Annotated in this window: 58 protein-coding genes (1 of these 58 only partly in view); 33 read left to right on the top strand and 25 right to left on the bottom strand. The window is 39.8% G+C overall.

What is annotated here, in order from left to right; genetic code table 11:
* The 4 genes from G498_RS0107975 to G498_RS0107940 form a co-directional block, all read left to right on the top strand.
* Positions 1 to 923, top strand: the 3' portion of a protein-coding gene (locus tag G498_RS0107975; RefSeq protein WP_026980697.1) for a MarR family transcriptional regulator. It extends 67 nt beyond the left edge of the window; the window shows 923 of its 990 coding nt (coding positions 68-990); its start codon lies beyond the left edge, outside the window; its stop codon occupies positions 921 to 923.
* Complete coding sequence (locus G498_RS0107970) at positions 917 to 1,681, top strand: nucleotidyl transferase AbiEii/AbiGii toxin family protein (protein ID WP_026980696.1); 765 nt, start codon at positions 917 to 919, stop codon at positions 1,679 to 1,681. Before G498_RS0107975 ends, G498_RS0107970 begins: the two co-directional genes overlap by 7 nt.
* Before the next feature lie 211 nt (positions 1,682 to 1,892).
* Positions 1,893 to 2,444: a hypothetical protein gene (locus G498_RS0107965; protein ID WP_026980695.1), complete on the top strand. Its 552-nt coding sequence runs from the start codon at positions 1,893 to 1,895 to the stop codon at positions 2,442 to 2,444.
* A gap of 1,229 nt (positions 2,445 to 3,673) precedes the next feature.
* Positions 3,674 to 4,096 carry a DUF6943 family protein gene (locus G498_RS0107940; protein WP_026980691.1) on the top strand — a complete coding sequence of 141 codons (423 nt, stop codon included), beginning with the start codon at positions 3,674 to 3,676 and terminating at the stop codon, positions 4,094 to 4,096.
* A gap of 67 nt (positions 4,097 to 4,163) precedes the next feature.
* On the opposite strand, the gene G498_RS15880 is transcribed toward G498_RS0107940, so the two are convergent.
* The 3 genes from G498_RS15880 to G498_RS0107925 are packed head-to-tail and all read right to left on the bottom strand — an operon-like array spanning position 4,164 to position 5,294.
* A complete protein-coding gene (locus G498_RS15880; protein WP_165569396.1) occupies positions 4,164 to 4,340 on the bottom strand; it encodes a hypothetical protein in 177 nt (58 codons plus the stop codon).
* A complete protein-coding gene (locus G498_RS0107930) occupies positions 4,327 to 4,509 on the bottom strand; it encodes a hypothetical protein (protein ID WP_026980690.1) in 183 nt (60 codons plus the stop codon). Before G498_RS0107930 ends, G498_RS15880 begins: the two co-directional genes overlap by 14 nt.
* Before the next feature lie 26 nt (positions 4,510 to 4,535).
* Complete coding sequence (locus tag G498_RS0107925) at positions 4,536 to 5,294, bottom strand: hypothetical protein (RefSeq protein WP_026980689.1); 759 nt, start codon at positions 5,292 to 5,294, stop codon at positions 4,536 to 4,538.
* Between the two features lie 763 nt (positions 5,295 to 6,057).
* On the opposite strand from G498_RS0107925, the gene G498_RS0107915 reads away from it, so the two are divergent.
* The gene (locus G498_RS0107915) at positions 6,058 to 6,606 is read left to right on the top strand and encodes a DUF4468 domain-containing protein (RefSeq protein WP_026980687.1); all 549 of its coding nucleotides are present in this window, start codon (positions 6,058 to 6,060) and stop codon (positions 6,604 to 6,606) included.
* Positions 6,607 to 6,652: 46 nt separating this feature from the next.
* Here the strand turns inward: G498_RS0107915 and G498_RS0107910 are convergent, their stop codons facing one another.
* On the bottom strand, positions 6,653 to 8,923 hold the full coding sequence (locus tag G498_RS0107910) for a cation:proton antiporter domain-containing protein (protein WP_026980686.1): 2,271 nt from the start codon (positions 8,921 to 8,923) through the stop codon (positions 6,653 to 6,655).
* 167 nt (positions 8,924 to 9,090) lie between these two features.
* Between G498_RS0107910 and hemN the strand changes: the two genes are divergently transcribed.
* Entirely contained in the window at positions 9,091 to 10,455 is a 1,365-nt protein-coding gene (gene hemN, locus G498_RS0107905) for an oxygen-independent coproporphyrinogen III oxidase (protein WP_026980685.1), read from the top strand.
* A 139-nt stretch (positions 10,456 to 10,594) separates the two neighbouring features.
* Positions 10,595 to 11,173, top strand: coding sequence for a uracil-DNA glycosylase family protein (locus G498_RS0107900; RefSeq protein ID WP_026980684.1), 579 nt, complete (start codon positions 10,595 to 10,597; stop codon positions 11,171 to 11,173).
* Here the strand turns inward: G498_RS0107900 and G498_RS0107895 are convergent, their stop codons facing one another.
* The 8 genes from G498_RS0107895 to G498_RS0107860 all read right to left on the bottom strand — a co-directional run bounded on the left by G498_RS0107895 (position 11,174) and on the right by G498_RS0107860 (position 19,908).
* The gene (locus tag G498_RS0107895) at positions 11,174 to 11,875 is read right to left on the bottom strand and encodes a sulfite exporter TauE/SafE family protein (RefSeq protein ID WP_026980683.1); all 702 of its coding nucleotides are present in this window, start codon (positions 11,873 to 11,875) and stop codon (positions 11,174 to 11,176) included. It lies immediately after the preceding gene.
* Positions 11,876 to 11,965: 90 nt separating this feature from the next.
* Positions 11,966 to 12,412 (bottom strand): FixH family protein, encoded by a 447-nt coding sequence (locus G498_RS0107890; protein ID WP_026980682.1) that lies wholly within the window; start codon positions 12,410 to 12,412, stop codon positions 11,966 to 11,968.
* A gap of 110 nt (positions 12,413 to 12,522) precedes the next feature.
* Positions 12,523 to 13,941 (bottom strand): cytochrome c oxidase accessory protein CcoG, encoded by a 1,419-nt coding sequence (ccoG, locus tag G498_RS0107885; protein ID WP_026980681.1) that lies wholly within the window; start codon positions 13,939 to 13,941, stop codon positions 12,523 to 12,525.
* A 47-nt stretch (positions 13,942 to 13,988) separates the two neighbouring features.
* Entirely contained in the window at positions 13,989 to 14,873 is an 885-nt protein-coding gene (locus G498_RS0107880) for a cbb3-type cytochrome c oxidase N-terminal domain-containing protein (protein WP_026980680.1), read from the bottom strand.
* A gap of 11 nt (positions 14,874 to 14,884) precedes the next feature.
* Positions 14,885 to 15,070, bottom strand: a complete 186-nt coding sequence (locus G498_RS0107875) for a CcoQ/FixQ family Cbb3-type cytochrome c oxidase assembly chaperone (RefSeq protein WP_026980679.1) — start codon at positions 15,068 to 15,070, stop codon at positions 14,885 to 14,887.
* Between the two features lie 15 nt (positions 15,071 to 15,085).
* Positions 15,086 to 17,269, bottom strand: coding sequence for a cytochrome-c oxidase, cbb3-type subunit I (gene ccoN, locus G498_RS0107870; RefSeq protein ID WP_026980678.1), 2,184 nt, complete (start codon positions 17,267 to 17,269; stop codon positions 15,086 to 15,088).
* 2 nt (positions 17,270 to 17,271) lie between these two features.
* Positions 17,272 to 17,463: a cbb3-type cytochrome oxidase assembly protein CcoS gene (gene ccoS, locus G498_RS0107865; RefSeq protein WP_026980677.1), complete on the bottom strand. Its 192-nt coding sequence runs from the start codon at positions 17,461 to 17,463 to the stop codon at positions 17,272 to 17,274.
* A 72-nt stretch (positions 17,464 to 17,535) separates the two neighbouring features.
* Entirely contained in the window at positions 17,536 to 19,908 is a 2,373-nt protein-coding gene (locus tag G498_RS0107860) for a heavy metal translocating P-type ATPase (RefSeq protein WP_026980676.1), read from the bottom strand.
* Between the two features lie 99 nt (positions 19,909 to 20,007).
* Between G498_RS0107860 and G498_RS0107855 the strand changes: the two genes are divergently transcribed.
* The gene (locus tag G498_RS0107855) at positions 20,008 to 20,688 is read left to right on the top strand and encodes a Crp/Fnr family transcriptional regulator (protein WP_026980675.1); all 681 of its coding nucleotides are present in this window, start codon (positions 20,008 to 20,010) and stop codon (positions 20,686 to 20,688) included.
* A 119-nt stretch (positions 20,689 to 20,807) separates the two neighbouring features.
* On the opposite strand, the gene G498_RS0107850 is transcribed toward G498_RS0107855, so the two are convergent.
* From G498_RS0107850 to G498_RS15410, 4 genes are all read right to left on the bottom strand, one after another.
* A complete protein-coding gene (locus G498_RS0107850; RefSeq protein ID WP_026980674.1) occupies positions 20,808 to 21,122 on the bottom strand; it encodes a rhodanese-like domain-containing protein in 315 nt (104 codons plus the stop codon).
* Between the two features lie 21 nt (positions 21,123 to 21,143).
* A complete protein-coding gene (locus tag G498_RS0107845; protein ID WP_026980673.1) occupies positions 21,144 to 21,755 on the bottom strand; it encodes a thioredoxin family protein in 612 nt (203 codons plus the stop codon).
* A 3-nt stretch (positions 21,756 to 21,758) separates the two neighbouring features.
* The gene (locus tag G498_RS0107840) at positions 21,759 to 22,292 is read right to left on the bottom strand and encodes a TlpA family protein disulfide reductase (RefSeq protein ID WP_035744655.1); all 534 of its coding nucleotides are present in this window, start codon (positions 22,290 to 22,292) and stop codon (positions 21,759 to 21,761) included.
* Between the two features lie 138 nt (positions 22,293 to 22,430).
* Complete coding sequence (locus tag G498_RS15410) at positions 22,431 to 25,406, bottom strand: M4 family metallopeptidase (protein WP_051269796.1); 2,976 nt, start codon at positions 25,404 to 25,406, stop codon at positions 22,431 to 22,433.
* Between the two features lie 233 nt (positions 25,407 to 25,639).
* Between G498_RS15410 and G498_RS0107830 the strand changes: the two genes are divergently transcribed.
* From G498_RS0107830 to G498_RS0107770, 9 genes are all read left to right on the top strand, one after another.
* Positions 25,640 to 26,095: a MarR family winged helix-turn-helix transcriptional regulator gene (locus tag G498_RS0107830; RefSeq protein ID WP_026980671.1), complete on the top strand. Its 456-nt coding sequence runs from the start codon at positions 25,640 to 25,642 to the stop codon at positions 26,093 to 26,095.
* Position 26,096: 1 nt separating this feature from the next.
* Positions 26,097 to 26,729, top strand: a complete 633-nt coding sequence (locus G498_RS0107825) for an NAD(P)H-dependent oxidoreductase (protein WP_026980670.1) — start codon at positions 26,097 to 26,099, stop codon at positions 26,727 to 26,729.
* Between the two features lie 23 nt (positions 26,730 to 26,752).
* Positions 26,753 to 27,322, top strand: coding sequence for a YceI family protein (locus tag G498_RS0107820; RefSeq protein ID WP_026980669.1), 570 nt, complete (start codon positions 26,753 to 26,755; stop codon positions 27,320 to 27,322).
* Between the two features lie 219 nt (positions 27,323 to 27,541).
* Positions 27,542 to 28,111: an anthranilate synthase component II gene (locus G498_RS0107815; protein WP_026980668.1), complete on the top strand. Its 570-nt coding sequence runs from the start codon at positions 27,542 to 27,544 to the stop codon at positions 28,109 to 28,111.
* A 984-nt stretch (positions 28,112 to 29,095) separates the two neighbouring features.
* Positions 29,096 to 29,719, top strand: coding sequence for a TetR/AcrR family transcriptional regulator (locus G498_RS0107790; protein WP_035744653.1), 624 nt, complete (start codon positions 29,096 to 29,098; stop codon positions 29,717 to 29,719).
* Entirely contained in the window at positions 29,709 to 31,016 is a 1,308-nt protein-coding gene (locus G498_RS0107785; protein ID WP_026980666.1) for a TolC family protein, read from the top strand. Before G498_RS0107790 ends, G498_RS0107785 begins: the two co-directional genes overlap by 11 nt.
* A 16-nt stretch (positions 31,017 to 31,032) precedes the next feature.
* A complete protein-coding gene (locus tag G498_RS0107780; RefSeq protein WP_026980665.1) occupies positions 31,033 to 32,112 on the top strand; it encodes an HlyD family secretion protein in 1,080 nt (359 codons plus the stop codon).
* 2 nt (positions 32,113 to 32,114) lie between these two features.
* The gene (locus G498_RS0107775) at positions 32,115 to 33,692 is read left to right on the top strand and encodes an MDR family MFS transporter (RefSeq protein ID WP_026980664.1); all 1,578 of its coding nucleotides are present in this window, start codon (positions 32,115 to 32,117) and stop codon (positions 33,690 to 33,692) included.
* 316 nt (positions 33,693 to 34,008) lie between these two features.
* The gene (locus G498_RS0107770) at positions 34,009 to 34,359 is read left to right on the top strand and encodes a hypothetical protein (protein ID WP_026980663.1); all 351 of its coding nucleotides are present in this window, start codon (positions 34,009 to 34,011) and stop codon (positions 34,357 to 34,359) included.
* A 1-nt stretch (position 34,360) separates the two neighbouring features.
* On the opposite strand, the gene yaaA is transcribed toward G498_RS0107770, so the two are convergent.
* Positions 34,361 to 35,119, bottom strand: a complete 759-nt coding sequence (gene yaaA, locus G498_RS0107765; RefSeq protein WP_026980662.1) for a peroxide stress protein YaaA — start codon at positions 35,117 to 35,119, stop codon at positions 34,361 to 34,363.
* 83 nt (positions 35,120 to 35,202) lie between these two features.
* Between yaaA and G498_RS0107760 the strand changes: the two genes are divergently transcribed.
* Together G498_RS0107760 and G498_RS14830 are read left to right on the top strand one after the other, a co-directional pair.
* Positions 35,203 to 35,754, top strand: a complete 552-nt coding sequence (locus G498_RS0107760) for a GNAT family N-acetyltransferase (RefSeq protein WP_026980661.1) — start codon at positions 35,203 to 35,205, stop codon at positions 35,752 to 35,754.
* Between the two features lie 73 nt (positions 35,755 to 35,827).
* Positions 35,828 to 36,472, top strand: a complete 645-nt coding sequence (locus G498_RS14830; RefSeq protein ID WP_081694218.1) for a dioxygenase family protein — start codon at positions 35,828 to 35,830, stop codon at positions 36,470 to 36,472.
* Positions 36,473 to 36,500: 28 nt separating this feature from the next.
* On the opposite strand, the gene G498_RS0107750 is transcribed toward G498_RS14830, so the two are convergent.
* Entirely contained in the window at positions 36,501 to 37,553 is a 1,053-nt protein-coding gene (locus G498_RS0107750; RefSeq protein ID WP_205619172.1) for an RluA family pseudouridine synthase, read from the bottom strand.
* The gene (locus G498_RS0107745) at positions 37,543 to 38,175 is read right to left on the bottom strand and encodes a PASTA domain-containing protein (protein ID WP_026980659.1); all 633 of its coding nucleotides are present in this window, start codon (positions 38,173 to 38,175) and stop codon (positions 37,543 to 37,545) included. Before G498_RS0107745 ends, G498_RS0107750 begins: the two co-directional genes overlap by 11 nt.
* A gap of 191 nt (positions 38,176 to 38,366) precedes the next feature.
* On the opposite strand from G498_RS0107745, the gene G498_RS0107740 reads away from it, so the two are divergent.
* Genes G498_RS0107740 through G498_RS0107730 form a run of 3 tightly spaced genes read left to right on the top strand, consistent with a single transcriptional unit; the run spans position 38,367 to position 41,534 of the window.
* Complete coding sequence (locus G498_RS0107740) at positions 38,367 to 39,341, top strand: D-alanine--D-alanine ligase (RefSeq protein WP_026980658.1); 975 nt, start codon at positions 38,367 to 38,369, stop codon at positions 39,339 to 39,341.
* Between the two features lie 4 nt (positions 39,342 to 39,345).
* A complete protein-coding gene (gene coaD / locus G498_RS0107735; RefSeq protein ID WP_026980657.1) occupies positions 39,346 to 39,801 on the top strand; it encodes a pantetheine-phosphate adenylyltransferase in 456 nt (151 codons plus the stop codon).
* A 2-nt stretch (positions 39,802 to 39,803) separates the two neighbouring features.
* The gene (locus tag G498_RS0107730) at positions 39,804 to 41,534 is read left to right on the top strand and encodes a M14 family zinc carboxypeptidase (protein WP_026980656.1); all 1,731 of its coding nucleotides are present in this window, start codon (positions 39,804 to 39,806) and stop codon (positions 41,532 to 41,534) included.
* Positions 41,535 to 41,543: 9 nt separating this feature from the next.
* Here the strand turns inward: G498_RS0107730 and G498_RS0107725 are convergent, their stop codons facing one another.
* A complete protein-coding gene (locus tag G498_RS0107725) occupies positions 41,544 to 42,146 on the bottom strand; it encodes an NUDIX hydrolase (protein ID WP_026980655.1) in 603 nt (200 codons plus the stop codon).
* A gap of 7 nt (positions 42,147 to 42,153) precedes the next feature.
* Here G498_RS0107725 and pyrE point away from each other — a divergent pair, with 7 nt between their 5' ends.
* Both pyrE and G498_RS0107715 read left to right on the top strand, forming a co-directional pair.
* The gene (gene pyrE, locus G498_RS0107720) at positions 42,154 to 42,801 is read left to right on the top strand and encodes an orotate phosphoribosyltransferase (protein ID WP_026980654.1); all 648 of its coding nucleotides are present in this window, start codon (positions 42,154 to 42,156) and stop codon (positions 42,799 to 42,801) included.
* Positions 42,802 to 42,895: 94 nt separating this feature from the next.
* Positions 42,896 to 43,288: a hypothetical protein gene (locus G498_RS0107715; RefSeq protein WP_026980653.1), complete on the top strand. Its 393-nt coding sequence runs from the start codon at positions 42,896 to 42,898 to the stop codon at positions 43,286 to 43,288.
* Positions 43,289 to 43,337: 49 nt separating this feature from the next.
* Here G498_RS0107715 and G498_RS0107710 read toward each other — a convergent pair whose 3' ends face one another.
* Together G498_RS0107710 and G498_RS0107705 are read right to left on the bottom strand one after the other, a co-directional pair.
* Positions 43,338 to 43,697 (bottom strand): hypothetical protein, encoded by a 360-nt coding sequence (locus tag G498_RS0107710; RefSeq protein WP_026980652.1) that lies wholly within the window; start codon positions 43,695 to 43,697, stop codon positions 43,338 to 43,340.
* Between the two features lie 9 nt (positions 43,698 to 43,706).
* Positions 43,707 to 44,438 carry a biotin--[acetyl-CoA-carboxylase] ligase gene (locus tag G498_RS0107705; RefSeq protein WP_026980651.1) on the bottom strand — a complete coding sequence of 244 codons (732 nt, stop codon included), beginning with the start codon at positions 44,436 to 44,438 and terminating at the stop codon, positions 43,707 to 43,709.
* Between the two features lie 94 nt (positions 44,439 to 44,532).
* Between G498_RS0107705 and rsfS the strand changes: the two genes are divergently transcribed.
* The 7 genes from rsfS (at position 44,533) to G498_RS14825 (ending at position 50,147) form a co-directional block, all read left to right on the top strand.
* Entirely contained in the window at positions 44,533 to 44,904 is a 372-nt protein-coding gene (gene rsfS, locus G498_RS0107700; protein WP_026980650.1) for a ribosome silencing factor, read from the top strand.
* 15 nt (positions 44,905 to 44,919) lie between these two features.
* Positions 44,920 to 46,860 (top strand): ATP-dependent zinc metalloprotease FtsH, encoded by a 1,941-nt coding sequence (gene ftsH / locus G498_RS0107695; RefSeq protein ID WP_026980649.1) that lies wholly within the window; start codon positions 44,920 to 44,922, stop codon positions 46,858 to 46,860.
* Between the two features lie 111 nt (positions 46,861 to 46,971).
* Positions 46,972 to 47,577, top strand: coding sequence for a hypothetical protein (locus G498_RS0107690; RefSeq protein WP_026980648.1), 606 nt, complete (start codon positions 46,972 to 46,974; stop codon positions 47,575 to 47,577).
* Between the two features lies 1 nt (position 47,578).
* The gene (locus tag G498_RS0107685) at positions 47,579 to 48,397 is read left to right on the top strand and encodes a phosphatidate cytidylyltransferase (protein WP_026980647.1); all 819 of its coding nucleotides are present in this window, start codon (positions 47,579 to 47,581) and stop codon (positions 48,395 to 48,397) included.
* Positions 48,378 to 49,040, top strand: a complete 663-nt coding sequence (locus G498_RS0107680) for a phosphatidylserine decarboxylase family protein (protein ID WP_035744648.1) — start codon at positions 48,378 to 48,380, stop codon at positions 49,038 to 49,040. Before G498_RS0107685 ends, G498_RS0107680 begins: the two co-directional genes overlap by 20 nt.
* A complete protein-coding gene (locus G498_RS0107675) occupies positions 49,040 to 49,324 on the top strand; it encodes an acyl-CoA-binding protein (RefSeq protein ID WP_026980645.1) in 285 nt (94 codons plus the stop codon). Before G498_RS0107680 ends, G498_RS0107675 begins: the two co-directional genes overlap by 1 nt.
* Positions 49,325 to 49,361: 37 nt before the next feature.
* Entirely contained in the window at positions 49,362 to 50,147 is a 786-nt protein-coding gene (locus G498_RS14825; RefSeq protein WP_035744643.1) for a superoxide dismutase, read from the top strand.
* Positions 50,148 to 50,211: 64 nt separating this feature from the next.
* Here G498_RS14825 and G498_RS0107665 read toward each other — a convergent pair whose 3' ends face one another.
* Positions 50,212 to 52,839: a valine--tRNA ligase gene (locus tag G498_RS0107665; RefSeq protein ID WP_026980644.1), complete on the bottom strand. Its 2,628-nt coding sequence runs from the start codon at positions 52,837 to 52,839 to the stop codon at positions 50,212 to 50,214.
* Positions 52,840 to 53,155: 316 nt separating this feature from the next.
* On the opposite strand from G498_RS0107665, the gene G498_RS0107660 reads away from it, so the two are divergent.
* Complete coding sequence (locus G498_RS0107660) at positions 53,156 to 53,590, top strand: DUF1573 domain-containing protein (protein ID WP_026980643.1); 435 nt, start codon at positions 53,156 to 53,158, stop codon at positions 53,588 to 53,590.
* Between the two features lie 51 nt (positions 53,591 to 53,641).
* On the opposite strand, the gene G498_RS0107655 is transcribed toward G498_RS0107660, so the two are convergent.
* A complete protein-coding gene (locus G498_RS0107655) occupies positions 53,642 to 54,961 on the bottom strand; it encodes a PDZ domain-containing protein (protein ID WP_026980642.1) in 1,320 nt (439 codons plus the stop codon).
* A gap of 126 nt (positions 54,962 to 55,087) precedes the next feature.
* On the opposite strand from G498_RS0107655, the gene G498_RS0107650 reads away from it, so the two are divergent.
* Positions 55,088 to 56,278, top strand: a complete 1,191-nt coding sequence (locus G498_RS0107650) for a pyridoxal phosphate-dependent aminotransferase (protein WP_026980641.1) — start codon at positions 55,088 to 55,090, stop codon at positions 56,276 to 56,278.
* Positions 56,279 to 56,509: 231 nt separating this feature from the next.
* On the opposite strand, the gene G498_RS0107645 is transcribed toward G498_RS0107650, so the two are convergent.
* Positions 56,510 to 57,048 (bottom strand): T9SS type B sorting domain-containing protein (locus tag G498_RS0107645; RefSeq protein WP_154656447.1); only part of this gene is annotated, 539 nt, incomplete at its 5' end.

Raw genomic sequence — 57,048 nt, 5'->3', positions numbered from 1 at the left:
AAGAAGATTTAGGCAAGCTTCCGTTTGTATATGCCAACAAATACAATTTTTACGAAACCAATTATTTCGAAGATAAATACCTTTTAATGGAGGTGCATAAGGAAGATGCATTCGAAGCCGCTCAATTCAGAAAACAAATTATTGCAATACAACAGGCACTTGATAAAAAAATAATTGTAGTGCTGAACGATATCTCCGCAGTCACAAGAAAAAGACTTATAGAGCAAAGAATAAATTTCATAGTTCCCGGAAAACAAATGTACCTGGCAGAAATGTACATAGACATCAGAGAGTTCAAAAAAGCTAAAAGTTTTGAAAAATCGTTTAGTCTGCTGCCTTCTGCTCAGCTAATTCTGTTGTATCATATACTGCATAAAGAAGACGCTGTCAGTAACTATACTTTCAAAGAATTGGCCGAGAAAACCGGATATTCCCAAATGGCCATAACCAAAGCCGTAAATAACCTCAAAAACGTAGCATTTGCCAATGTGACGGGTACAAAGGAAAAACGAATAGAATTAGAGAAAGATATTCCTAAATTGTGGAAAGAGATAGAAAACAGCTTGGTAAATCCGGTGCTTAAAACGGTTTATGTGGATGAAAAACCCGAAGGTCTTTACAAATGTAATGTAACAGCATTAGAAGAGTATACTAACATGAATCCGGGTAGCAAGGAATACTATGCCATTGAGAAAAATGAGTTCTACGAATTAGAGAAAAACAATAAATTATTTAACCTTAACGAGGAAAATGGTTTTTATGCGTTAGAAGTATGGAAATACAATCCGAAACTGCTCACAGACGGTATTTCCAGGAACAATAATGTAGATCCGTTATCATTATACTTAAGTTTAAAAGATAAATTTGCAGACGAACGAATAGATATGGCGTTAGACCAGATAATAGAAAAATACATATGGTAAGAGGATTGGGAATTTTTAAAGAGCATTTCAAAGAATTCAGCAACAATTATATAATCATCGGTGGAACCGCCTGCGATATCATTATTAACCGGGAAGGTTTTACACCAAGAGCAACCAAAGACATAGACATTATTTTGGTTATAGAAGCACTCAGTCCGGAATTTGTAAAACACTTTTGGGAATTTATTAAATCCGGAAATTACGAGGTAAAAGAAAAAAGTGAGGAAGGCCGGAAATATTACCGCTTTCTGAAACCGCAACAAGAGGACTATCCTTTCCAGATAGAATTATTCTCCCGCATTCCGGATCTGTTGGATTTAGAAGAAGGCACTCATTTAACACCTGTTCCGGTAGATACCGAAATTTCCAGTTTATCAGCCATACTCATGGATGACGACTATTACAATTACACCACCCGGAACAGTCAGTTGGAAGAAGGCGTTCATTTAGCAAATACCGAAGCATTAATAGCCTTGAAAGCAAGAGCGTTTCTGGATTATAAAACAAGAAAAGAAAACGGTGAAAAAATAGATGACAGACAATTGCGAAAACACAAGCTGGATGTCTTCCGATTAATGTTATTCTTAACACCTGAAGATAAATTTACGGTGCCGGACAGTATAAAGAAAGATATTATTGAATTTGCCGAAGCAGTTAAGGAAGATCTTCCGGACAGGCTGATATTTAAAGAAATGGGAGCCGGTAATGTAAATGTAGAAGCAATATACCAACAGTTGCGGGTTGCATTTAACCTTTAAACAAATCCTTATCTCATTCAGCGGCACAAAAAACATCTTTAGTCCAGGTATTCCTAAAGCTGCTTCTTTGTTTGCTTCATTTCGCTAAAGATTTGTTTGGGAATTAGTCATATAAGAGATGTCAATTACGTTGCGTTATTAATAATTTTAGTGTTTTTTATCCCTGATAAGATATATTATTCCTAAATTTAAGGGATAAAATATTCATATTATGAAAATTGAACTGCTTGAGAAAAACGAATGGGAATATCGCCGTTTAATGAGTGTAGCAGAATTTAAAATGCGCTATTTAGAAGGCGATCCGGAAATTGATTTATTAAAAGCCATTTTTCTAAAACCAAACTCACTGGAAGCCCATGAAGCTTATGTAGAGTGGTTTTTATATTATAAAAAGCATACTCTGTGTTATAAAAATGATAACAATGAAAATTATAATAGAGTCATTCAGATTTATACAAAAATAATTGATTTAGACACTAACTATACAGTGCTTAAAACCGGTAAGGATAAATTGATGTATCGCTTGGGTTCTAATTATGACTCTGAAAAAAAACAACTTACTTTAAAATTAAAATTATTTGCGTTAGCCTGTGTTCAGCATAAGTTATGGTATAAAGCCATTACCAATTACAAGGAAATTTTAAAAATCTTTCCGGAAAATCAATATGCCAAGGAACAGTTAAGTTTATGCTCTTTAAAAATTCAGAGAACGGATGATTATAAAAATCCTTTGGACAATTATTTAGATTTATCAAAAAACTAAACTGATAATTTCCCCACACTTCCCTCCGCTACTAAAAAAATTACTGTCACAGTTTTTGGAGCAAAAACCCGTATGCAGGCAACTTGTGCCAGTAATTTTTTCCCCAAAGCTGTGTTACATAATGGCATCTTATAGTTCATGTCAGAGCTAGTTATTGTCATTTTGGAAAGCCAAGAACTATAAGATGCCATTATGTAAAACAGCCCCTCGGCCATTGCGCGCGAGCCCTCACTCAACGCCAACATTTTGGCAGCTTTCCATCGCACCACCCAGCCGCCAAAATACCGGCATTTCGCTCGCGCCTAAACACGTTTAGTTTTTCAACAGAAACATCGTGTCATCACTCCACCAAAACATAATTGTCTTCACTGTTTTTAAGTACTTTGTGTTTAAAGCGGTAGTCTTTGCATTGCCTTTGTACGTGCTGTTCCTTTTCATAACATAATTTGTTGTCATTCTGAGCTTGTCGTAGAAACTCAAGTATGCAGCACCCACAAAGCCAAAAATTTCCCGCAAGAGTATGGTAATAGCAGTTGTCAGGCGTTTTTTCTTCATTGCTTCGCTACCGTCTTAATGCAAAACATTTCATAAAACAAACAACTATTTACTTCTCACTTTTCCCGTTTCACTAGTCAACGCATCAAGCCGGCACAAAGCAATCACAAATTGGGTAGTTCACAACTGCTACAACCATACCCTTGCTTCCGCTACTGCCACCGCACTACGCAGTATTTGCATTGTTTTTTGAAGATGCCTCACGTTTTTCATAGCCAGTATGTTGTTGGTAGTAGTAAGCATTATAAAACACCTCCCGGCATCCCCAAAAATCAACACCAAGAAAGCGTTTTAAATTTCCGTACTGTTTGAAACATCCAATCGTTAAGCTGAACGTACTTCCAATTCAAACATTCCAAAAATTCAAAACCCTTTCATCACGACCAAACCATCAATCATCCCTTTTTATTTCTGATTTCAAAATCAGGTTCAATTCTTTAAAAACAAAAAACAGAAAAAAAGAAGGCAAATTTATTTTTCCGGGTTATCAGAAAAACCGATTCAAGCCCTTCGGGTTTTTCAAAAAATCTCCACCCTCCGGGTAGTATTTTTCGAAAAAAACCGGTTTTACTGAAACCCTCCAAAGAGATGATGGCTTTATTTTTTTCCGTTTTTTCTTTTGAAAAAATTTTATGCAAAGCGACAACGGAGTTAACCTTTAAAACATGAAAGCCATGACAAATTACATTGTGAAAACACACAAACCCGGAACGGTTTATGCTAAACCGCATTTTTTCGTATTAAACAAAGGTCTAAACAGCGGAAAACCGCAAAAAACGGCTTTTGCAAACAGTTTTGTAATCCAGTTTGCCACCTCTGAAGACTGCGAAAACTTCTACTGGATAGCCTACAGCCTTTGGCAGTCCAAATTCTGGCACCAATTCTTAAAAGGTTCCGTAGTTCCGTTTATTACTTCGGATGATTTTAAGAAAGAATTCAACAGTAAATCAAGGGAATTAATGCAGGATTTTGAAGCGCATGAAAAAGCAGTAAAAGCAATCCGCTTGCTGCAGCTTAAAGAAGAACAGTTTTACGCCAACATTAACCTGTTAAACGACCTGAAACGCTCTATTTTACATAGGTACACCCGTAAATAAAAAAAAGCCTGGTCTTGCGACTAGGCTTTCTTACTTAATCCGGAAAAGGTTACCAATCAAAACCGGACTATTTATTTTTAGATTTTGTGAACTTTTTTAAAAGCATCGATACCGAAAAACTTACAATCGCTCCGACTACCGCTAAGATAATGGTTTTTATAATATCTTCGGACGTAATGTTCGGTAGGATGCTTAAAAAAGTTCCGGCAGCAGTTCCCAACGGAATAACATTATTTGATGCCATCGCGGGGAAGATTTTTATTATCCTCCTGCAAGCGCTTTACAAGCTCTTTTTCCATTTTGGCATCTTCATCCACTGTCACCTGACTAACGGCTGATAAAGCCAAACCAACGGTTCTCAAGACCTTAAAAAACTTCGGAGTTGGTGCTTTCGCTCTTTCCACTACATTCATATTAAACCTCCTCTCTTTGCTAAAAATTAAACACCACCGTCCACACTCACAATCGATAACGGGTTAAAAGCACCATTTTTAAGCGGGTACATTTGTCCGTTAATCTGTTGGTAAAACTCAATTCCCAACGCCAAAACAAGCGGATGCGTAGAGTTAGGCGTAACTGCATTGCTGAGGTTAATTACAGCGGTTGCAGTAGTGTCCCAAGGCAAGATTGCCGTTTCGGAAGTTTCCACAACATACGTTTCGTTTTCAAAATCGATTTCCGCACCGCCGGAAATAACTTTAAAATGCGTGGTTCCGGTAGGAGCTGCAATCATATTCGCCGGAATGAAAGAGGGGATATTGGCTACCAAAGTACCCGCAACACGATCAATCGTTGAAGTAAAAGGAGCAAACAAGCTCGTTCCTAATTTACCGCGAATATTGAATTCAAACCCTAAAGTTAATTCAATCTCCCCATCGATTACATTTCGCAAACCTCTTTCCGAAACCGTATCCGCCTGGATAACTTTTACCATTGTCTGAGTAAGGCGGCTTACCATTCTGCTGTCCGCAGAATTTAACAATAATGGTCGTAAAGCTGTTCTTAAAACCTTTCCGGCTTTACCAGCTCTACCAAATTCGGAACCGTTCTCACGTGTTCTTTGGAAAGCGGGATCACTCGCTATTCTACTCGCATCAATACCGCCTTTTTCACGGGCCAAATGCCCGTCCTGTGTCTTGTAAAAGGTAATATCTCCGATAGTACCTTTCAGTTTAATTATGCCTTTCTGTCTAGCCATAACTTCAAAAATTAAATTCAAAAAATAGATTCACACTCTTTCAATCATCATCACGTTGCAACATTTCCCGATTGATTCAGAAGCAAATTTGCACACATTTTAGACTGAATCTTATGAGCACCTATACAGAGTGTCCATTTGCAAACAATTTGTCACAAATAAGAACCATTTGACCTTTAAAAAGGAAACCATTTTTTAAATAATTTTATACAAACGAAAAGTATATCAAAAGCCAATCAAAGGCATAGATAAAGTATAAATATATTTGTATTGTATGAGTAAGGAGTTAAATAGAATTTGTATATACACAAAGGATATACAGCGTATTACAGGCAAGAGTTATCGTCAAAGCACAAGATTGTATCAAAAAATAAAAAACTACCTAAATAAGCCCGAAAATCACTTTTTAAGCATTACAGAATTTTGTGAAAGTACTGGATTAAATCTCTCCGAAGTTCAGAATATGATTAAGTAAATAACTTGTTTAATTTTTGAACCGATTATTTGTAAAAAAGTAATCAAAAGACTAAATTTACACTATACGATTTGACAATAATTTGAATAGAATTTTAGGATACAAATTCGGTTACCTTAAAATTCAGAATTCAATGAAGCCTTTAAATAGCAGGAAAATTACAAGGAGTTCGATTCTCTCCGACTCCACTAAAGGCCTTTAAAACTTAATTTAAAGGCTTTTTTATTTTAAAAATTATGCTAATATTGTAATCCTATTAACCTATTAACCTATTAACCAACCCAAAAAATGAAAAAATTGTTATTCGCCCTGCTTTTTGTTTCCTTTGGTATTCAGGCGCAGCAGGCAAAATTTGACTTCCCTTTAAACGAAAACGGACAGATTATTTTTAGCGAAGTGGTAGCTGTAGACGGAAAAGCAAAAGCCGATTTGTTTACCAATTCCAAAATGTTCTTTGTTAATACGTACAAAGTAACTGCCGACAAATTAAAAATCAACAACGAAGCTTCTTCCGTTACAGACAGTCAGTATTCCATTATGACGGTTAAAATCAACGGAAGTGATGTAAAAGTGAAGTTATTTTACACGATTTCAATCTTATCAAAAGACAACAAATACAAATACGAAATCAAAAACATTCTGACTAAAACCGAAGTTTCCGAAACGCCTTTGGAAAAATTATTCGACAAAACCGCAGCCGAAAAAGCAGCACAAAAACCAAAAGCAATGGAAACTTTAACGGCTTACTACGGAGCTATCAATGCTGAAATCGAAAATATCAAATCGAACATTAAAAAGGAAATGAGCAAAGCCAATGCGAATTCCAGCGAATGGTAAAATATACAGAGTAGAAATTAAAAAGTCCCGAAATCGGGACTTTTTTTTATGGTTTCATAATTAATAACGAAGGCGTTTTGTTCAACCAGGAACTTTGTTTTTCTAAAAGCAATTTCCAGGTTTCCACACTGATTATCATTAAATCCTGCTCGTCTAAAAGTGCTTTCTCTATCTTTCGTTCCACGGCTAATTTAACGTGCTTCGGATATTTTTTACCAATTTTATCAATCTGTTCGTTAAATACGGAACTGCCTTTCAAATGGCCGGCTTTGTCTAATATCGTTACGGTTGCGTTCGAATTTTCAATCAATTGTTTCGCATAATCCAGTAAGAATAAATCGCTTTCATCCAACAACAAGACAAAAACACGGTTTGCATTTTGAAAATTTTTATCCACCAAAATCCCCACCGGAACTTCCGTTTTGGATAAAATCATTGAGGTTCTTTCGTCAAAATGAGCATTATCAAATAATTTTTCCTTTCCGGTAAATTTGTTGATTAAACTTTCCGGACTTATGATACGTGTTGTAAAACCGAGAACACGACCTAAAAATGTTCCGTCAAATATCGACTGGCTTAAACTCATCAGCACCAAATCAAAATCGCCTTGATTTGATGCTTCAACAACATCATTCTCCACTTCAATGGAACTTTTAAAAAGCGTGGTGACTTTCTGGTTGAGCTCTTCGGATGCTTGTAAGACCGGTTTAAAGCTCTCTTCTTCATACTGATCGACACTGTAAGGATTCAACTCATTACTCGGCAGGATATGCATCGCGGTTACCACGGAATTGTTGTTCATTTTCTTAACGAAATTGTTCGCCAAACGCAATAACGACTTACTTTCTTCTGCATTTTGGAACGAGAAAAGAATCTTGAATTTATTATTTTGAATAATTTCCTTAGGAAGAATTTCCGTTTTCGATTTAAAAACAAAGTTGATGATGTCCAGTGCCGGGCCGGTCATAAAAGTGGTAACCAAGGCCATGATTACCATCATCGCAAAAATTTCCGGTCTCAGAACGCCTAAGTCGTAACCGATGTTGAGCACCACAAGTTCCATCAAACCACGGGTGTTCATTAAAGCACCGATGGTTAAACTGTCTTTCCAGGTTTGGCCCACATATCTCGCCGTTAAAGCACTTCCGACAAATTTACCAATCACGGCCACTAAAATGATGTAGCCGCAAACTTGCCACAAATAAATATCATCCAACAAACCGATTTGCGTGCGAAGACCTGTAAACACAAAGAACAACGGCAATAACATCACCTGTGAAACGTCTTCCACTTTTTCGATGAAAACATTGCGGAAATGCATGCTTACCGGCATAATTACCCCGGCCATAAACGCTCCGAATAAGGCGTGAATACCAATGATTTCGGTAGCATAAGAGGAAATCAGTAAGGTTAAAAAGAAAATGGCCACCACGGGTTTGGTTATGCTGTCCGGATTGTCATACAGTTCCCCGATGCGTTTTAAGAACGGTTTTACCACTTTCAGCATCAGCAAAACATAGATGACAGCTAAGGCGATAATGTAAAGCGAACTCAGGAAAGAGCCGGCTTTTACGATGGCAATTACGGCAGCCAGAATACACCAAGCAGTGATATCGTCTGCAGCAGCGCAGGTAATAACCATCGCACCCAATTTGGTTTTGTGCAATCCTCGTTCCTGAACGATTCGCGCTAACACCGGAAAGGCCGTGATACTCATCGCAATCCCGGTAAACAGGGCGAAAGATAAAAACTCAGTGCCTTCGGGAGCAAAATCGGTATAAATAAAATAAGCCAGAAACATTCCCAGGGTAAACGGAATGACAATACTGGCGTGACTGATTACAACAGCTTCTTTGGCTTTGTTTTGCAGGACTTTCAAATCGAGCTCCATTCCTACCACAAACATAAACAGAATCAACCCTATCTGGCTGAGAAACTGAAGATTTCCCAAAGACTCCAAAGGAAACAAAGCGGTTGAAAATTCCGGAAAATAACTTCCGATAACCGAAGGCCCTAATACAATTCCTGCCAAAATTTCCCCGATAACGGTTGGCTGACCAATGCGCTTAAAAAGGGTACCGAACAATCTTGCCACAAAAACAATCGTAACAATTTGCGCTAACAGTATGGCTAACGGATGGGTAAGATTGTGTTCCAGAGAAATGAGAAATTCCTGCCATTGGCTGTTTTGAGAAGCAACCGCAACAACATTTCTGCCTTTTTCCAAGGCTTTTCCGTTCTGTACGGTCCAGTACATGATTGCCGTGGTAACGCCAATAATGCCGAAGTAAAAGAAACCGTTTCTGTATTTTTTCATAGCAAAACCAAGCGGTTGGTACTTAGCGCTTACAGACATCAATATTAGTAATAAAAAAGGAAATAAAGATTATCGGAAGAATATTTATTCTGACAGTAGTCTATATGACAAATGTCATTTTAAATAAAAGTTTGCCGCAGTAATTTTGACCTTATAAAATCATTGTTATGAGCACTACATTAATTCAGAAATACAATGTACCGGGGCCGCGTTACACCAGTTACCCAACGGTTCCTTATTGGGATGATGACAGTTTTTCAGCGGAAGGATGGAAAAAAAGTTATATAAAATCGCTTTCCGAAAGCAATGCTTCTGAAGGCATCAGTTTGTATATTCACTTGCCGTTTTGCGAAAGTTTGTGTACGTTTTGCGGCTGTCATAAACGCATTACCAAACGCCATGAGGTAGAAAACCCATACATCGAGGCGGTTCTGAAAGAATGGAATTTGTACTGCGATGTGTTTCCGGAAAAACCGCTCATAAGGGAAATCCATTTAGGAGGGGGAACACCAACCTTTTTCTCTCCTGAAAATCTTGAGCACCTCATCAACGGGATTTTTAAACGTGCCGAAAAAGCGCCCAGCCACGAATTCAGCTTTGAAGGACATCCGAACAATACCACGCGGGAACATCTTCAGAAACTATACGATTTAGGCTTCAGAAGAGTGAGTTTCGGGGTTCAGGATTATTCGGAAAAAGTTCAGAAGGCCATTCACCGCATTCAACCGTTTCACAATGTGGCTAAGGTTACGTTTTGGGCCAAAGAGATTGGTTACACCTCTATTTCACACGATTTAATATTCGGCTTACCATTCCAGACACTTGAAAATATAGTTGATACAATTGAGAAAACAAAATCGCTTTCTCCCGATCGTCTGGCTTTTTACAGCTACGCACACGTTCCCTGGATTAAAGGTAACGGGCAGCGTGGTTTTAAAGACGAAGACGTTCCGAAAGACGATGAAAAACGCCAATTGTATGAAGTGGGAAAACAGTTGCTGGCCAAAAAAGGCTATCACGAAATTGGGATGGACCATTTCGCCTTGAAAAAAGACAGCATGTACGATGCGTTCCAGCAAGGCAAACTGCACCGCAACTTTATGGGCTATACCTCATCTAAAACCCAGTTAATGATTGGCTTAGGCGTTTCATCCATCAGTGACAGCTGGTATGGTTTTGCGCAAAACGAAAAGGTACTGGAAGACTATTACGCCCGATTGGAAAAGAACGAAATCCCGGTTAGCAAAGGGCATATTCTGAATGAGGAAGATCTGATTATCCGCAAACACATTTTAAATTTAATGTGCCAGTTTACGACTTCATGGGATGAAAAGCATCAGTATTTTGAAGAATTACCAGAAGTCCTGGCACAGTTACGGGAAATGGAAAACGACGGTTTGCTCATCATACAGAAGAATGCCATCACTATAACCGAAAAAGGAAAACCTTTTGTGCGCAACGTTTGCATGGCTTTTGATTTACGCCTAAAACGCAAAGCTCCTCAAACGCAGTTGTTCTCAATGACGGTGTAAACACATGTAAAGCAGACTCGTTTATATATTTATCATCTTTTTCTTCGAATGCACGAATAGCTTAGACAATAATTCGTGCATTCGTTATTTTATATTGTTAAGTATTTGCTTAAATTTAAGAAACCTTATTTTTTAAATCATGGAAGCATTACTTCGCAAAATAGCGCTATGTACCGTCTGCCAGGAATTTCTGCCCAATGAGCCGAAACCAATTTTGTCAATGAGCAGAGAATCGAAAATCATTATTATCGGTCAGGCTCCCGGAAGAAAAGTACATGAAAGTGGTATTCCGTGGAACGATGCCAGTGGCGAAGAACTGCGACGTTGGCTGAATGTAGACCGAAATCAGTTTTACGATACTTCAATTTTTGGGATTATGCCGATGGGATTCTGCTATCCGGGAAAAGGAAAATCGGGGGATTTGCCGCCAAGACCGGAATGTGCGCCGCTATGGCATCAGCTTCTTTTGGAACAGGTAGACGAGGTAAAACTCATTCTGCTCATCGGAAATTATGCGCACAAATACTATCTGAAAGACAAAGCCTATCCTACTTTAACGGAAAACGTACTGCATTATCAGGAATTTCTGCCGATGAAGTTTTTGCCGTTGGTGCATCCTTCGCCGAGAAATAAAATATGGCAGAAGAAAAATCCTTGGTTTGAAGAGGAAGTGGTTCCGGAACTCAGAAGAATTGTTCGGGAAGCGCTTAGAAAATAATTAGCGGCAAACCGGATTGTTTTGCACAAACAGGCTCATATCACTTGGAGACACATACGGAATGCCCAATCCTAACCCGCGCATGATGAACAGCATTCCAATAAAAACCGTCACTATAGGAATGACTTTCTGAATCCTGTTGCGCATCGGAACGGTAATCAGGGTGGATGCATAAACCACCGCACTCATCATCGGAATCGTTCCCAATCCGTAAAGGAACATGTAACTTACACCAAGTAGTTCATTCTGCATGGCAATTGCCCCGAATAAAGCGACATACACCAATCCGCAAGGTAAAAATCCGTTTAACAGACCAATGGTAAACAAGGCTTTGTAGCTACGCTTTTTGAACTGACTTCCTAAAGCCGTTTTTACTTTTGAAATCAAACGGTAAACCGGTTTGGAGAAATTATTTTGGGCGAGGACTTTCTCCGGAACCAATACGAACGCAATCATCAAAACGCCAATGACAACAGACAATTGTTGCTGCATTCCCGCCAGAAAAAGCCCTTTGCCCAACAAACCAAAAACCAACCCGAAAGTCATATAGGCTACGATTCTCCCGGAGTGATACGTTAAAAGCTGTACTGTTTTTTTAGCCGGATTCTTATGGTCAAGCGGCAGCATCATCGCAATGGGCCCACACATCCCAATGCAATGCAAACTACTGATTAAGCCTAATATGAATCCTGAGTATACCATTTTTATTTTTGAAAGATAAGGGAAGAGTAATAAGGGATAAGAACCGTAACAAGAAGCTTTCCCTTTTTCCTTTTCCCTTTTCCCTTATTTCTACAAATTTACACTCTCTTTATTCAGATATCCTACGCCTTCGTATTCCCAATCTACAGTAATGTCCCAAAGACCGTCCACCAAATCTGTTTTAGGTATGAGCAAATTTGAATCGGATAATGAGAGTGTTTTCTCAAAATCCAACTTTTGGTTAGACGGTCTGTAAAAGGACACTTTACCTTTAATTTTAGTAGGATCGAACGATTTCGGAAAACTGATTAACACACCTCCGTCTTGAGGAGTAACAATCAATTTTTCCTTTAAATCGGTAGCGTGTTGCGATTTATCCAATTGCTGCTGAAATCCTAATTCTTTCTTGTAATATTCCTCAGTAACCATTTCGTGGTCGTACTGCGAATCGGATTGTACTTTAAACACGAAGTACAAAATAAACGTCATAAACAATGCAAAAGCTATGACTATTCCTGTTCCCCAATTTACTCTCATAGTTTTTATTTTTTTGAGGGATAAGGGAGAAGTGACAAGGGATAAGAACAGTAACAAAAACCTTTTCCCTTTTCCCTTTTCCCTTTTCCCTTTTCCCTTCTCACTTCCCACTAATTAAAACTTCTCGGTCCTAAAAAATTCGTCGTCGTAGTCTCCAGAAGTTCCTGATCATTATATACTTCAATCGTAATTTTTGTTTTATCGCCTTTTAAGAAGGCCGGATGGATTTCCACAAAAAGCGTTCCTTGTGCCATGCCTTCTTTATCCACTTTAAAACTTTCTTTTCCGACCATTTTGATGGTTCCTTTCGGATTGACCAATTTGAAATGGATATCGTCAAAATCGCGCACCGTTTTATTGACCACTTTGTAGGTAAACACGTTGCTGATGTTCTCACCTTTGTGCTGGAACAACTGTCCTGGAAGTCGTAAAACCGTAGCTTCCACATCGTTTCTCAAGAACAGCATCCCGATTAAAATACCGACCAAAATGGTTAAAACCGCTGCATAGCCTTTCATTCGGGTAGTGAAAACGAATTTTTCTTTTTTCACGATTTCATCTTCGGAAGCATAGCGAATCAACCCTTTCGGAAGGTTTATACTTTCCATGATGTGGTCGCATTCGTCGATACAGGCCGTACAGTTGATACATTCGAGCTGCACCCCGTTGCGGATATCAATTCCTGTCGGACAAACGTTTACACACTGGCGGCAATCGATACAATCGCCTTTTCCTAATAATTTACGGTCTTCGTTTTTCTTGAATTTTGCTCTTCCGGTTGTACCCTCACCACGAACATGGTCATACGCCACATTGATGGTTTTATTGTCGAGCAAAACACCCTGCATTCTTCCGTACGGACAGGCGATGATACACACCTGCTCGCGGAACCAGGCAAAAATGAAATAGAAAACCGCAGTAAAAATCAATAAGGCAATGAACGTGGTTACATTGTGTAACGGCCCTTGTCGTACCATATCCAGTACCTGGTCGCTGCCTACCAAATAGGCTAAAAACACATTGGCTATCATAAAGGACACCACAAAGAACAAAAACCATTTGGTCGCTTTCTTTCTGATTTTCTCGGCATTCCATTCCTGTTTGTTCAGTTTTATCTGTGAGCCGCGGTCGCCTTCAATCCAGAATTCGATTCTTCGGAAGACCATTTCCATGAAAATCGTTTGCGGGCAAAACCATCCGCAGAAAATGCGTCCGAAAGCTACCGTAAACAAGGCCAGCCCCACTACGCCGATAATCATCGAAATAACCACCAGATGAAAATCCTGCGGCCAGAACGGAAACCCGAAAATAGAGAACTTCCGCTCCATAATGTTAAACAGCAAGAACTGATTCCCGTTGATTTTTATGAAAGGTGCCGCAAACAGAAAGATCAACAAAAAATAACTGACCCATTTTCTTTTATCATAAAACCTTCCTTTGGGAATTTTAGGAAATATCCAAGCGCGTTTTCCTTCTTTGTCGATGGTGGCGATGGTATCTCTAAAACTTTCGTCTGGTAAATTAGACATGTTTTTTTGTTTTTATACCCTTTAACAGGCACAGTTTGTAATCTGATTTAATTTGCCGGTTCTTCCCATACTTCACCTTCCGGCGCTTTGGCATCTGCCGGATTGGTTCCCTGAAGACTTAACACATAGCTGGCCACTTTCTGAATATCAGACGGTTTAATGATTTCTTTCCAAGACACCATTCCTTTTCCGGCACGACCACCTTCCATGATGGTATTGAAAACATTTTTAACGCCTCCTCCTAAAATCCACTGGTTATCGGTTAGGTTGGGTCCGATGGCACCACCAGCATCGGCACGGTGACAAGCGACACAATTGGTTTCAAAAATCGCTTTACCGGCAGCTAAGTCTGCAGCATCGGTTAACAGCGTTACTTTTTCTTTGTCCATTACATCGGGAGCGGTTTTCTTGTATTCTTCCACCGCGATTTTGGCTTCAGCCATTTCTTTTTCGAATTCTGTGGTTTGGTCATCATGGCCCAGAATATGGAAACGCACTAAGTAGATGAAAGCGAACGCAATACATCCATAGAATAAATACACCCACCACGGCGGCAATACATTGTCTAACTCTTTAATACCGTCGTAATCGTGATCCATGATTAATTCGTCTTCTTCCTCAATTTTACGGGAACGCACTAATTTCTGCATCAGATTCTGATAAAACGGCGTTTGGGTAAACGGCAGATTGTCTTCGATCTCCTTCTGCTTGCGCTGTTCTTCCGTTAGCAAACTGTTTAGGATGTTATTAGTTGCTTTCAATACGATTTCCATGGCAATCAGTACAAAAAGGAATAAGAACAGAATCAGAATAACAATCGGGTACTTAACAAAGGCCGGTTTGTCGCCTGAATCGATAAAGAATTCCATTGCGAAAAAGAAAATCGAAAACAACAACGGAACTCGGACATATACTGGAAAATACTTTTTCATAACTGTCTGATTTAAAGCTCTACTGAATTATCATTTTGAAACGGAATATTACTCATTTCGGTAATTTTCTCTTTCTTATAGGTAAACACCCAGGCGTACAACCCTACAAAGAACAAGAAGAAAATAAGTAACGATATGATCGGATAAATCTCAATCCCTGAGATGGTTTCCATATTGTGTTTGATGAATTTTAACATGACTTCTTAGTTTTATTATTCCGCTTGTTTTACTTTAATATCGGTTCCTAAGCGCTGTAAATAAGCGATTAAGGCTGTGATTTCACGATCTTTCATCGGTACGAAGTTTTCGCCTCTTACTTTGGCGTTTTTCATGCTTTCCTCATAACTTTTCACGAAATCCGGATCGTTTTTAAGGTTTTCCTCAATTTTGGCAGATTGTGTGGCAATGCTTTTCTGTGCGTTGGCAATATCTTCATCGGTATAAGGCACGCCCAGTTTTACCATAACCCGCATTTTGGCTTCGGTTTTGGAATAATCCATCGGTTTGTTGTCGAACAGCCATTTGTAGCCCGGCATGATGGAACCGGCTGATGTACTTTGCGGATCCCACATGTGGTTGAAATGCCAGTTGTCGTTGTATTTTCCACCCACGCGCATCAAATCCGGACCGGTACGTTTAGAACCCCATAAGAACGGGTGATCGTACACATATTCACCTGATTTTGAATATTCTCCGTAACGGGACACTTCAGAACGGAACGGACGCACCATTTGCGAGTGACAGCCCACACAACCTTCACGAATGTACAAGTCACGGCCTTCCAATTCCAGTGGTGTATATGGTTTTACACTGGTAATGGTCGGAATATTGGATTTTACGACCAAAGTCGGTACAATCTGGATAATTCCTCCGATTAAAATCGCTATGGTTGCCAAAACAGTCAACTGAATTGGTTTTCTTTCTAACCAGCCGTGGAATCTCTCGCCTTTTAATCGGTTTGGAGAAATTTTGGCTAAGGCTGGTGCTTCGGCTAATTCATCTTCTACCGGTTTACCTTTTTTAACCGTCATGATGATGTTATACACCAATACCAACATCCCGATAATGAACATGGTTCCTCCTGCTGCACGCATCGCATACATCGGCATGATTTCTTTTACGGTTTCAAGGAAGTTTCCGTAAACTAAAGAACCGTCAGGATTGAACTGTTTCCACATCTGCGCCTGAACGAATCCGGCCACATACATAGGTAAGGCATATAAAATGATTCCCAAAGTTCCAATCCAGAAATGGAAGTTGGCTAATTTTTTAGAGTACAATTCGGTTTTGGTCATTCTTGGAATTAACCAGTAAATCATACCGAAAGTAAGGAATCCGTTCCAAGCTAAGGCACCTACGTGTACGTGTGCTACGATCCAATCGGTAAAGTGTGCAATGGCGTTCACGTTTTTCAGCGAAAGCATCGGGCCTTCAAAAGTGGCCATACCATAACCGGTAATAGCAACAACGAAGAATTTCAAAATCGGTTCGGTTCTTACTTTGTCCCAAACACCTCTTAAAGTCAATAATCCGTTAATCATACCACCCCAAGACGGTGCAATCAGCATTACGGAGAAAACAACTCCTAAGTTTTGTGCCCAATCCGGTAAAGCAGTGTACAATAAGTGGTGCGGACCTGCCCAAATATATAGGAAAATCAACGACCAGAAGTGAATGATGGATAATCTATACGAATAAACCGGGCGATTTGCCGCTTTCGGAATGAAGTAGTACATCAATCCTAAGAATGGTGTCGTCAGGAAGAACGCTACGGCATTGTGACCGTACCACCATTGCACCAAAGCATCCTGAACCCCGGCGTAAACGGAGTAACTTTTCAAACCGTCCACCGGCAAAGCCAAACTGTTGAAAATGTGAAGCACGGCTACGGTAACGAAAGTGGCGATGTAAAACCAAATCGCTACGTACAAATGGCGCTCTCTTCGGTTTAAAATCGTCATAATCATGTTGATACCGAAAGTTACCCAAATGATGGCGATGGCAATATCGATTGGCCATTCCAGCTCGGCATATTCTTTTGAAGTGGTGTAACCTAACGGTAACGAAATGGCCGCCGCTACGATGATGAGCTGCCAGCCCCAGAAATTGATGTTACTGAGCACATCACTCCACATACGGGTTTTTAATAAGCGCTGTAAAGAATAATAAATTCCGGCAAAAATGGCGTTCCCGACGAAAGCAAAAATTACCGCATTGGTATGTAAAGGACGTAAACGACCATAACTTAGCCATGAAATTCCGTCGGTCATGTTCGGGAACAGATACATCGTGGCAATTAAAAGTCCCACAAGCATCCCTACTACTCCAAAAACAATTGAAGCATACAGGAACTTCTTTACAATTTTGTTGTCATAATAAAATTGTTGCACTTCCATAATTAGTTTTGTTTTTCTATTTGTGTTTTGGATTTTTTACTGTTTTTTGTTTTCAGCTCATCTTCGAACAACATGCGAACCGATGGCGTGTAATCGTCGTCAAACTGACCGCTTTTTACCGCTTTTATGAAAATGTATAAAAACGTCAGCGCCACAACGATACTGATGGAGATTAATAAATAAATAACACTCATACCTAAAAATTTATAGTTCAAAATTACTTTAGCGGTTGCGGATAAAACATGACTTTTATCATACCGCCTTATTTATTTTCTTGCGAAATAATTACTCATGATAGTTACGAAACTCACAATGGTTACGGTGCTTAACGGCATAATGATGGCCGCTACCAACGGTGACAGGTTTCCGCTAACTGCAAAACTCAGTCCAACGATATTATAAAGCAGTGACAGGGCGAAACTCATGTAAATCGTTTTCATGGCATTTTTGGAGAGTTTCAGGAAATAACCGATTTTGGAAAACTGTGTCGCATCCAGAATCCCGTCGCAGGCTGGGGAAAAGACGTTGACGTTTTCGGAGATGGAAATTCCGACATTGGCTTGTGCCAAAGCTCCGGCATCGTTTAAGCCATCGCCTACCATCATGACGTTTTGCCCTTCTTTTTGGAGGTTTTCGATAAACTGAAGTTTTTGCTCCGGTTTCTGATTGAACACTAACGTGGTTTTGGATGGCAGCATTTTTTCTAAAATCTTTCGTTCCCCGTCATTATCTCCGGATAGAACAACCAGATTGTATTTTTTTGAAAGCTTGTCAAACAATGGCTCCAGCCCTTCCCGATATTGATTGTTGAACACATAACTTCCTTTGTAAACGCCGTCGATTTCTACGTGAACTTTGGTTTTTTTATGAGTGTTCTCGCTCAGGTGCTGTAAAAATTGGGACGAACCCAACTTTATCGTATGCGCGTCAGCAGTGGCGAAAATGCCTTTCCCAATAATCTCTTCAAAATGAGACGTTTCTGATTTTTCCTGATTCGGGATGAAATCATACAATCTTCGGCTTAGCGGATGGTTGGAACCGCGTAACGCATTTTTAAGTAGTTTTAGTTCGTAATCGTTTAAAGGTGTTCCTTCGTAAATAATGGATGTTTTTTTATTGGTAGTGATGGTTCCGGTTTTATCGAAAACAACGGTGTCAACTTTGGCCAATTGCTCAATAACCGTGGCGTTTTTCAGGTAAATTTTTCGGTAACCCATCAGTCGGAGTACATTTCCTAACGTAAAAGGCGCTGTTAAGGCCAAAGCACAAGGACAAGCCACAATCAGAATCGCGGTAAAAACATTAAAAGCGGTGGTTACATCCCTGAAAATCCAGAATCCGAAGGAAACAAAGGCCAATAACAACAAAGCCGGAGTAAAATAACGACTGATGGTATCGGTTATGGTTTTGTATTTTCGGTCGAAATGTTTCTGGAAAACGTCGTTGCTCCACAATTGTGTTAAATAACTTTGGGAAACCGAATGCAGCACTTCCATTTCGATGACGTTTCCAATCTGTTTGCCGCCGGCGTAGATTTTGTCACCTGATTTTTTTTCAATAGCAACGGCTTCTCCGGTTACAAAACTGTAATCGATGGCGGTTTTTTCAGATATCAGAATACCATCAACCGGAATGAGTTCCTGATTGCGGATTAACAATCGGTCACCTTTCTGAATGTCATACACCTGAATCGCCTCTTCGGATTTATCGCTTAAAATCTTGGTAACGGCAATTGGGAAATAAGACTTATAATCGCGCTCAAACGAAAGGAAATTGTAGGTTTTCTGCTGAAACATCTTTCCTAAAAGCATGAAGAAAATAAGGCCGCACATGCTGTCGAAGAAACCTTGTCCGTAGCCCATCGCAATATCAACGGTGCTTCGGACAAACATCACCACAATCCCCAAAGCAATCGGAATGTCGATATTTAACATCTTGGATTTGATGCTTTTCCAGGCCGAAACGTAATAGCCCCAAGCCGAGTAGAAAAACGGCGGCAAAGCCAGCGCGAAAATCAGCCAGCGGAAAAACCCTTTATACTGTTCAATCCAGAACTCGCCCACTTCAAAATATTCCGGAAACGACAAAAGCATGATGTTTCCGAAACTGAAAAACGCCACCCCGATTTTATAGTATAAACTGCGGTCGACTTCTTTTTTCTTGTTTTCGTAATTCTCCAGACTTATGTAAGGTTCGTATCCAATGGAACTCAAAAGCAAAACAATTTCTTTTAATGAAACGTTGCCAGAATTGAATGTAATACGGACTTTTTTCTCGTGAAAATTAACCTGAGAAGCGGCAATACCCTGATTCAGCTTATTGAGATTTTCCAGAATCCAGATACAGGAACTGCAATGAATATGCGGAATATAAAGCGTGGCGATTTGGGTATGCTCTTCGTTGAAATCGAGTAGTTTTTCTGCGATGTCGGCATTATCCAGGAAGTCGTATTTCCCTTTAATGTCCTGCGGAGTGGCTCCGGGCGCGGTTTCAAAATCGTAATAGCAGGTTAAATCGTTCAGACTGAATATCTCGTACACCGTTTTGCATCCGGTACAACAGAACGATTTTTCGTCAAACTGAATTTCTTCCGCTTTTACAATATTGTTGCCGCAATGGAAACAATTTTGTGTGTTCATAATTTGCTCATTTTACCTGACACAAAATTCCGCCAGTTTAACATATTAAAATATGATTTTTGTCATAGTTTAGTATCTTTGCATAAACAATTGAATTTTATGAGTAAGTGTGAACAATGCATCGTTCGGGAATTCAGTGCTTTAAAGGCGCTGAACAAAGACGAATTGCTTAAACTTGCCGATTGTAAGACCTCTTACGTAGTAAAAAAAGGTGAAGTCATTTTTGACGAAGGCGATCATCTTGACGGAATCTTTTGTGTAAAAGACGGTGTCTGCAAACTCACCAAACTAAGTTCCAACGGAAAAGACCAAATTGTAAAACTGGTGGCCCGCGGAGAATTGTTGGGACAACGCTCGCTTATTAGTGAAGAACCTACTAATTTAAGTGCCGTAGCGCTGGAAGACATGACGGTTTGTTTTGTGCCGAAAAGCCAGGTAATGGATTTTTTCAATGAAAACAACAAATTTTCGCTGGGCATGATGAAAAACGTTTGTCACGATTTGAAAGAAGCCGACAACGTTCTGGTAAATCTGGCTCAGAAAAACGTAAAAGAGCGTTTGGCGGCCACACTGCTGTACCTGCACGATTCTTTTGGCGTGAACGAAGACGGATCGTTAAAACTGCATTTATCCCGCGAAGAAATTTCCAGTATCATAGGAACCGCGACCGAAAGTTGTATCCGATTGTTATCCGAATTCAACAAAAGTGGTCTGATTGAACTCAGCGGTAAGAAAATTATCCTGAAAGACAAAAAAGAACTGAGAAAGTTAGCCGAATAGTATAGCACTTCCTTTCAGCTGCTTATCAAAATAGTAAGCCACGAATTCACAAATTGCTCCTGTTTTTACAGTACTAAATTCGCGAATTCGTGGCTTTTTATTTAAAATCTGTATTTAAATTATTCCGGCATTACAATGGGACCGTTCCACTCCATGATGCCGCCTACCAGATTGTAAGTATTCGCGAAGCCCATTTGCTGCATGATGCTGCAGGCCTGTCCGCTTCTTCCGCCGGAACGGCAATAGATGTAATAATTTTTGGTTTTATCCAGTTCATCTACCTGATAAATAAAACCTTGTCCTTTGTAAATATCGATGTGCATGGCGCCGGGAATGATGCCTTCGTTCCATTCGCCTTCGGTTCGTACGTCCAGGATTACGGCGTTTTCATCTTCCTGTGCACCTTGCCACCATTGTTCTTGTAAAATGTCCATGTTGCTTTTTTGTCAAAAATACTATGCTTTGATGGAACAACCAATAGCTTTCGTAGTTTTTACAGGCACTTCCTGATTTTTTAATAATGCATCTACGGCATTTTCCACATATTTGGTTTTTACGGCTTCTTCATCGGAATAATTATCGTCGATGGCTCCGATATATTGTACCACATTACCTGCTTTTGTTTTTTGTAAAACGTATACGTGAGGTGTTTTAGTTGCTCCGTACTGCGGATAAATTTTCTGTCCTTCGTCGAATAAATACGGGAAGGTGAAACCTTTTTCTTTGGCGCGTTCTTTCATTAATTCAAAGCTGTCCGCCGGCTGTACTTCCGGATTGTTCGGATTGATGGCAATTACCGGATAACCCAGTTTTTTGTATTTTTTGTCTAAGGCGATAATACGGTCTTCATACGCTTTGGCATACGGACAGTGATTGCAGGTGAAAATCACGATAAATCCTTTGGCTTCCTTGAAATCGGCTAAGGAAACTTTTTTGTCGTTTACATTTTTCAGACTGAAATCGGTGGCTACATCGCCAATCTGATAACCGGAATCGGATTTTACCAAAGTAAACGCACTAATTAGACAAACAAGGGCAAAGACGGCAGTAATTTTAAGTGTTTTCATAATTTAATTATTGATGATTGATAGTACTTCTTTTTCCAGTTCTTCGTAAGTGAAAGAGCGTTCATAAAATTTTCGCTCTTTACGGTTATAGATGACTGTTGCCGGTATTGCGCCGCTCCAGTCTTTATCGACTTTTTCAATCCAGGCATTGGCATCGGGGTCGTCCAGATGGATTACTTCGGATTGCAGGTTTTTCTTCTTCACAAAAGGAAGCAGGCTGGTTTCCACTTTTTTCGGCATATCCATGCTTACTAAAATGACTTTCACGTTTTTGTCTTTATATTTTTCGTTGAGTTGTTCGAAATAAGGCAATTCTTTTACACACGGTAAGCACCAGGTCGCCCAGAAATTGATAACATAAGTGGTGGCATCGGATTGGCTGAAAATCGGTTCCAGTCCTTTGAAATCGCAGGACGGGATTTTTACAGACTCATCCTGATACACTTTTAAAGGCGTTAAGCCTTCCGTAGCGGTAGTTTTACTTTGCTGGGCAAATGAAAAATTAACAAGCAACAGCAACAAAGGCAGTAATCTCATTTTCCGGATTTAAGAATTTAAAATTAAGTATTCTGAATTTTCCCAACCTGTTAATTAACAAAAATTTAATCGGCAGAAACAAATAAAAAAAGCGGACAGAATTGCTCCTGCCCGCTTAGCTGTTTTTGTTATTCCTGATTAGTTAAGAATTAACTTTTTAGTGGCTTTTTTACCTTCAGATTCAACAGACAGCATGTAAATTCCTTTCTCTAAGCCGTTAAAATTCAGCTCCTGATTAAACATGGCTCCTGTTGAATTAAATACATTATTGTAAACATTTCTTCCTCTCATGTCGTATAAAACAACATTTACTTTATCGGAAGTTGCCAATTGGATGTTTACGTTTCCGTTGGACGGGTTAGGCCATACGTTGAAGGTTTCGAAATTGTTTTCAGCAGTTGCTAAAGTTCCGGTAACCACAAAGTTGTCAATGATGGCGCCTTCCTGATTAACCGCCTCATCGGAAACAAAAGTAAATCGGAAGATAATATTAGAAGCCGGTGTAGCACCTCCCTGACCAAAAGGAGCCAAACTATGGGTATAATTTCTCTTATTACCGTTCATGCCATTCCCTCCCGAAGGAGCCGTATTGTAACTTCCTGTCCACTGTTTTCCGACACAGTTAAAGCAATCTACTCCGTTAGGCATTCTGGAACTGTTGTACCAGTTTGGATCTGCTGCCGTTCCCAGCACATCCCAGGTTGTTCCGTTGTCGGTAGAATATTCAAAATACATTAAATCCCAATTTTCTTCGAAATCAAAAGCCATGTCAAAACTCACCGTTGGATTCGAAACATTTGTCAAATTGTAACACTGTGATACCAGATACGAAGTTGTATTATCCGGATAATTCCCGGATAACTTAGTGGCATAAACCTGAGAACCTGCAACAGTATTGCTTAACACCGTTTTAGTAGAAGTTCCTCTTTGCCAAACTGTATTGGTCGTTCCGGATTCGTCTATGGAAACCAAATTATCAGAAACAGCATTGAATGTGTTTACTGTATTTACCGTACCATTATCATTTACTGTTAACAATATGGTTTTGGAGTTATTTGCAGCAATTCCATCATTGGTTATCGTAGTGGTTACATTTAGGGCATGTGTACCTCTTGTCAAACCCGAAACAGCAATTGGGTAATTTACAGTTGCACAATTTGCAAGGGTTCCGTTCCATACTAGGTTCGTGTTAACGCCACCATCAATGTTATAAGAAATAGAAACTGAAGAAATAGGGTTAGAACCCGCATTTTCAAAAACAATAGAAGCCGAATAAGGCGCTCCACAAGTAATACTGGATGATCCCGTAATCGATTTTAAAGAAACATCATTAGTTTGTGCTGCATATCCGTTACCAATATTAACAGCCATCCAGGCATCTGTAACAGCGATAACTTCAGGACTGCTTGCACAATATAATGAATTGGCTACTGCTAAAGTTGCAATACGCGCATCGGAAAAAGTAGCATTTGGTGTTAAATAATCTCGCTCTGCATAGTAGGCAATCTGTGAGGATTTTGCCATACCAATCCCGGTAACATCATAGGTATCTCTTTGAGCTATCGGCGCATTGTTAGTTCCGGCTTTTCCTGCTGTTAAAATATAAAACCAATGATTAAATACTCCACTGTTGTTGTGTACTCCGCAGTAATCATTACCGGATGATGGACTGCAATTACCATCATTGGCAGTTGTTGTATAATATGTTCCTCTAAAGGTATCCGGATTCCCTCTTGTTAACGGATAACTCATTGAACGCAAAGGATTGGTTGACAACTGTTCTCCTATTTTCCAAACGGCCAATGTACCTGGTGAAGCAGTATCCTGACCTGCATTAAGATTCCCGAATTTAGCATATTGTTCAATACATGCTCCCCAAATATCTGAGAAGCCTTCATTCATAGCTCCCGATTGGTTTTGGTAAGCTAAATTAGCCGTGTACTGACACACCGCATGACCAATTTCATGCCCAAGAACATCTACGGATGTAAGCGGGCTTCCATTTCCGTCTCCGTAACGCATTACACTTCCTGTCCATTGTGCGTTAAACCATCCGGCTCCACCCGGAACATCATCGTAATGAACATAGCTTCTAATCTGACCATTGTTGTCGTCGTAACTGTCTCTGTTAAAAATATTTTTCCAGAAATCAAAGGTTTTCATGGCTCCCCAATGCGCATCCAAAGCGGCGTTATCTTTTGCTGCATTGTTATATTCGGCAGCGGTCCAGTTGTTATCATTGTCTTCAAAATGGGTTGAAGGCATTGTGTTAGTACCGGCACTGTTATAGGTTACAATACCGTTTCCTCTTGTAGTATCTTCTAAGACATATTTATTTAAAGTAGTATTAAAAGTAGTTTCTATAGACCTGTTACCACTGTATCGCGTGTCTGCAGAAGCGGCTACTAAAGCAGAACTACTCCCTACTGTAATGGCTTCAATTTGTTCGGAATACTGCTTAATGTCTTTATCAGAAATCAATCCGTGGGCATGTTTAATGATAGGATTTCTAAACAGTATTGCTCCCGAAATTGCATCAACAAAGACTTCTTCACGCAAAATAGGTTCAACGGCGTAAATGTCGTATTTGTATGCTAAACGAACCTCTCCTGTTTTAACGATTGGGAAAAGTACCAATTCTCCTGAAGGTTTTGCATACTCCATCAACTTAGCCTGATCCGGATCGTCCCACAAATACTTGGTTGCATTGGTTTCATTAACTGCAATTGAAAATGCAGATTCTTTTGTTAGGACAGAATTTAGGTTGGTAGCAGAAGCATTATACAATTCACCATTTACAGAAACGGCCTTTCCGTCTTTTGAGTGAACAATAAATACTCCAAATTCAATTTTAATTCCTTTATAATATTGTTGCAGTCTTTCATGACTCATTCCGGTAACATCGGTGGTGGTTCGGATAGTCTGATAGGAATAGTTTTTGTCCAGTTTATACAATTTCTCAAATTTTGAAATTGCAAAATCCTTTGAAGATGGCACATCCAAGACTAGGGTTTTCTGATAAGCAACATCTTCATCATACTTATTATGTTGCGCTATTCCTTCGTAAGTAAAGGCTAACAACATACAAGCAATAAAGAAATAATTCTTTTTCATTAGCTTTTTGTTTTTAGTTAAGTTAGTCAGACAGCAATATTAATGAAAAATTAACACAAAACACATAAAATTTTATATTTCAAAAAATAATTTATTGACTAACAAATGCTTACAACACAAACAAAATTTGATTTCTAATAATTTCGCTTCAATTTTTAACAAACTTTTAATACAATACTTGTATATACAATTAAAAACATTACTACATTTGTATCGACAAATTTAATAATGAAATGAAAATCGAAGAAATCATAAAATCGACTAAAGCATTGTCACCGTCCAAAAAAACGGTGCTAAATATTCTTTACACGCAAAATATTGTTTCGGAGAAATTCGCCGAAGTTTTAAAACCTTACGATTTGTCTAGCGAACAATATAATGTACTGCGCATTTTAAGAGGTCAGAACAGCAAACCTACCAATATGTGTGCCATTCAGGAGCGGATGCTGGCCAAAACCAGTAACACTACCCGATTGGTTGACAAATTACTCCTAAAAGATTTGGTTACAAGAGAAATTTGCGCCCAAAACCGCAGAAAAATGGAAATCACTATTACCCAAAAAGGACTTGATTTGTTAGCTGAATTGGATCCGCAGGTAGAACAACACGAAGCGCTTTTTGGACAAAACCTTACGCAGGACGAATTAGAACAATTAAACAATTTACTGGAGAAATTCCGAACCATTTAAAATGAGCAATTTCATAAAACACCAAAACTGGCGCTACGCAACCAAAAAGTTCGACGCGACCAAAAAAATATCCACCGAAGATTTAGAGATTTTAAAAGAAGCGATACGTCTAAGTTCTTCGTCTTACGGTTTACAACCTTATAAAGTACTAATTGTAGAAAATCCAGAATTGAGAGCCAAATTACAGCCTGTAGCTTGGGGACAAAGCCAAATTATTGAGGCCTCACACCTATTTGTTTTTGCTAACATAGTAAACTTAAGCGACAAGGAAATAGACAAATACATCAAAAACATCGCAGAAACAAGAGGCATTCCGGTGGAAAATATTAGTGGATACGGCGATTTTATGAAGTCGAAAATCACTTCGCTGCCGGAAGACGTAAAAAACAACTGGACCGCAAAACAAACCTATTTAGCCTTAGGTAACCTGTTGAATGCCGCTGCCGAGCTTCAAATCGACGCCACACCAATGGAAGGTTTTGAACCGGAAAAAGTAAACGAAATTTTAGGTCTTAACGAACTTGGCCTAAATGCAGCGTTAATTGCAACGGTGGGTTATCGTCATCAAGATGATGCCAATCAGCACAATGTTAAAGTCCGTAAATCAAAACAGGAATTATTTATAAATTTATAACCTTTAAAACTCAATTAATAATCATGAAACAATTAAAATCAATTGCATTAGCGTTAGTAGTAGCTTTAGGAACCATGACTGCTTCCGCTCAAACCACAAAAAAAGTAGATGTAGCCAAAAGTAAACTTACTTGGGTAGGTAAAAAAGTTACCGGACAACACGACGGAACCATTACCTTAAAAGAAGGTGCTTTAGTGTTCAAAGGAAAAAAAATTGCCGGTGGTAACTTTACCGTAGACATGACCACTATCAACAGTACAGATTTAGAAGGAAAAGGAAAAGAAAAATTAGACGGTCACTTAAAAGCAGACGATTTCTTCGGTGTTGAAAAATTCCCGACTTCTAAATTGGTATTCAAAACAATCGGAACAAAATCCAACAATACTTACGCAATTACTGCTGATTTAACCATTAAAGATATCACACACCCAATTACTTTTGACTTGGTGGTAGGCAAAAACGTAGCTACGGCCAAATTAATGATTGACAGAACAAAATACGATATTAAATACGGATCAAAATCGTTCTTTGAAAGCATTGGAGACAAAGCTATCAACGACGAATTCGAATTGAACGTAAACTTGGCATACTAATCCCAAGCACATACAATCTTTTTAAAATCCTGAATTACAACGTTCAGGATTTTTTTATGCCCAAAAATGATTTAAAAAATAGTTGCTACAAGTTTCAGCAACAGAAATTGCAACAAAGTGCCTTTTTTACAGATTTTGATACTAACTTTAACCGCGCTATTTTGCAGTCACAATAACAGCTAAAAAAACGGAGTTACCAGAATACGAAACTCATACTTCATGAAAAAGATCTTAGTTATAGACAATTACGACAGTTTCACCTACAATTTAGTGCATTATCTGGAAGATTTGAACTGCGAAGTAACCGTGTTCCGCAACGACGAATTCACCATCGACGAAGTACAGCCGTTTAACAAAATACTGCTTTCTCCGGGACCAGGAATTCCGGACGAAGCTGGGTTGCTCAAAGAAGTCATCAAAACCTATGCGTCTACCAAAAGTATTCTGGGCATTTGCCTTGGCCAGCAAGCCATTGGAGAAGTTTTTGGCGGAAGTTTAACCAATCTTGAAAAAGTGTATCACGGCGTGGCAACTCAGGTAAAAATCACCGTTACGGACGAACTGCTTTTCAAGGATTTAGCCGAAAAAATCGAAGTCGGGCGCTACCATTCCTGGGTGGTTTCCAACGCGAATTTCCCGGAGATTCTGGAAATCACTTCCGTGGATGAAAACGGTGAAATCATGTCGCTCCGTCATAAAATTTACGATGTCCGCGGCGTGCAATATCATCCCGAAAGCGTGCTCACACCCCACGGAAAGAAGATTCTTGAAAACTGGATAAACAGCTAATCACAGGCACTTTTTTCGCTGCAATTTTATGGGCGTTACCACAAGGGTCGGGCTGTACACTATATCTTTTTTGCGTCTGAAAAAGCCACAAAAAAGGATGCCGTTTCCATCCCTAACGCAAACAAAAAACACTAAAAAAACAACCAAAAAACCATCCAAATTTCTCACCTGTTTCTGGAAATTAAATCCGGTTTTTGAAGTTTAAAAACAGAGAATTCTGGTCGAAAATTTATCCAAATCGGCATTAAAAAACCAGCTCATTCCGAACCTTTTTACAGTCGTTTTTCCAGCCAAATTTTCATCCATTTTGGAACACAATATGCTCAAAAAACTTCCTGACCTCAACCTTAATTTCAGAAAATCACCTCCTGAAAATTAACAAAATCAGCAACAATTTTATCAGTTTTGTGAGCTGTACAGATGCAATCAGAAGTCAAAATTCGTTTGGAAATCTGCAGCAAAACCACTTCAAAAAACAGTAAGAAACCTCTAAAAAATACGCAATTTATTGGTGCTTAAATTTAAAAAAATGAAAGCCTTTTTACAGGCCGCCAAAACATCAAAAAGGAACCATTGTCGGAAGTTCATTCCTCAATTTTGTTCAAAATAACGAAATTTCAGAAATTGAAAATATTATAAAAGAATTTATTTAAATAAATAGTTCTAATTATTTGGTATTCAATTTTATAGATATCAATAATAGATTTTGTCTATATACTAAAAAAGGCTGCTTTTATCACTAAAAACAGCCTTTTTCTTCCATTGAACCCGGGGATCGGACCCGGAAATTCAACAGTATAAAATTAGGAAATTTTATTTTAAAAACAGGCATTATTTTTCAGAAAAAATCACTCACCCACTCTACTTTTTCTGAGCTCTGAAATCGAAATTATTCACTGTTAAAAAAATGTTAAATAAAATTTAAACAAACGTTTAATTTAAACAAGTGTTTAATTTTGTACCCGAATTTAAAATCAAATTACAATGACTGATTTTAACGATAAACAAATCGAAATTTTGCAAGCCGCCGAAACGCTGTTTGCCGAACACGGTTTTGATGGAACTTCGGTGCGCGACATTGCCAAAATCGCCAACGTGAACATCGCGATGATTTCGTACTATTTCGGCTCCAAAGAAAAGCTGCTCGAAGCGTTAATTATGTATCGCATTTCAGGCTTGCGTTTACAAATGGAAAACCTGTACCGCGAAGACCTTACGCCTTTTGAAAAAATTGACCGCCTGATTGAGTTGTACATCAAACGCATCAATCAGAACAAAGGCATGTATCAGATTATCCATTTTGAAATTTCTTCCGGAAAACGAATCATCAATTGTGAGGCGTTCAACGAAATGAAAAAACACAATCTGGACATACTGAAAAGCATCGTTGCCGAAGGTCAGGACAAAGGCCTTTTCCGCAGAGACATAAACGTGGTGCTGCTTCCTACGACAATTATGGGAACGTACTTCCATTTTCAGATGAACAAACCGTTCTTCAAAGACATTCTGAATTTGAAAACCGAGGAAGACATCAACCACTATGTTCTTACCGAACTTACCGATCACATCAAGAAAACCATTAAAGCCCTTTTATCCTATGACAAGTAATTCACTAAAGCTGGGAATCTTGTTCTTGCTCGGGACTTTTGCTGTCGCTGCACAGGAAAAGAAAAACCTCACGCTCGAAGAAGCTATTCAGCTTGCAGTTACACAAAGCACCGAATCCAGGTTGGCCGACACGAAAGTCGCCACCAAAGAATTCGAGATGCAAACCGTTAAAAACAAACAATACCCCGATTTAAAAATCAGCGGACAGTATCAGCGGTTAACCAATGCCGACGTCGATTTTAAACTTGGCGGAGCATCCGGCGGCGCTGCTCCCAAAGTAAACCAATTGCTGTTGGGAAATGCTACGGCTTCCGTACCGTTGTTTGCCGGTTTTAAAATCCAGAACAGCATCAAAGCTTCCGAAAGTTTACTCGAAGCGGAACAATATCAGGCGAAAGACACCAAGGAACAACTGGCGCTGGAAACCGTAAAACTGTATGTGAGTTTATACAAAGCCCAGGAAAGCGAAAAACTGATTCAGGAAAACATCAAACGTGCCGAGCAACGCGTAAAAGATTTCAAAGCCATGGAACAAAACGGCCTGATTGCAAGAAACGATTTGCTGAAAGCCCAATTACAGGTTTCCAATTATCAGATTGCTTTGGAAGAAGCCCGAAAAAACAGCAACATCATCAATTTTCAGCTGGCAACGCTTTTGAAATTGCCGGAAGAAACTCAAATAACGCCAAATTCTGCCCTTTTTGCCCAAAAAACAGAACTGAGTACTGCTTCAACCGATATTTCTTCCAGAAACGATTTAAATGCAATCCGTGCGCAACAAAAAGCAGCAGAAGCCAATGTAAAAATCGCACAAGGAAATTATTATCCGGCTTTAAGTCTGATGGGCGGTTATGTCGCTTTGGATCTGCAAAATGTAATGACCGTAACCAACGCAATGAATTTCGGAGTGGGATTATCGTATGATCTGACGTCCATCTTCAAAAACGGCAAAGACGTAAAAGCCGCCAAAAGCAAAGCCAAAGAAGCGGAACAATCGCTGGACATTCTAACCGATAAGGCAAAAATCCAGATGCAGACCGCCAACGAAAATTATCTTTTGGCCCAAAAACAAAACGTGGTTTACCAACAAGCTGTGGAACAGGCCAATGAAAATTACCGCATCGTAAAAGACAAATACGACAACGGTTTAGCCGATACCAACGATTTGCTGGACGCCGATGTGCAGCAACTGCAATCCAAAATCAACGAAGCGTATTCCAAAGCGGATATTGTTCAGAAACAGTACGAAGTTCTGGCCGCCGCCGGAAAACTAACCTCATCATTAACCAAAAACTAATCTAATTTCTTTAATCATGGAAAAGAGACCGTCCAATAAAAAATTCATCCTCATAATCAGCACTTTGGTCATTCTGGGAGCGGCTTACGGAATTTTTAAATACTTACACGCACAGGCACACGAAGAAACCGACGACGCGCAAATTGAAGGAAACATGAACCCGATTATTCCGAGAGTTTCCGGTTATGTGGCTAAAGTGTATGTAAAAGACAACGATTTCGTTAAAAAAGGTGACACGCTTTTCGTCATCGACAACAAAGATTATCTGGTAAAAGTGGAAGAAGCCAAAGCCGCTCTGGCCGCTGCCGAAAACTCATACGAAGTATCCAAAGCCGATGTAGGTGCCGCTGCGGCCAACATTTCCATTTCAAGCGCAACGATTCAATCGAATGCCGGAAGTATCGAAGCTGCCAAAATCCGTCTGGAAAGAGCCAGCAACGATTTTGAGCGTTATGCGAACCTGTATCAGAACCACTCCATCACCAAACAACAATACGAGCAGGCTTTAGCAGCGAAACAGGAAGCACAGAAACAAGTGGAAATCCTGCAACAACAACGTCAGGCCAACATTCACCAACGTGAAGCGGTGGCGTCGAAAACAACCGTTGCCAGTAAACAGACAGAAGTAGCGGCTGCCAATATTAAACGCGCTCAGGCAGTTTTAGAAGCGGCTCAGATTAATTTAGGCTACACAGTAGTTACGGCTGCGATTGACGGACAGGTTTCCAGCATTGATATTCAGGAAGGCCAAATGGTTCAACCGGGTCAATCTTTGTTTTACATCGTAAACAATACTGACCTTTGGGTAGTGGCAAACTTTAAAGAAACACAATTGAACAAAATGCGCGCCGGCCAAAAAGTAACCTTAACGGTTGACGCTTACCCTGATACCGAATTTGAAGGCGAAGTAAACTCGTTCTCTCCGGCTACAGGTGCCCGTTTTTCAATCCTTCCTCCGGATAATGCAACCGGAAACTTCGTAAAAACCATTCAGCGTTTGCCGGTTAAAATAAAATTAACTGCCAGCAATGATGCCGAAAAAGTAAAATTATTGCGTCCGGGAATGAACGTAGAAGTAGATGTACACGTAAAATAATCATGGCAACACAAGCAGAAGATTTAGTAGAATATGGCTTTCGGAGAGTCATTATCACAATAACGGCCGTACTGTGTGCACTGCTTGAAATTGTCGATACTACCATCGTAAACGTTGCGCTTAACGACATGCGCGGTACCTTAGGTGCCACACTTACAGACATCGCCTGGGTGATTACGGCGTATGCCATTGCGAACGTTATCATTATTCCGATGACAAGCTGGTTGTCACAGCAATTCGGGCGCAGAAACTATTTTGCCGCTTCCATCATCATCTTTACCGTTTCTTCCTTTTTGTGCGGAAACGCAACCAACATCTGGGAACTTGTGTTTTTCCGGTTCATTCAGGGAATGGGCGGTGGCGCACTTTTGGTAACCGCTCAGACGATTATCACAGAGAGTTATCCGGCAGCAAAACGAGGCATGGCACAGGCAATTTACGGTATGGGGGTAATTGTAGGACCCACTTTAGGACCGCCGCTTGGAGGATATTTAGTGGATAATTTTTCATGGCCGTACATTTTTTACATCAACATTCCGTTGGGGATCATTGCTACAGTACTAACCCTGTCGTTTGTAAGAAGTCCGAAATACGGTGAAAAACTGAAAGCCAATCAGGTGGATTGGTGGGGCATTGTTTTTCTGGCTGCGTTCATCGGTTCGTTGCAATATGTACTGGAACACGGACAACAGGATGATTGGTTTGAAAATTCCACCATTATCACTTTAAGCGTTTTATCGTTTTTAGGCCTGATCTTTTTCATCTGGCGCCAGTTAACCTATCAGTATCCGATTGTAAACCTGAGGGTTTTGAAGGACAAAAACCTGCGCATCGGAACCATTATGTGTTTCATTTTAGGTTTTGGTTTATACGGCACCACGTTTATTGTTCCGATTTACACCCAATCGATTTTAGGCTGGACTGCTACCGATACAGGATTATTACTGATTCCGAGTTCGATTACCACTGCCCTGCTGATGCCGGTTATCGGTAAATTGATTCAGAAAGGAATTCCTCAGGCCTATTTGGTTTCCATAGGATTCCTGGTTTTCTTCGGATTTACTTTCTGGATGCACAACGTAATGACACCGGATACCGGAACCGAACACATGTTCTGGCCGCTTATTTTAAGAGGGATCGGTTTAGGGTTTTTATTTGTTCCGATTACCACTTTGGCGTTGTCTACTTTACAAGGGAAACAAATTGGTGAAGGAGCTGCGTTTACCGGAATGATGCGTCAGCTGGGCGGTTCCTTCGGAATTGCGATTATTACGACTTTCATTTCACGATTCAGCCAGCAACACCGTGTCGATTTGATTTCACATTTGGATTCCGCTAAATTTGAAGTACAGCAACGCATTCAGCAAATGCAGATGATGTTCATGTCGAAAGGTTTCAGCGCAAGCGAATCGCTTGACAAAGCACACAAAGCTTTAGAAGGTTCTGTAATCAAACAAAGTACCGTACTTTCCTATATGGACGTGTTTTTATATTTAGGCATCATGTTCCTGATTTGTATTCCGTTCATGCTTTTGATTAAAAAAGGTTCAGGAAAGGTAGATATGTCAAATGTACATTAATCAGAATCTTTAGTTATTTAATATTCAATTTGAAAGCTCCGGAGTAATTTCGGGGCTTTTTTTGTGGGTAAACAGCCCATTTTGTGTCTTCTGAAAAATGTTTAGTCAAAAGGAAATGAACCTTTCCTAAGCAGTAAACGTTACCCGATTACCAAAAATTCCTTTTTATAGAAAATTTTCCTGCATTGTTTTCAATTGAACGGGCATTTTAACAGTTAATCGATTTTCGGAAACGGTACGCAAAACTTAACCCAAATTTAAAATATATTTGATTGATATATAGATAGTTAATTATCAATCTAAAACATTCTTCATTATGGGTATCTTTACTAGTAACACCAAAAAAATGCTCCAGGAATTTTACAAAAAAAGTGAACATAACCTTCACGACATCGAAAAGGAAATTGATGAGTTTTTAGTGGATTTACAATCTGAATATGAAGAAAACAGCTATGTGGTTAATGAGTTCAACGAATTAGTTGACGATCTTCGCGAAAAACTGCCTCCGGCCGATGCCAAAAGACTTATGGACTTTACCAACCGATTGTTAAGAGTGCGCCGTTGCGCCCGAAAAGGTGTGGAAGCCCTGCGCGAACTTTCCCGCGACCAGCACAAAATTACAAGAGAAACACTTCGGGACTATGAAGATTATCTTCAGTTTCGGTAAATTATCGCGTAAAAACCAGTGTATTACCTTTAGATAATGACGCGTCAAATGTATAACCCTCGTAGTTGAAACCTTTCAAGTCTTCGAGGGTTTCTGCGTTGGTATCGATAATGTAACGCACCATCATCCCTCTCGCCTTTTTGGCAAAAAAACTAATCATTTTCAGTTTGCCGTCTTTGTAATCTTTAAATTCCGGCGTGATTACGGGGACTTTAAGCGCTTTCACATCGACGGCGGAAAAATACTCGTTACTGGCCAGATTCACGAATAAATCGCCTTTTTTCAGCTCTTGGTTAAGTGCTTTCGTGATTTTTGCTTTCCAGAATTCGTAGAGGTTTTTATTTTTTCCGACAGGCAACTGTGTTCCCATCTCCAGGCGGTACGGCTGAATCAAATCCAGCGGTTTCAGCAAACCATACAAACCGGAAAGTATGCGCAACTTATCCTGCAACACTTCCAGTTTTTCTGTTGGCAATGTGTAAACATCCAAACCGATATAAACATCTCCATTGAAAGTATACACCGCCGGACGGGCATTTTCAGGTGTAAATGGTGTCGCCCATTGCTGATTGCGCTGCCAGTTTAAATCGGCTAGTTTTTCAGAAATGTCCATCAGCTCCATCAATTGGTTCGGCTTCTTTTTTTTCAGCATTTTATGGATGGCGTTGGCTTCTTTAACAAAAGAAAATTCAGAATACAGTTGTGTTGGTAGCGGTTTTTCGAAATCTAACGATTTAGCCGGCGATATAACGATTTTCATGGTTTTGCTTTAATGGTGTTCAAAAATACAAAATCTGTTCAAAATTTAGATATATTGCAACTAGGAACCAATAATCGAATGGCATGACTTTTCAGGTACTTGAAACCGAAAACCTAATCTTACGAAAAATCACTCCGGAAGTTTACGATTTTCTGTTTCGTTCGCTTTCCGAGGCCGAAATAAAAACGTTTTTGGGATTGGAAACCGACGGGCAATTCGCAAAAGAAAAAGAGAAATATTCCAAAGGCATGACAACCTACAACAGAAGTTTCGTGAATTTTCAGATAATAGATAAGAAAACCAACAAAATAATAGGCACCTGCGGATTTCACACCTGGTACACCGAACATGCCCGGGCAGAAATCGGCTATAATCTGAACGGCGATCAATACAAAGGGAAAGGAGTTATGACGGAAGCTTTAAAAGCAATTGTCCGATATGGTTTTGAAGAAATGAAACTGAACCGAATTGAAGCTCTTATCGCGCCTCATAACGAACCATCACTACGATTGGTACAGAAATTAGGCTTTGTAAAAGAAGGGCATTTACGTCAGCATTATTACAAAAACAACATCATGGAAGATTCGTTCTTTTTTGCATTGCTGAAACAAGATTACCATCCTGACAGATCTTAACTTTTTGTAAGGTAATCAAGCGGTTATAATTTTGTAAATTTGACATAACAACCTGTTTTTCAAAAACTATACCATGTCAGCTTCGTTACATTTTATCGGAATGATGAGTTTCGTCGGGTTGCTTTTTTCTTGTCAGCTGAAAGAAGCCGAAAGAGCGATTACTCAGACAATAACGACCCGCCAAAGTGATGCCTGCGACAATCCGGATGCCGATATTCATTGTTGTTTTGCCAATATGCCGAATCTGTTGACTTCTGTAATGAATATTCCCAATTCCGATGCCGGAGCCGAAAAACTGATTATCAGCGGAACCATCTATAAAAAAGACGGCAAAACTCCTATTCCGGGTGTTATTCTTTATGCTTACCACACGAATACCAAAGGCGAATATTCCAAAAAAGGAACTGAAAAAGGTGTGCAGAAATGGCACGGTTCCCATCACGGCTGGTGTAAAACCGATGCAAACGGAAAGTACCGGATTGAAACCATCCGGCCGGCCTCCTATCCCGGAAACACTACACCCGCTCATATTCATGCAGCGGTTAAACTGCCGGATAACCCCAATCCGTTTTACATTACTGATTTTATGTTTAAAGATGATCCTTTACTGCCAAAAGCGGAACAAAACCGATTTTCCTACCAAGGCGGCTCCGGAATCGTTGCTGTTCAGAAAGTCAATAACGTCTGGATCGGGAAACGCGATTTAGTCTTAAACTAAAAAATCCCTCTTGCAAGGGATTCTTCATTTAATTTTCTTCGTCAGGCGTATGCGATTTGGAATAGGTACGCCATTTTTCGATACATTCCACAATATCGTTCGGAATTTCAGAATCAAAACGCATGAATTCTTTGGTAACCGGATGTTCAAAACCCAAAGTCTTGGCATGTAGTGCCTGTCGCGGCAGTATTTTGAAACAATTCTCTACAAACTGTTTGTATTTGGTAAAAGTCGTACCCTTCAAAATTGCATCACCTCCGTAACGTTCGTCGTTAAATAAGGTGTGCCCGATGTGTTTCATATGCACGCGAATCTGGTGCGTCCGGCCGGTTTCCAGCTTACAGGAAACTAAGGTAACATAACCAAATCGTTCTAAAACTTTATAGTGTGTTATGGCCGGTTTACCTTTGTCTTCGTCCGTAAAAACAGCCATTTGCATACGGTTTACGGGATGACGGTCGATGTTACCTTCTATGGTTCCCTCTTCGTTGTCGATATTTCCCCAAACCAAGGCTACATATTCTCTTTCGGAGGTTTTTTCGGCAAATTGTCTGGAAAGATAATCCATAGCCAGTTCTGTTTTAGCCACTACCAAAAGTCCTGAAGTATCTTTATCGATACGGTGTACCAATCCGGGGCGTTCACTGCTGTTCATCGGCAGATTGTCAAAATGATACGCCAAAGCATTCACCAAAGTTCCGGAATAATTGCCGTGACCGGGATGCACCACCATACCGGCGGGCTTGTTGACTACAATTAACTGATCGTCTTCGTAAACAATATCCAACGGAATATTCTCCCCTTTTAACAGGTGTTCATAAGGCGGATGTTCTAACCGAACTGTTACAATATCGTTGGGCTTTACTTTGTAATTGGATTTTACCGGAACGTCATTCACAAAAATATTTCCGGAATCGGCAGCTTTCTGAATTTTGTTGCGTGTTGTATTCTCGATAAGGTTCATCAGAAACTTATCGATGCGAAGCGCCTGCTGTCCTTTTGAGACTTCAAACCGATGGTGTTCAAACAGCACGTCATCGTCATCAAAATCGTCCTGTTCTGTATCGATATTATTCTGCATTATTAAGATCTTCCTCCGTTGGTACTAAAATTTCATGGGTATTAACGCTGTCCAGTTCCTCGTCGTTAAAACCTGTTTTTCCGTCTCCCAAAACAAAGTCAATTTTAGAATTTTTCAGGATTCGGTCGCCTGCTTTTATCTTTTTCCCGCCCTGTTTTACTTCCAGAACAACGTCTTTGGCCATGTATTCCACATATTTCACATCGCCTTCCTGCACCCCTAAAGCTCTTAAGGTAGACAAAGCCTGACGGTAGGTTTTCTGCACCAGATCTGGCATGGTTACTTTTGCATAACCTCCGGAATTGATTTTAACATACACTTTTCTGCCGTCTTTCACGGTAACTCCAGCCAGTGGATCTTGTTCTACTACCGAATAAGGAGGAAAGGCCGGATTGTAATCTACTGTATCCAACAGGTGAAATTCCAAACCAATATCATCCAAACGTTCTTCGGCTTTTTCAACGCTCATTTTAGCTAAATTCGGCACGGGAATTTCTTCGCCGTGGTTGGTCGCCACGCTTAAAAATTTCATTACACCAAATACAAAGGCTAACGTAATCAGTAAGGCTAACGCTAAATGTTTAAAAAATACCGGGCTCGTTAAGAATTTTTTCCAACTCATGGTTTTGGGTTTTGGGCAAAGATATAAAATACTACACATTTTTGTTTCTTCCGAAAAAAGTAATTGTTTGCCAAAGGTCGTCTGGAATACACATTTTGATTTTTATCGTTAGAAAAATATTTTTTGATGCGGGTTTCAACAAATAGTAATAATTTTGTAGGAACTAGTACTTATCAAATAACGAACAATATATGAAAAATGTTGCCATCATCATGGGAGGCTATTCCAGTGAGTATCAGATATCGCTGAAAAGCGGAAATGTAGTGTACAACTTTCTGGACAAATCCAGTTATAAAGCCTACCGCATCCATATTTTTAAAGAAAAATGGGTAATGGTGGATGAAAACGAAAACGAATTCCCGGTAAACCGCCACGATTTTTCAGTGAATTATGCCGGTGTTAAAGTAACGTTTGACGTGGTTTTCAATGCGATTCACGGCACGCCCGGAGAAGACGGCTTAATGCAGGCTTACTTCGAACTGTTGGGCATTCCGCAAACTTCCTGCGATTACTATCAGGCGGCTTTAACGTTCAACAAACGCGATTTGCTGTCGGTTTTAAAACCTTACGGAATCAAAACGGCCACTTCTTTTTATCTGGACAAAGGCGATGAAATAAATGAGGACGAAATCATCAAAACCTTAGGACTGCCTTTGTTCGTGAAACCAAATAAATCGGGTTCCAGTTTTGGTATTTCCAAAGTAAAATCAAAAGAAGAACTACTTCCTGCGATTGAAAATGCCTATAAAGAAGACAGCGAAATCATCATCGAAAGTTTTTTGGACGGAACGGAAGTTTCGGTGGGCGTCATCAATTATAAAGGCGCAACAACCGTTTTACCGATTACCGAAATTGTTTCCGAAAACGACTTTTTCGATTACGAAGCGAAGTATTTAGGAAAATCCCAGGAAATCACTCCTGCCCGATTGTCGGACGATGTTCGCGTAAAAGTGGAAGCGGTAGCCAAAAAAGCGTACGAAGTTTTAAAAATGAAAGGGTTTTCAAGAAGCGAATTCATCATCGTAAATGGCGAACCTTATATGCTGGAAATGAACACCATTCCGGGTTTAACTACCGAAAGTATTCTGCCGCAACAGGCTAAAGAAGCCGGGATTTCATTAACGGAATTGTTTAGCAATGCTATTGAATTGGCATTAAAACCATAATCTGATGAGAAAAGCAATCTTCCCCGGTTCCTTCGATCCGATCACTTTAGGACATTATGACATCATCAAAAGAGCTTTGCCCCTGTTTGACGAAATTGTCGTTGCCATTGGTATCAATGCCGAAAAGAAATATATGTTTTCGCTGGAAGACCGCAAAGCTTTTATCGAAAATTCTTTTAAAAACGAACCGAAAGTTTCTGTCGTTACTTATGAAGGATTAACCATTGATTTGTGCCATAAATTAGGTGCTCAGTTCATTCTCAGAGGTTTGCGCAACCCGGCCGATTTTGAATTTGAAAAAGCCATCGCCCACACCAACCGCCAACTGTCGGACATTGAAACCATTTTCCTTCTTACCGCTATCGATACCTCGCACATCAGTTCGAGTATTGTCCGTGATGTTATCCGAAACGGCGGTGATTATACCATTTTAGTTCCCGAATCTGTTAAAGTAAAATAACCATGAAATCATTTTTCGGCTTTCTTTTGTTAGCAGTAAGTTCCGCATTTGCACAACAAACCGATTTAAAAACGCCTTACGAAAAAGGAAACGGCAACCAGTCTGCAACCTATCAGGAAGTGATTGACTACTATCAGAAACTCGACAAGGCTTTTGAAACCGTTTCCATGAAAACCATGGGCATAACCGACAGCGGCGAGCCTTTGCATATCGTAACGTACAATCCGGACAAGAATTTCGATTTTCTTTCGATACATTCTTCAAAAAAAAATGTACTGTTAATCAACAACGGAATCCATCCCGGCGAAACTGACGGAATTGATGCCACCATGCTTTTCCTGAAAGATTTGGCGACCGGAAAACTGACAGCTCCGGAAAACACCGTAGTGGTGGCTATCCCCGTTTATAATATCGGAGGCGCTCTGAACCGAAATTCGACCTCAAGAGTAAACCAAAACGGCCCGGAAGCGTATGGTTTTAGAGGCAATGCGCGAAATTTTGACTTAAACCGTGATTTCATCAAATCGGATACTAAGAATTCGAGAAGTTTTCAGGTGTTGTTCCAGATGGTGAATCCGGAAGTTTTTATCGACAACCATGTGAGTAATGGTGCAGATTATCAGTACACTCTAACGTATATCAGCACACATTACCAGAAATTAGGCGGATATCTGAGTATTTTTTTCAACGGCATGATGGTACCGGCTATTTTAAAGGATCTGAAATCCAAAGCCATAGAATCTGTACCTTATGTAAACATTTACAACGATACTCCGGAACACGGTTTTGCCAAAAATATGGACAGTCCGCGTTTTTCAACCGGTTACGCTTCGATGTTTAACACGATGGGCTTTATGGTGGAAACACACATGCTGAAACCTTATCACGAACGCGTAAGAGCTACCTATGAATTCATGCATTCCACTTTAGATTATATGGACAAGAACAATCTGGTTATCAAAAAACAGCGAAAAGACAACTGGACCTATTTTAAACCCAATACCAAATACACCGTTCAATGGGAAATTGATTCTGCCAAAGTGACTGAAATTCCTTTTTTGGGATACGAAGGCAATTACAAACCCAGCGATGTTTCCAAAAAACCGAGATTGTATTACGATCGCAGCAAGCCTTTCAAAAAACAAATTCCGTTCTACGAAGTGTACAAGCCGAAGAAAGAAATTGTGATTCCGCAGGCCTATGTAATTCCGAAAGAACAATGGGAAGTAATCGATTTGCTGAAAATCAACAAAATCGAAATGAGCACAATTAAAAACGACACAACCATAACGGTGGAAAGTTATAAAATTACCGATTACAAAACCGGAAAAGAACCGTTTGAAGGACACTATCCGCATTACAATACTTCGGTAGCCGCTTCAACGGAAAAAATCAAATTCAACAAAGGCGATATCATTGTAAAGACGCAGCAGCGCAACGTAAAATACCTTCTGGAAACGTTAGAACCGGAAGCTACCGATTCGTTTTTTAACTGGAATTTCTTCGATGCCATTTTACAACAGAAAGAATACTATTCTCCTTATGTTTTTGAAGATTTAGCCAAGAAAATTTTAGATGAAAATCCAAAAATAAAAGCCGAACTGGAAAAGAAACGCAAAGAAGACAACGCTTTCGCCGATAACGGAGCCGCTCAGCTGGATTGGGTATACAAAAACTCCAAATATTTCGAAAAGGCCTATCTGCACTATCCGATTTACAGAATCCAATACTAAAAAAAGCTCCTAAATCAGGAGCTTTTCTTCTTCAAAGAGTAACTTAATATTTTCATAGGAATTCTCCAAGGCTTCCCTTATTTGCTTGGGCTGCATCCAGACTACTTCTTCAATGCCTTCGTCCGCCTGACCTTTTGGTGTTCCGGAAAAATCGGTTTTCATTTCAAACCAGTGCGTTATTTTTAGTTTGTATTGCCCATTGCGTTTAAAAACGTGATAGGTTTTCTGCAGTTTTCCGGTTATTTTCAAACCTGTAACTCCGGTTTCTTCTTCTACTTCCCGAATAGCAGTTTCCTCGATGGATTCTCCTTTTTCAATTCCGCCTTTGGGTAAATCCCATTTTCCGTTACGGAAGATAAAAAGCACTTCGCCGTTCTTATTGTAAACCAATCCGCCTCCTGCTTTTACCACGGGAATCTTCTCTTTCAGCTTGGTCATGATTTCTCTTTCGTCGGGATGGTATAAAAATGCCTTGTCAATTTTATTCTGAAACATTTTTACAATAATCTGCTTGATATCAACACTTTCCAGAAGAAAAAGCTGAAAATCGGTTTCCTTAACAACTTGATTTGTTAGGAAAAGTGGCTTATCGTTTACAAAAACTTTATACATTTGTAGTATGATTTTTAACACAGACACAGCTAAAAAAACAGCCGAATTGCTTTTACAAATAAACGCAATTAAATTAAATCCTAAAAATCCTTTTACGTGGGCTTCAGGCTGGAAGTCTCCGATTTATTGCGACAACCGCATAACACTCTCATTTCCACCCATCCGAAATTATCTTCGAGAGGAATTTGCCAAAAATATTGAAAAACAATTTGGTAAACCCGATGTAATTGCGGGAGTTGCCACAGGAGCCATCGGAATTGGCATGCTTGTTGCGGAAATTATGGGGCTTCCGTTTGTATATGTACGTCCGGAACCTAAAAAACACGGCCGTCAGAATCAGGTGGAAGGTTTTCTGCAAAAAGGGCAAACCGTTGTGGTAGTGGAAGATTTGATTAGTACCGGAAAAAGCAGTTTACAGGCCATTGAAGCCTTACGTGAAGCCGGAGCTGTGGTAAAAGGCATGGTGGCCATTTTCACTTACGGTTTTGATGTAGCCGAAGAAAATTGCAGGGAGGCCAATCTGGAAGTGTTTACTTTAGGGAATTACGACACGCTTTTGGAAGAAGCTGTAGCCCGACAGTACATTACGGAAGAAGAGCACGAAACGCTTAAAGAATGGCGCAAAAGTCCTTCAACCTGGAATGTTGAAGTGTAACTTTTAGTTTTGTTTCTGCAGTTTGCCATCGGAAGAAAAGCTGAAAAATAACATTTTTCCATACAAGAATACATAATTTGAAAATCTTAAAATAATGAATTTAGAAAGTCCAAAAGTTAGCGTTGAAAAATCTCCGGAGTATTTGTTCGAGGCGCTAACCGATGTAAAGAATTTTGAAAAATTAATGCCGGATTCCATTGCCAAATTTGAGGTTTTGGATGAAAACGCCTTTATCTTCGGATTAAAAGGCATGCCGGAAATCAAATTGAAAATGAAAGACAAAGTGGCACCAAACAAAGTGGTTTTAGGAGCTGCCAGCGACAAATTGCCTTTCACGTTAACGGCTAACATCAATGCTTTAACAGCAACTACTTCGGAAGTACAGTTACTTTTCAACGGCGACTTCAACCCGATGATGGCCATGATGATTAAAGGTCCCATTTCAAAATTTATTGAAACACTGGCACAAAACATGAACAAACTGTAAAAAACCTGTTCCTTATAAAAAAACCTCTCCGTTTCGAGAGGTTTTCTTTTTATAATACGTTTGTAAAAATCGTTTCTGCCGTTAGCGTTACCATCAGATCGTTACCGTAATCGCCCTGCGCCACATTCAGATTTCCGTTAATGCTTGACGTTTGGCCTTCGAGAAAACAAATTTCATATACCGGTTCATCCTCATCATTGATAAAAACAATTCTTCCGTTCTTCGTTTGGCCGGCCACATTGTAAAACCAATCGTTAAGCACCTTATCCAGCTTTGTTATTTTAATCTGAACGGTAAAGGTATTGTCTGTCGGATAGGCTTCCAGCCCTGCTCCTCTGTTATACGAATTGAACGTACTGTTAATTAAAGGGTACTTCTTCCCTTCCACTTCTAAAATCAATTTGCTCATGACTTTCTTTTAATACAACAATATTACTTCTTTAATTCCATATTCGGTTATCAAATCGTTTTCGAGTAAAACTTCGAGTTTTCCGTTGCAGTTTACGCCCTGAATAATCCCCATGAAACGCAAACCGCTGGTATCTTCAAAGGATACGGGAACTCCTTTTCGGAAGAGCATGGCATCGTAAATCTTCCAGAATTGTTCGTGATTCCCGCTCTGAAGTAAAGCCAGATTGAGTTTTAATTTTTCAAGAACCGAAGTTAAAACAGCTTCCTTGTCAAAAACCTTTCCTGTGATGCTGAACAAAGATCCAGCTTTAGGCAAATCCGTAAATTCAACTTGGTTGACATTCAGACCAATGCCGACTATGGAAAAAATTTCGCCATCGCTTTTCAGGATGTTTTCAATTAAAATACCGCCAATTTTTCGGTTTTCTGCCAAAATGTCGTTAGGCCATTTAATAGCTAAATCCGGAATTGAAAATAATTTTAACGCCTCTGCAATACTAACCGCAACGGCAACATTCAAATGAAAAACCGATTGAATATCCAACAGCAAATCCCTTACCAACACGCTGAAAGTAAGGTTTTTACCAGATTGCACTTCCCAAATCGAGCCCATCTGACCTTTACCCCCGGTCTGGTTTTCCGCCACGACAACCGTAAAATTTTCGAGATACTGCCTTGACAGCTTTTCTTTTAAAAAGTCGTTCGTGGAAGGTATGGCATCGAGTTTGATTATATTCATAAAAATTATTACCCGTTAAGTAGTTTAATCTTATGTTAAGATGTCAAAATTAACTACAAAAATGGTAACTTTGCGAAAAACACAGAAAATATAAATGGCGGTAAAAGAGATTAACAACGATGAATTACTAGCGAATATCATCAAAGGGATTGAAGACGTAAAAGGAAACGATATAGATATTTTAGATTTAAGAGCAATAGATAACACCGTGTGCGATTATTTCGTGATTTGCAACGGTAACTCCAACACTCAAGTAAATGCTATTGCCAATTCTGTTCAGAAAGTAGTATCCAAAGAACTGAAAGACAAACCTTGGCATGTGGAAGGTTCCGAAAATGCCGAGTGGATTCTTATGGACTATGTGAGCATTGTCGTTCACGTATTCCAGAAACAGATTCGCGAATATTACAACATTGAAAGCCTTTGGGGTGATGCCAAAATCACGTCCATCGAAAACAAATACTAACAACCACATTATTACATGTCAAAAGATAAGAAACCTACTCCGAATAAGATTAAAATCAGTCCGTGGTTATTATACGGTGCTGCTCTTTTGATTTTGATTGCCATACAGATTGTATCCAGCGGATCCAATTTTCAGGAAGTAAAACCAACCAGTATTTCCAAATTTTATCAGTTTTTGGATTCCGGTCAGGTAAACAAAGTCGTTTACAACAAAACTACAGCTCAGGTATATCTGAAAAAAGAAGCGCTGGCCAGTAAAACGCACAGTAAAATACAAAAGGAAACCTTACTGGGAAAAGAAAATACAGGACCTCACTACTCGTTTGATATCGGAACAAACAATGAACTTTTTCAGAAAAAACTTGAGGAAGCCAGACAATCCGGAAAATTAAACGATTACGCATCCGAACCGGACAGTAACTGGGGAGAAATCCTTATTACCTACTTGCCTTTAATCATCATTATCGGTTTTTGGATTTATATGATGCGACGCATGTCCGGCGGTGGCGGCGGTGGTGGTGGCGGTCAGATTTTCTCCATTGGTAAATCGAAAGCAAAACTGTTTGATGAGAAAAACGACGTAAAAGTTACTTTTAAGGATGTAGCCGGTTTAGAAGGTGCAAAAGAAGAAATTCAGGAAATTGTAGAATTCCTTAAAAACCCGGAAAAATATACCGAATTAGGTGGTAAAATCCCGAAAGGAGCTTTACTTGTAGGACCTCCGGGAACCGGAAAAACCTTATTAGCCAAAGCTGTGGCAGGAGAAGCCAAAGTACCATTCTTCTCTCTTTCCGGATCGGATTTCGTGGAAATGTTTGTAGGCGTCGGAGCATCACGTGTGCGGGATTTGTTCAAACAAGCCAAAGAAAAAGCGCCTGCCATTATTTTCATCGATGAGATTGATGCTGTCGGACGTGCCCGCGGAAAAAACAATTTCTCCGGATCGAATGACGAACGCGAAAACACTTTAAACCAGTTACTTACAGAAATGGACGGTTTTGGAACCAACACCCACGTTATCGTGTTGGCCGCCACCAACCGCGCTGATATTCTGGATAAAGCCTTAATGCGTGCCGGACGTTTCGACCGTCAGATTTACGTGGATTTACCGGACATTCGTGAAAGAAAAGAAATTTTTGAAGTGCACCTGAAGCCGCTTAAAAAAGAAGAGGCTCTGGATACAGATTTCTTAGCCAAACAAACCCCTGGTTTTTCAGGAGCCGATATTGCCAATGTATGTAATGAAGCGGCGTTAATCGCGGCCCGAAAAAACAAAAAATCGGTGGGTAAACAAGACTTCCTTGATGCGGTAGACCGTATTATTGGCGGTTTAGAAAAGAAAAACAAAATCGTTACCCCGGAGGAAAAACGCGCTATCGCCATTCACGAAGCCGGTCATGCAACGGTAAGCTGGATGCTGGAACACGCTGCTCCGTTGGTAAAAGTAACCATTGTTCCGCGTGGACAAAGTTTGGGAGCGGCCTGGTATTTACCGGAGGAACGTCTAATCGTAAGACCGGAACAAATGCTGGACGAAATGTGTGCCACCATGGGCGGACGTGCGGCCGAAAAAGTGATTTTCGATAAAATTTCCACCGGCGCTTTAAGCGACTTGGAGAAAGTTACCAAACAGGCGCGCGCCATGGTTACGGTTTACGGATTAAACGATAAATTAGGAAATATTACCTATTACGATTCTTCTGGGCAAACGGATTATAACTTCTCGAAACCCTATTCGGAAGAAACCGCAAAAATTATCGATAAGGAAATCTCCGATTTAATCGAGAAAGAATACCAGCGGGCGATTTCAATTTTAAACGAAAACCGCGACAAACTGGTTCAATTAGCCGATATTCTTATTGAAAAAGAAGTGATTTTCAAAGATGATCTGGAAACTATTTTCGGAAAAAGACCTTTTGAAAAATCAGAAACAGAAGCAGTTACGGAAACAGAATAATCCTGTTAACTTTTTTTTTAGAAAAATCTTAATTCAATTGCTCGATTGAATTAAGATTTTTTTATCTTTGGTTGTTATCAAAGTTTAAAATTTCGAGATTTTATATAATTTATGAGTCTTTTCAGAAAGTTTTTTGGCGCCTCATCCGAAGATTCGAATGAAGAAAAAGACAAGGAGAAAACAAGTCCTTATCTACCGGATCCTGTGATGCCTATCGACGAATTATTTACCTATAAGTTCAAAAAAAACGGCGGTAAATTTTTGTATTGCGAAAATCTGAACGAAGTCCATGATAATTTCGAAAGTATTTTAGAGGAAAACGACTGGTTCGAAAAAGAAGCCATGTGTTTAGAACCAAAACTGTACAGCCTTCTGGATGAAAACAAACTGAATTATACTAATCCTCAAAACCCTGTGTTTCTTTTAGCCTCTTGTGAAAGCCTGATTGCAGACGAAGGTTCCATTCTTTTTTCATCTAACCAGATCAGACAGTTTAAACCTAACGATTTACCGGCAAACATCATTATTTTGGCCACCACAAGCCAGATTACCGGAAACAAGAGCGACGGCTTGCGTGAAATCAAAAAGAAATACGACAAGGAATACCCTACGAACATCACCACTTTTAAATATTTCGAAAAAGCCAAAGAGGAAGATTTCCTGCAATACGGAAGTTGTCCTAAAAACTTGTATTTACTGCTTTTAGAAGATTTATAGCATGCAGGAAAGCGTAACAAGAACACTTTCTGGAGTAGTGTACATACTGCTCTTGTTGTCTGCAACTTTATATTCCCAATATAGTTTTTCGTTGCTTTTCGGCATTTTCATGCTGATTTGCGTCGTGGAATTCTGCAAACTGATTCATTTAAAAAGTTCGGTTCCCATCCTTTTAGCTTTAGCGAGTTACATCATCTTTGTTTTCTTCAACACCGTAAATACTAAAACAGACATGCTGTTAACGTTGGCTACCCTATTCATTTCAGCAAATTTAATCCTTGATTTATTCGTTGAAAAAATGCGTCGGAAGGAAGATAAAATTGCAAAATTTGTCAAGCTCTTTGGCTATATCATTTTACCGTTTGTTTTACTGATGAAAATCCCTTTTGTAGACGGAGATTTTAACCCAAAAATCGTAATCGGTATTTTTATTTTAATCTGGACTAACGACACTTTTGCCTACATTGTCGGAAAATCGATGGGCAAACATAAATTATTGGAGCGCATCTCTCCTAAAAAGACTATTGAAGGCTTTATCGGCGGTCTTGTCTTCACCATGATTGGAAGTTATATCCTCAGTTGTTTTTTTACTTTTTTTTCGCATTCAACCTGGATTGTTACCGGCCTCATAATCGGATTGTTAGGCACTGTCGGGGATCTCATTGAATCAAAATTCAAACGAACTGCCGGCGTTAAAGACAGCGGAAAAATAATGCCTGGCCACGGAGGTGTCTTAGATCGCTTAGATAGTGTTATATTTGTAGTACCGTTTCTATATTTATTTTATCAAATTTTAAATTATGTTCATACAGTTTCATAAAGAAGGAGCAAAAATTATTCTGGGAGCCACATTCACAGCAACTGCTATTATTTTCTTAGCAGACGGGTTTATTTCGAGCAATTGGATTCGGATGGCTGTTCAGGTATTCACCTTGTTCATGTTAGTGATGATACTTCAGTTTTTCAGAAACCCGAAACGGATAACCACGATAAATGACCACCATATTATTGCACCTGTAGACGGAAAAGTTGTGGTAATCGAAGAAGTGTTTGAACCCGAATATTTTAAAGACAAACGAATGATGGTTTCCATCTTTATGTCGCCGATTAACGTACACGTTACGCGTTATGCAGTAAACGGTTTGGTAAAATTCAGCAAATACCATCCGGGAAAATATTTAGTTGCCTGGCATCCAAAAGCGAGCGAAGAAAACGAAAGAACAACAGTAGTAATTGAAAACCGAATATTCGGGGAAATTTTATACCGACAGATCGCCGGAGCTTTGGCACGCCGTATCGTTAATTACGCTAAAGAAGGCATGCAGGTTGTTCAGGGTACCGATGCCGGTTTCATTAAATTTGGTTCGAGAGTGGATTTATACCTTCCACTGGGAACCGAAATCAATGTAAAACTGAACCAAAAAGCTGTAGGCGGAAAAACTATCATTGCAATTAAAAAGTAATGGATTCTAAAGAACTGGACAGATTATTCGATGAGGCTTTTAAAAATGCCCAATTAATACCGCAGGCTTCGGTTCCGATAGACCAGCAGTTGGTGTTGTATGGCTTATACAAACAGGCTACATCAGACGATTCCGAGCAGTTTTTTTTCCGACAGGATTCCCATAACATCCGAAGTGCTTTCAAATTAAACGCCTGGATGCAGGTAAACAACCTTACAGCGGCAGAAGCAAAAAAACAATACATCGACATTATCAATAATCTAATGAAAGAACGAAATTTGTAACCGGATTTCGTTTTTTTCTTTTAAATCAAATATCAATATGAAGTTGCACAAACTTTTCCTTTTAGGTCTGGCAGTAATCACTCTTGCTTCCTGTCGCAATAAAAGCAATCTGGAAGAAGTGGTTCAGATTCCGGAACCAGAAGCACAGGAAACCCAATCCGTTTACGGTAATCCTGCCGATGTTAAAGCGGAAAAAGGAAAATTCAAAATGCACGGCTTACCGTATGCTTACACCGCTTTGGAACCTTATTTGGATGCCCGTACCATGGAAATTCATTATTCCCGTCATCACCTGAGCTATTGTAACAATTTAAACAAAGCCATTAAAGGTACCGATTTGGAAAACTGGACGTTAGAGCAAATTCTGAAAAACGGAGACCCAAATAATGCGGAAGTTCGCAATAATGCAGGAGGCTATTATAACCACAATCTTTTTTGGGAAATTATGGCTCCGAAAACGGGAGGACAGCCTAAAGATACCCTTGCTGCTGCCATCAACAGGGATTTTGGCAGTTATGACAGTTTTAAAAATCAATTTGTTACAGCAGCGGGAAAACAGTTCGGCTCCGGTTGGGCCTGGCTGGTTGTAGATAAAACCGGTAAACTTGTTGTGGGAAGCACCCCAAACCAAGACAATCCACTGATGCCGGAAATGCCGGTAAAAGGCACACCCATTCTGTGTCTGGATGTTTGGGAACACGCTTACTATCTGAAATTTCAGAACCGACGCGGCGAATACATTTCCTCATTTTTTAATGTGGTCAATTGGACGGCGGTGGAAAAGAAATATGTGGAAGCGCTTAAACATGTCGTAAAACCGTAATTTGACATAACATAAAAAAAGTCCCAACTTCAACTGAACTCGGGACTTTTTAATTTTTCACTTCTTATTTCAGGCTAACTAAACTCTGCTCAATCGTAGCGATTTTTGCTAAAGCGTCGGCTTCTTTTTTGCGTTCCATTTCGATTACTTTCTCCGGTGCTCCGCCCACGAATTTCTCGTTGGACAATTTCGCCTGTACCGATTTTAAGAATCCTTTGGTGTAATTCAGCTCTTCGGTCAGTTTCGCAATTTCAGCCTCGATATCGATGTTTCCGGTAATCGGAATAAAATATTCGTTCGATTTTACGCGATACGACAATGCACCGTCTACTTTTTCCGAAACATACTCAAGATTTGATACGTTACACAATTTCCTGATAATAGAATCGAAGAAAACCGAAGCGTTCTCATGGTTTACCACTTTCAGCTCGATGGCATCTTTAAACGGAATGTTCTTGTCTTTTCGGATGGTTCTGATTCCGGAAATTACCTCTGTGGCAAAATCGAAATCGGCAATCAGTTTTTCGTTTGCTGATGTTACTTTCGGCCATTCTGCAACGATTAAGGCCTGCTCCGGAGTTCGTTCCGCAATGTGCTGCCAGATTTCTTCCGTTAAGAACGGCATGAACGGGTGCAACAATTTCAGGTTAGCCTCTAACATTTCAATCGCTTTGTTGAAGGTGGTACGGTCGATTGGCTGTTGGTAACCCGGTTTAATCATTTCCAGGAACCAAGAACAGAAATCGTCCCAAACCAGTTTGTAAATCGCCATTAAAGCATCGGAAATTCGGTATTTGTCGAAATTGTCTTCGATTTCCGCTAAGGTTTTCTGCAATTTTGCTTCGTACCATTCAATCGCCACTTTAGACGATTCCGGTTGGTCGATGTCAGCTACTTCCCATCCTTTGATCAGACGAAACGCATTCCAGATTTTATTGGCAAACGCTTTTCCCTGGTTGCACAATTCTTCGTCGAACAAAATATCGTTTCCGGCCGAAGCACTCAACAACAAACCACAACGAACGCCATCGGCACCGAATTTCTCAATCAAATCCAAAGGATCCGGTGAGTTTCCTAATGATTTTGACATTTTTCGGCCTTGCTTGTCACGTACCAAACCAGTTAAATATACATTACTGAATGGTTTTGCATCGGCATATTCGTAACCGGCAATGATCATACGGGCTACCCAGAAGAACAAAATGTCCGGTCCGGTAACCAAATCATTTGTCGGATAATAATATTTAAAGTCTTCGTTGTCAGGATTCATAATGCCTCCGAAAACCGCCATTGGCCATAACCAGGAAGAAAACCAGGTGTCTAATGCATCGGCATCTTGTTTTAAATCCGAAGCCTGAAGAGCTGCATTCCCTGTTCTTTGCTTAGCCAATTCCAAAGCTTCCGCCGGAGTTTCGGCTACTACGAAGTCCTCTTTGCCTTCTCCGTAATAGTAGGCCGGGATTTGCTGGCCCCACCACAACTGACGGGAAATGTTCCAGTCGCGGATGTTCTCCATCCAGTGACGGTAGGTATTGTTGAATCGTGAAGGGTATAATTTTACTTCTTCGGATTCCAGTACTGCTTTGATGGCCGGTTTTACCAAATCTTCCATTTTCAGGAACCACTGGTCGGACAAACGCGGTTCGATTACGGCTTTGGTTCTCTCAGAAGTACCTACTTTGTTTAAGTGATTTTCCACTTTTGCCAAAGCGCCAATCGCTTCCAATTCTTTGGAAATTTCTTCGCGAACCACGAAACGGTCTTTCCCCTGATAATGCAAGCCGAAGGAATTCAAGGTAGCGTCTTCGTTGAAAATATCGATGATTTCCAAATTGTGCTTATCGCCTAATTCTTTGTCATTTACGTCGTGAGCCGGTGTTACTTTCAGACAGCCGGTTCCGAATTCCATGTCTACGTATTCGTCGAAAATGATAGGAATAACGCGATTGCAGATGGGAACGATGGCTTTTTTGCCTTTCAGATGCTGGTAGCGCTCGTCTTCCGGGTGGATACAAATTGCCGTATCACCCAAAATTGTTTCCGGACGCGTGGTGGCGATGGTTACGAACTCGTTTGAACCTTCAATCTGATATTTTAAATGGTATAATTTTCCTTGTCGTTCTTCGTAGATTACTTCTTCGTCGGACAGGGTGGTTTTCGCTTCCGGATCCCAGTTTACCATGCGATACCCACGGTAAATCAAGCCTTTGTTGTACAAATCCACAAATGAACGGATTACCGAAGCGGTCATATCCGGATCCATGGTGAATTTGGTACGGTCCCAATCGCAGGAACAACCCAATTGTTTTAATTGCTCTAAGATGGTTCCGCCGTACTTTTCTGTCCATTCCCAGGCGTGTTTTAAGAATTCTTCGCGGGTTAAATCGTTTTTGTTGATACCTTCCGCTTTTAATTTGGCTACCACTTTTGCCTCAGTGGCAATGGAAGCGTGATCCGTTCCCGGTACCCAACACGCGTTGAAGCCTTTTAAACGGGCGCGACGGATTAATACGTCCTGAATGGTGTTGTTCAGCATGTGCCCCATGTGCAACACTCCGGTTACGTTTGGCGGCGGAATTACAATGGTATAAGGAGTTCTGTGGTCTGGCGTGGAATGAAAATACTTGTTCTGCATCCAGTAGTCGTACCACTTTTTTTCTACGAGTTTGGCTTCAAATTGAGCTGGTATCATGTTTTGTTATAAAATTAAGATTTGAAAGTTTAAACGTGATTTTAAACTTGAAAAAAGATTACAAAAATTCAATTCGCTTCCTCATTAGCCCCGATGGCAGCAACTACCTTGTAGTGCGTACAGCGGGAATAAGGTTCACAGACACAAGCCGTTGACTCGCTCCAAAAAAAGATTGATATGAAATAAACTTTGGTACACTTTTTGTAATTTATCTGCAAAAATAACGATAACGGACAAATAAAAAAAGTACGTTAAAATATTTGTTCGTTGTTTAAAACAATGTAATTTTACAAATAACAATTAAAAACGTATTGAAATGAAAAAATTATTAGGATTAGTAGCCATCTTAGCTTTCAGTGTTGCTTCTTATGCGCAAAAAGGACCTAAAATTGAGTTCAAAGCAAAAGATAACACCATTGATTATGGTACTGTAACTAAAGATTCAGACAACGGAATCAGAACTTTCGAGTTTACTAACACCGGTGATGCTCCTTTGATTATCACTAATGTTCAGTCTACTTGCGGTTGTACAGTTCCTTCTAAACCAACTGAGCCGATTATGCCAGGTAAAACCGGTAAAATTGACGTAAAATACAACATGAACCCAGGAAAAATCTCCAAAACCATTACAGTGGAATCTAACGCTGTGAATGTGGAAGGTGGTAAAGTTGCTTTGCGAATTAAAGGTGAAGTTATCGTAAAAGAAGAGAAAAATGTATTGGAAAAAGCTAAAGTTGGTCCGCAATCGTAACCACTTTACTTCATAAAATCTGGAAAAGTCCGCAAATGCGGACTTTTTTATTTAGAGGATCTTCTTAAGTTGAAATTTTACTTTCTTTTCAACGCCCTTACGTTCGATATCAAGCGTAATGAATTTTCCGTCTTCGGCCTGCAGCATCTGATCAATGCGCTGTTTGGAGAGATTGGAAATGTTTTTCCCGTCAATTCTAAGTACAACATCTCCAACAAGCAAACCGGCTTTATCGGCTGGTGAATCTTTCCGGATGGTTCCAATTTCAAAAATTGGTTTTAAGGTGAATTGATACCGCAAACTACTTTTATCAAAAATTATATCGTTAACATTGAGCGCATTTTTGGCACTTGGATCCCTGTTTAATTCACCTCTGACCCATTGCACACCGGCGTGATGAATTTCCAGACCACTCATGTTGTAATTGAACGGATCATCGTAGTAACTGTTCTTTTTCAGGAAAACCTGACTGCCCTGAAAGTCTAAAAAAATTGTAAATCTTTTTAAAATTCCGCCTCCGATAGAACCGTTTCGCTTATTTATCAGTCTCAACTGCTTGTATGAAGCTGTATCGGGATAAGATACTAAAGGGGAATTCAATTTAAATTTTGAAAACTCTATTTCATCCAAACGCGATTTTTTACCCAAAACAGTACCGCCAATTCCTTCCCCCAAAACATCATTAAAATACTTATCATTCGCTTTTATCGAATCGTTTTCGAACAACCACAACCCATCACCCAATCCGGTGTCAATCAGCAATTTGAGATTATGCTCCTTTTGATCTAATTTTGTCTTTACATCCAGATAAGGCCGATCTTTTACAATGGTGATTGGAAAACGGGTGAAGGATTTCATTTTTTTTGATTCCAGCACTTTTTTATCCCTGTACAACGTAATTTTTTTTCGGACATAATCAATCTGAACTACATGATTCGTAAAGAAAGAATAGCCTAAGATTCCGTTAACCGGAATTCCGATTCTTGAAGAAAAATTCAGGTTTTCATCGAGAATGATAAGCAAATTAAAGCCTTTTTGTACATAATCCCCGCCAACTTTAGCAACGTTATTTTCCGAAAAAATACCTTCGGCAATTTCCTCATTACCCAAACCTGATATTTTAATTTTTCGGGTGTTAAATAATTGTATGGAATCATTTTCCGGAAAGCTGAACAAAAGCGAAGGCTCTGAACCTGAATCCAGTAACATGTTCAGTTTTGTATTGTTTATTTCCATCGGAATGATAATAAGGTTGTCCACAAAGGTGAAGGGAATCACAATCTTATCTTTTTCTGATTCCCACTGAAAGCCTTTCTGTCCGTATGCAAATACCGATATAAAAAAGAACCACAGGAAATAAACAATTCGCATAAACTCTCTTTTTCTGAAAATTACTACATTAAATCAAAAATTCCTATCATTTTTAAAAATTTATAACAGTTCATTTTTCCAAAATCCTAAAAATAATCGCAAATTTGCAGGACAAAAAAACAAACCATGCCAAAAGTTTCAAACAAAGGAAAACAAATGCCGGAATCGCCTATCAGAAAGCTGGTTCCGTATTCTGAAATGGCCAAAAAGAAAGGTCACAAAGTATATCACTTAAACATCGGTCAGCCGGATATCAAAACGCCTGAAGTTGCGCTTAACGCTGTTAAAAATGCTAACATCGAAGTTTTGGAATACAGCCACTCTGCCGGTTTTGAAAGTTACCGAAATAAATTGGCCGCCTACTACCAAAAACACGGCTTACCAATCAACACCGCCGATATCATCATTACTACCGGTGGTTCCGAAGCGTTGCTTTTCGCCATGGGAAGCACTATGGATCAAGGCGATGAAATCATCATCCCGGAACCGTTTTATGCGAATTACAACGGTTTTTCAACGGCATCAGGCGTAAAAGTGGTACCGGTAATTTCTGGTATCGAAACCGGATTTGCGTTGCCTCCAATCTCCGATTTTGAGAAACTCATCACCCCAAAAACAAAGGCTATCTTAATCTGTAACCCCGGAAATCCAACCGGTTATTTATATTCCCAAGAAGAAATCCTGCAATTAGCCGAATTGGTAAAAAAACACGATTTGTTCCTGATTGCAGACGAAGTATACCGCGAATTTACGTATGACGGTTACACACACCATTCCGTGATGAATGTTCCGGGCTTGGAAGAACACGCCATCATGATTGACTCGGTTTCCAAACGTTACAGCATGTGCGGCGCCCGTATCGGATGCATCGTTTCCAAAAACAAAGAAGTAATGGCTACGGCTATGAAATTCGCACAGGCCCGTTTAAGCCCACCAACCTATGCACAAATTGCAAGCGAAGCCGCTTTAGACACACCGCAAAGTTATTTCGATGACGTTATTACCGAATACAAAGACCGTCGCGACACCTTAATCGCCGAGTTAAACAAAATTGAAGGCGTAACCGTTGCTACTCCAAAAGGAGCTTTCTATTGCATTGCCAAACTACCGGTTAAAAATGCCGATGATTTTGCACAATGGCTGCTGGAAGAATACGATTTCAACGGAGAAACGGTTATGGTCGCTCCTGCTGCCGGTTTCTATTCGACTCCGGGCGTTGGTTTAGACGAAGTCCGAATCGCTTACGTGCTCAAGAAAGAAGATTTAATAAAATCGGTTCAAATATTAAACGAAGCACTAAAAGCTTACAACAGTTAAAATCACAAGGCCTCTTACTACAGAGGCTTTTTTATTTTAGGAGCAGGACGATTTCCAATTCATAACAAAACCGGCTCCTGCTATCCGCTGTATTTTTTATACCTGTCAGGTATAAAAAGATGCCGCTCCTATCAGGGCTATAATAACGTTCCTTGCTTTAATGAGCGTTTCCTCTAAAAACACAAAAGCCACTCGAATGAGTGGCTTTTGTGTTTCTATATGCTAAGATGTTTATCGTTTCATAGAGAAGTGCGATTTGAAGATGCGTCCTGCACCATTCTCATCAAACTTCACCGTAAACCAATAGTCTGTCGATGGCAACAATTGTCCGTTGTACGTTCCGTCCCATCCGTTGCCCATTGGTGTAATCTGTTTAATCAGTTTTCCGTAACGGTCATAGATGTGAATCTCCGCTGCCTGATCAATGGTACGTAAAGACCAAATATTCCAAGTATCGTTAATTCCGTCTCCGTTTGGCGTGAAGAAATTAGGATAACTTACCGTGTTCACCACGCGGGTTTCATCGGTACATCCGGTTTGTCCTTCATCCTGAACCACTACCGTGTGCTCACCCGGTAAGACATACGGGAAGACATTGCTGCTCTGGAATTCGCCACCGTCTAAACTGTACACGAATGGTCCTGTTCCTCCAATTACCGTTACCGTGATGGTTTGCGTATCTGCAAAATAATTGCTCACCACCGCCTGAACATCCACTGCCGGATTCGATTCGGTTACCGTTACCGTTTTCATATAATTACAACCCGTAG

Source organism: Flavobacterium suncheonense GH29-5 = DSM 17707, from assembly GCF_000430025.1.
In the GTDB taxonomy this organism is placed as follows: Bacteria; Bacteroidota; Bacteroidia; order Flavobacteriales; family Flavobacteriaceae; genus Flavobacterium; species Flavobacterium suncheonense.
The sequence above is the reverse complement of the archived record's forward strand: the minus strand, read 5'-3'. Positions and strand labels throughout refer to the sequence as shown.

What these genes read in the sequence shown, in the direction of transcription:
- G498_RS0107970 (WP_026980696.1), top strand. Translation starts at nt 917, where the DNA reads ATGGTAAGAGGATTGGGAATTTTTAAAGAGCATTTCAAAGAATTCAGC.
- G498_RS0107965 (WP_026980695.1), top strand. Translation starts at nt 1,893, where the DNA reads ATGAAAATTGAACTGCTTGAGAAAAACGAATGGGAATATCGCCGTTTA.
- G498_RS0107940 (WP_026980691.1), top strand. Translation starts at nt 3,674, where the DNA reads ATGACAAATTACATTGTGAAAACACACAAACCCGGAACGGTTTATGCT.
- G498_RS15880 (WP_165569396.1), bottom strand. Translation starts at nt 4,340, where the DNA reads ATGGCATCAAATAATGTTATTCCGTTGGGAACTGCTGCCGGAACTTTT.
- G498_RS0107930 (WP_026980690.1), bottom strand. Translation starts at nt 4,509, where the DNA reads ATGAATGTAGTGGAAAGAGCGAAAGCACCAACTCCGAAGTTTTTTAAG.
- G498_RS0107925 (WP_026980689.1), bottom strand. Translation starts at nt 5,294, where the DNA reads ATGGCTAGACAGAAAGGCATAATTAAACTGAAAGGTACTATCGGAGAT.
- G498_RS0107915 (WP_026980687.1), top strand. Translation starts at nt 6,058, where the DNA reads ATGAAAAAATTGTTATTCGCCCTGCTTTTTGTTTCCTTTGGTATTCAG.
- G498_RS0107910 (WP_026980686.1), bottom strand. Translation starts at nt 8,923, where the DNA reads ATGAAAAAATACAGAAACGGTTTCTTTTACTTCGGCATTATTGGCGTT.
- hemN (WP_026980685.1), top strand. Translation starts at nt 9,091, where the DNA reads ATGAGCACTACATTAATTCAGAAATACAATGTACCGGGGCCGCGTTAC.
- G498_RS0107900 (WP_026980684.1), top strand. Translation starts at nt 10,595, where the DNA reads ATGGAAGCATTACTTCGCAAAATAGCGCTATGTACCGTCTGCCAGGAA.
- G498_RS0107895 (WP_026980683.1), bottom strand. Translation starts at nt 11,875, where the DNA reads ATGGTATACTCAGGATTCATATTAGGCTTAATCAGTAGTTTGCATTGC.
- G498_RS0107890 (WP_026980682.1), bottom strand. Translation starts at nt 12,412, where the DNA reads ATGAGAGTAAATTGGGGAACAGGAATAGTCATAGCTTTTGCATTGTTT.
- ccoG (WP_026980681.1), bottom strand. Translation starts at nt 13,941, where the DNA reads ATGTCTAATTTACCAGACGAAAGTTTTAGAGATACCATCGCCACCATC.
- G498_RS0107880 (WP_026980680.1), bottom strand. Translation starts at nt 14,873, where the DNA reads ATGAAAAAGTATTTTCCAGTATATGTCCGAGTTCCGTTGTTGTTTTCG.
- G498_RS0107875 (WP_026980679.1), bottom strand. Translation starts at nt 15,070, where the DNA reads ATGTTAAAATTCATCAAACACAATATGGAAACCATCTCAGGGATTGAG.
- ccoN (WP_026980678.1), bottom strand. Translation starts at nt 17,269, where the DNA reads ATGGAAGTGCAACAATTTTATTATGACAACAAAATTGTAAAGAAGTTC.
- ccoS (WP_026980677.1), bottom strand. Translation starts at nt 17,463, where the DNA reads ATGAGTGTTATTTATTTATTAATCTCCATCAGTATCGTTGTGGCGCTG.
- G498_RS0107860 (WP_026980676.1), bottom strand. Translation starts at nt 19,908, where the DNA reads ATGAACACACAAAATTGTTTCCATTGCGGCAACAATATTGTAAAAGCG.
- G498_RS0107855 (WP_026980675.1), top strand. Translation starts at nt 20,008, where the DNA reads ATGAGTAAGTGTGAACAATGCATCGTTCGGGAATTCAGTGCTTTAAAG.
- G498_RS0107850 (WP_026980674.1), bottom strand. Translation starts at nt 21,122, where the DNA reads ATGGACATTTTACAAGAACAATGGTGGCAAGGTGCACAGGAAGATGAA.
- G498_RS0107845 (WP_026980673.1), bottom strand. Translation starts at nt 21,755, where the DNA reads ATGAAAACACTTAAAATTACTGCCGTCTTTGCCCTTGTTTGTCTAATT.
- G498_RS0107840 (WP_035744655.1), bottom strand. Translation starts at nt 22,292, where the DNA reads ATGAGATTACTGCCTTTGTTGCTGTTGCTTGTTAATTTTTCATTTGCC.
- G498_RS15410 (WP_051269796.1), bottom strand. Translation starts at nt 25,406, where the DNA reads ATGAAAAAGAATTATTTCTTTATTGCTTGTATGTTGTTAGCCTTTACT.
- G498_RS0107830 (WP_026980671.1), top strand. Translation starts at nt 25,640, where the DNA reads ATGAAAATCGAAGAAATCATAAAATCGACTAAAGCATTGTCACCGTCC.
- G498_RS0107825 (WP_026980670.1), top strand. Translation starts at nt 26,097, where the DNA reads ATGAGCAATTTCATAAAACACCAAAACTGGCGCTACGCAACCAAAAAG.
- G498_RS0107820 (WP_026980669.1), top strand. Translation starts at nt 26,753, where the DNA reads ATGAAACAATTAAAATCAATTGCATTAGCGTTAGTAGTAGCTTTAGGA.
- G498_RS0107815 (WP_026980668.1), top strand. Translation starts at nt 27,542, where the DNA reads ATGAAAAAGATCTTAGTTATAGACAATTACGACAGTTTCACCTACAAT.
- G498_RS0107790 (WP_035744653.1), top strand. Translation starts at nt 29,096, where the DNA reads ATGACTGATTTTAACGATAAACAAATCGAAATTTTGCAAGCCGCCGAA.
- G498_RS0107785 (WP_026980666.1), top strand. Translation starts at nt 29,709, where the DNA reads ATGACAAGTAATTCACTAAAGCTGGGAATCTTGTTCTTGCTCGGGACT.
- G498_RS0107780 (WP_026980665.1), top strand. Translation starts at nt 31,033, where the DNA reads ATGGAAAAGAGACCGTCCAATAAAAAATTCATCCTCATAATCAGCACT.
- G498_RS0107775 (WP_026980664.1), top strand. Translation starts at nt 32,115, where the DNA reads ATGGCAACACAAGCAGAAGATTTAGTAGAATATGGCTTTCGGAGAGTC.
- G498_RS0107770 (WP_026980663.1), top strand. Translation starts at nt 34,009, where the DNA reads ATGGGTATCTTTACTAGTAACACCAAAAAAATGCTCCAGGAATTTTAC.
- yaaA (WP_026980662.1), bottom strand. Translation starts at nt 35,119, where the DNA reads ATGAAAATCGTTATATCGCCGGCTAAATCGTTAGATTTCGAAAAACCG.
- G498_RS0107760 (WP_026980661.1), top strand. Translation starts at nt 35,203, where the DNA reads ATGACTTTTCAGGTACTTGAAACCGAAAACCTAATCTTACGAAAAATC.
- G498_RS14830 (WP_081694218.1), top strand. Translation starts at nt 35,828, where the DNA reads ATGTCAGCTTCGTTACATTTTATCGGAATGATGAGTTTCGTCGGGTTG.
- G498_RS0107750 (WP_205619172.1), bottom strand. Translation starts at nt 37,553, where the DNA reads ATGCAGAATAATATCGATACAGAACAGGACGATTTTGATGACGATGAC.
- G498_RS0107745 (WP_026980659.1), bottom strand. Translation starts at nt 38,175, where the DNA reads ATGAGTTGGAAAAAATTCTTAACGAGCCCGGTATTTTTTAAACATTTA.
- G498_RS0107740 (WP_026980658.1), top strand. Translation starts at nt 38,367, where the DNA reads ATGAAAAATGTTGCCATCATCATGGGAGGCTATTCCAGTGAGTATCAG.
- coaD (WP_026980657.1), top strand. Translation starts at nt 39,346, where the DNA reads ATGAGAAAAGCAATCTTCCCCGGTTCCTTCGATCCGATCACTTTAGGA.
- G498_RS0107730 (WP_026980656.1), top strand. Translation starts at nt 39,804, where the DNA reads ATGAAATCATTTTTCGGCTTTCTTTTGTTAGCAGTAAGTTCCGCATTT.
- G498_RS0107725 (WP_026980655.1), bottom strand. Translation starts at nt 42,146, where the DNA reads ATGTATAAAGTTTTTGTAAACGATAAGCCACTTTTCCTAACAAATCAA.
- pyrE (WP_026980654.1), top strand. Translation starts at nt 42,154, where the DNA reads ATGATTTTTAACACAGACACAGCTAAAAAAACAGCCGAATTGCTTTTA.
- G498_RS0107715 (WP_026980653.1), top strand. Translation starts at nt 42,896, where the DNA reads ATGAATTTAGAAAGTCCAAAAGTTAGCGTTGAAAAATCTCCGGAGTAT.
- G498_RS0107710 (WP_026980652.1), bottom strand. Translation starts at nt 43,697, where the DNA reads ATGAGCAAATTGATTTTAGAAGTGGAAGGGAAGAAGTACCCTTTAATT.
- G498_RS0107705 (WP_026980651.1), bottom strand. Translation starts at nt 44,438, where the DNA reads ATGAATATAATCAAACTCGATGCCATACCTTCCACGAACGACTTTTTA.
- rsfS (WP_026980650.1), top strand. Translation starts at nt 44,533, where the DNA reads ATGGCGGTAAAAGAGATTAACAACGATGAATTACTAGCGAATATCATC.
- ftsH (WP_026980649.1), top strand. Translation starts at nt 44,920, where the DNA reads ATGTCAAAAGATAAGAAACCTACTCCGAATAAGATTAAAATCAGTCCG.
- G498_RS0107690 (WP_026980648.1), top strand. Translation starts at nt 46,972, where the DNA reads ATGAGTCTTTTCAGAAAGTTTTTTGGCGCCTCATCCGAAGATTCGAAT.
- G498_RS0107685 (WP_026980647.1), top strand. Translation starts at nt 47,579, where the DNA reads ATGCAGGAAAGCGTAACAAGAACACTTTCTGGAGTAGTGTACATACTG.
- G498_RS0107680 (WP_035744648.1), top strand. Translation starts at nt 48,378, where the DNA reads ATGTTCATACAGTTTCATAAAGAAGGAGCAAAAATTATTCTGGGAGCC.
- G498_RS0107675 (WP_026980645.1), top strand. Translation starts at nt 49,040, where the DNA reads ATGGATTCTAAAGAACTGGACAGATTATTCGATGAGGCTTTTAAAAAT.
- G498_RS14825 (WP_035744643.1), top strand. Translation starts at nt 49,362, where the DNA reads ATGAAGTTGCACAAACTTTTCCTTTTAGGTCTGGCAGTAATCACTCTT.
- G498_RS0107665 (WP_026980644.1), bottom strand. Translation starts at nt 52,839, where the DNA reads ATGATACCAGCTCAATTTGAAGCCAAACTCGTAGAAAAAAAGTGGTAC.
- G498_RS0107660 (WP_026980643.1), top strand. Translation starts at nt 53,156, where the DNA reads ATGAAAAAATTATTAGGATTAGTAGCCATCTTAGCTTTCAGTGTTGCT.
- G498_RS0107655 (WP_026980642.1), bottom strand. Translation starts at nt 54,961, where the DNA reads ATGCGAATTGTTTATTTCCTGTGGTTCTTTTTTATATCGGTATTTGCA.
- G498_RS0107650 (WP_026980641.1), top strand. Translation starts at nt 55,088, where the DNA reads ATGCCAAAAGTTTCAAACAAAGGAAAACAAATGCCGGAATCGCCTATC.